Origin of the sequence: Pseudoblastomonas aquimaris (genome assembly GCF_035481675.1) — a bacterium.
Lineage (GTDB): Bacteria > Pseudomonadota > Alphaproteobacteria > Sphingomonadales > Sphingomonadaceae > Alteriqipengyuania_B.
The window spans coordinates 222,942-276,491 of sequence record NZ_JAYJJW010000002.1 but is presented as its reverse complement, the minus strand read 5'-3'; the positions used below and the strand labels follow the sequence as shown (position 1 = coordinate 276,491).

The 53,550-nt window shown below is 66.8% G+C and carries 60 protein-coding genes and 1 tRNA gene (2 of these 61 running past the window's edge); 38 read left to right on the top strand and 23 right to left on the bottom strand.

The window, feature by feature from the left end; translation table 11 throughout:
• Positions 1–814 carry the 5' portion of a dicarboxylate/amino acid:cation symporter gene (locus VCJ71_RS11430; protein ID WP_324641257.1) on the bottom strand. The gene continues 461 nt to the left of window position 1, outside the view, so only the first 814 of its 1,275 coding nucleotides appear in the window; its start codon is at positions 812–814; its stop codon lies off the left edge, out of view.
• Positions 815–911: 97 nt separating this feature from the next.
• Between VCJ71_RS11430 and glmM the strand changes: the two genes are divergently transcribed.
• The 3 genes from glmM to thiD are packed head-to-tail and all read left to right on the top strand — an operon-like array spanning position 912 to position 3,285.
• Positions 912–2,249 carry a phosphoglucosamine mutase gene (glmM, locus tag VCJ71_RS11425; protein ID WP_324641256.1) on the top strand — a complete coding sequence of 446 codons (1,338 nt, stop codon included), beginning with the start codon at positions 912–914 and terminating at the stop codon, positions 2,247–2,249.
• Complete coding sequence (locus tag VCJ71_RS11420) at positions 2,249–2,473, top strand: DUF1272 domain-containing protein (RefSeq protein ID WP_324641255.1); 225 nt, start codon at positions 2,249–2,251, stop codon at positions 2,471–2,473. The genes glmM and VCJ71_RS11420 overlap by 1 nt, the downstream gene beginning before the upstream one ends.
• On the top strand, positions 2,470–3,285 hold the full coding sequence (gene thiD, locus VCJ71_RS11415; RefSeq protein WP_324641254.1) for a bifunctional hydroxymethylpyrimidine kinase/phosphomethylpyrimidine kinase: 816 nt from the start codon (positions 2,470–2,472) through the stop codon (positions 3,283–3,285). The genes VCJ71_RS11420 and thiD overlap by 4 nt, the downstream gene beginning before the upstream one ends.
• 2 nt (positions 3,286–3,287) lie before the next feature.
• Here the strand turns inward: thiD and VCJ71_RS11410 are convergent, their stop codons facing one another.
• The 3 genes from VCJ71_RS11410 to VCJ71_RS11400 form a co-directional block, all read right to left on the bottom strand.
• Complete coding sequence (locus VCJ71_RS11410; protein ID WP_324641253.1) at positions 3,288–4,160, bottom strand: LOG family protein; 873 nt, start codon at positions 4,158–4,160, stop codon at positions 3,288–3,290.
• A 40-nt stretch (positions 4,161–4,200) separates the two neighbouring features.
• Positions 4,201–4,542 (bottom strand): protein tyrosine phosphatase family protein, encoded by a 342-nt coding sequence (locus VCJ71_RS11405; RefSeq protein ID WP_324641252.1) that lies wholly within the window; start codon positions 4,540–4,542, stop codon positions 4,201–4,203.
• Positions 4,543–4,638: 96 nt separating this feature from the next.
• A tRNA-Gln gene (locus VCJ71_RS11400) sits at positions 4,639–4,712 on the bottom strand.
• A gap of 137 nt (positions 4,713–4,849) precedes the next feature.
• Here VCJ71_RS11400 and VCJ71_RS11395 point away from each other — a divergent pair.
• Together VCJ71_RS11395 and VCJ71_RS11390 are read left to right on the top strand one after the other, a co-directional pair.
• A complete protein-coding gene (locus tag VCJ71_RS11395) occupies positions 4,850–6,082 on the top strand; it encodes a Ppx/GppA phosphatase family protein (RefSeq protein WP_324641532.1) in 1,233 nt (410 codons plus the stop codon).
• Complete coding sequence (locus VCJ71_RS11390) at positions 6,082–6,747, top strand: RlmE family RNA methyltransferase (protein ID WP_324641251.1); 666 nt, start codon at positions 6,082–6,084, stop codon at positions 6,745–6,747. Before VCJ71_RS11395 ends, VCJ71_RS11390 begins: the two co-directional genes overlap by 1 nt.
• A gap of 45 nt (positions 6,748–6,792) precedes the next feature.
• Here VCJ71_RS11390 and VCJ71_RS11385 read toward each other — a convergent pair whose 3' ends face one another.
• Positions 6,793–7,467, bottom strand: a complete 675-nt coding sequence (locus tag VCJ71_RS11385) for a c-type cytochrome (RefSeq protein WP_324641250.1) — start codon at positions 7,465–7,467, stop codon at positions 6,793–6,795.
• Positions 7,468–7,609: 142 nt separating this feature from the next.
• Between VCJ71_RS11385 and VCJ71_RS11380 the strand changes: the two genes are divergently transcribed.
• Genes VCJ71_RS11380 through VCJ71_RS11345 form a run of 8 tightly spaced genes read left to right on the top strand, consistent with a single transcriptional unit; the run spans position 7,610 to position 15,170 of the window.
• Positions 7,610–8,503, top strand: coding sequence for a prephenate dehydratase (locus VCJ71_RS11380; protein ID WP_324641248.1), 894 nt, complete (start codon positions 7,610–7,612; stop codon positions 8,501–8,503).
• A 56-nt stretch (positions 8,504–8,559) separates the two neighbouring features.
• A complete protein-coding gene (locus tag VCJ71_RS11375) occupies positions 8,560–9,222 on the top strand; it encodes a hypothetical protein (RefSeq protein ID WP_324641246.1) in 663 nt (220 codons plus the stop codon).
• The gene (locus VCJ71_RS11370) at positions 9,219–10,484 is read left to right on the top strand and encodes a DUF4350 domain-containing protein (protein WP_324641245.1); all 1,266 of its coding nucleotides are present in this window, start codon (positions 9,219–9,221) and stop codon (positions 10,482–10,484) included. Before VCJ71_RS11375 ends, VCJ71_RS11370 begins: the two co-directional genes overlap by 4 nt.
• Before the next feature lie 32 nt (positions 10,485–10,516).
• Positions 10,517–11,473 carry an AAA family ATPase gene (locus VCJ71_RS11365; RefSeq protein ID WP_324641531.1) on the top strand — a complete coding sequence of 319 codons (957 nt, stop codon included), beginning with the start codon at positions 10,517–10,519 and terminating at the stop codon, positions 11,471–11,473.
• Positions 11,474–11,477: 4 nt separating this feature from the next.
• On the top strand, positions 11,478–12,800 hold the full coding sequence (locus VCJ71_RS11360) for a DUF58 domain-containing protein (RefSeq protein WP_416379170.1): 1,323 nt from the start codon (positions 11,478–11,480) through the stop codon (positions 12,798–12,800).
• Complete coding sequence (locus tag VCJ71_RS11355) at positions 12,797–13,837, top strand: stage II sporulation protein M (protein WP_324641244.1); 1,041 nt, start codon at positions 12,797–12,799, stop codon at positions 13,835–13,837. The genes VCJ71_RS11360 and VCJ71_RS11355 overlap by 4 nt, the downstream gene beginning before the upstream one ends.
• Complete coding sequence (locus VCJ71_RS11350; RefSeq protein WP_324641243.1) at positions 13,834–14,706, top strand: RDD family protein; 873 nt, start codon at positions 13,834–13,836, stop codon at positions 14,704–14,706. Before VCJ71_RS11355 ends, VCJ71_RS11350 begins: the two co-directional genes overlap by 4 nt.
• Positions 14,703–15,170, top strand: a complete 468-nt coding sequence (locus VCJ71_RS11345) for a GNAT family N-acetyltransferase (RefSeq protein ID WP_324641242.1) — start codon at positions 14,703–14,705, stop codon at positions 15,168–15,170. Before VCJ71_RS11350 ends, VCJ71_RS11345 begins: the two co-directional genes overlap by 4 nt.
• Before the next feature lie 4 nt (positions 15,171–15,174).
• Here the strand turns inward: VCJ71_RS11345 and VCJ71_RS11340 are convergent, their stop codons facing one another.
• Positions 15,175–16,260: an isoaspartyl peptidase/L-asparaginase family protein gene (locus VCJ71_RS11340; RefSeq protein ID WP_324641241.1), complete on the bottom strand. Its 1,086-nt coding sequence runs from the start codon at positions 16,258–16,260 to the stop codon at positions 15,175–15,177.
• Positions 16,261–16,384: 124 nt separating this feature from the next.
• On the opposite strand from VCJ71_RS11340, the gene VCJ71_RS11335 reads away from it, so the two are divergent.
• Positions 16,385–17,611 carry a mechanosensitive ion channel gene (locus VCJ71_RS11335; protein WP_324641240.1) on the top strand — a complete coding sequence of 409 codons (1,227 nt, stop codon included), beginning with the start codon at positions 16,385–16,387 and terminating at the stop codon, positions 17,609–17,611.
• 103 nt (positions 17,612–17,714) lie between these two features.
• Complete coding sequence (locus tag VCJ71_RS11330; protein ID WP_324641239.1) at positions 17,715–18,674, top strand: SDR family NAD(P)-dependent oxidoreductase; 960 nt, start codon at positions 17,715–17,717, stop codon at positions 18,672–18,674.
• 21 nt (positions 18,675–18,695) lie between these two features.
• Here VCJ71_RS11330 and VCJ71_RS11325 read toward each other — a convergent pair whose 3' ends face one another.
• A complete protein-coding gene (locus VCJ71_RS11325; RefSeq protein WP_324641238.1) occupies positions 18,696–19,697 on the bottom strand; it encodes a zinc transporter ZntB in 1,002 nt (333 codons plus the stop codon).
• Between the two features lie 114 nt (positions 19,698–19,811).
• Here VCJ71_RS11325 and ispG point away from each other — a divergent pair, with 114 nt between their 5' ends.
• The 5 genes from ispG to VCJ71_RS11300 are packed head-to-tail and all read left to right on the top strand — an operon-like array spanning position 19,812 to position 24,495.
• On the top strand, positions 19,812–20,951 hold the full coding sequence (ispG, locus tag VCJ71_RS11320) for a flavodoxin-dependent (E)-4-hydroxy-3-methylbut-2-enyl-diphosphate synthase (RefSeq protein WP_324641529.1): 1,140 nt from the start codon (positions 19,812–19,814) through the stop codon (positions 20,949–20,951).
• Positions 20,952–20,954: 3 nt separating this feature from the next.
• The gene (locus VCJ71_RS11315) at positions 20,955–21,872 is read left to right on the top strand and encodes a histone deacetylase family protein (RefSeq protein ID WP_324641528.1); all 918 of its coding nucleotides are present in this window, start codon (positions 20,955–20,957) and stop codon (positions 21,870–21,872) included.
• A gap of 33 nt (positions 21,873–21,905) precedes the next feature.
• Positions 21,906–23,324: an NAD(P)-binding protein gene (locus VCJ71_RS11310; protein ID WP_324641237.1), complete on the top strand. Its 1,419-nt coding sequence runs from the start codon at positions 21,906–21,908 to the stop codon at positions 23,322–23,324.
• Positions 23,324–23,818 (top strand): thioredoxin family protein, encoded by a 495-nt coding sequence (locus VCJ71_RS11305; protein WP_324641236.1) that lies wholly within the window; start codon positions 23,324–23,326, stop codon positions 23,816–23,818. The genes VCJ71_RS11310 and VCJ71_RS11305 overlap by 1 nt, the downstream gene beginning before the upstream one ends.
• A gap of 44 nt (positions 23,819–23,862) precedes the next feature.
• Entirely contained in the window at positions 23,863–24,495 is a 633-nt protein-coding gene (locus VCJ71_RS11300) for a retropepsin-like aspartic protease family protein (RefSeq protein ID WP_324641235.1), read from the top strand.
• Positions 24,496–24,498: 3 nt separating this feature from the next.
• Here the strand turns inward: VCJ71_RS11300 and VCJ71_RS11295 are convergent, their stop codons facing one another.
• Complete coding sequence (locus tag VCJ71_RS11295) at positions 24,499–24,972, bottom strand: hypothetical protein (protein ID WP_324641234.1); 474 nt, start codon at positions 24,970–24,972, stop codon at positions 24,499–24,501.
• 113 nt (positions 24,973–25,085) lie between these two features.
• On the opposite strand from VCJ71_RS11295, the gene VCJ71_RS11290 reads away from it, so the two are divergent.
• Positions 25,086–25,838, top strand: coding sequence for a murein L,D-transpeptidase catalytic domain-containing protein (locus tag VCJ71_RS11290; RefSeq protein ID WP_324641233.1), 753 nt, complete (start codon positions 25,086–25,088; stop codon positions 25,836–25,838).
• Between the two features lie 51 nt (positions 25,839–25,889).
• Here the strand turns inward: VCJ71_RS11290 and VCJ71_RS11285 are convergent, their stop codons facing one another.
• Positions 25,890–27,233 carry a L,D-transpeptidase family protein gene (locus VCJ71_RS11285; protein ID WP_324641232.1) on the bottom strand — a complete coding sequence of 448 codons (1,344 nt, stop codon included), beginning with the start codon at positions 27,231–27,233 and terminating at the stop codon, positions 25,890–25,892.
• Between the two features lie 120 nt (positions 27,234–27,353).
• Between VCJ71_RS11285 and VCJ71_RS11280 the strand changes: the two genes are divergently transcribed.
• The 3 genes from VCJ71_RS11280 (at position 27,354) to VCJ71_RS11270 (ending at position 31,538) form a co-directional block, all read left to right on the top strand.
• A complete protein-coding gene (locus tag VCJ71_RS11280) occupies positions 27,354–28,262 on the top strand; it encodes a DMT family transporter (RefSeq protein ID WP_324641230.1) in 909 nt (302 codons plus the stop codon).
• Between the two features lie 172 nt (positions 28,263–28,434).
• Positions 28,435–31,107, top strand: a complete 2,673-nt coding sequence (gene acnA / locus VCJ71_RS11275; protein WP_324641229.1) for an aconitate hydratase AcnA — start codon at positions 28,435–28,437, stop codon at positions 31,105–31,107.
• On the top strand, positions 31,107–31,538 hold the full coding sequence (locus tag VCJ71_RS11270; RefSeq protein WP_324641228.1) for a rhodanese-like domain-containing protein: 432 nt from the start codon (positions 31,107–31,109) through the stop codon (positions 31,536–31,538). Before acnA ends, VCJ71_RS11270 begins: the two co-directional genes overlap by 1 nt.
• 124 nt (positions 31,539–31,662) lie before the next feature.
• On the opposite strand, the gene VCJ71_RS11265 is transcribed toward VCJ71_RS11270, so the two are convergent.
• Positions 31,663–31,788 carry a PEP-CTERM sorting domain-containing protein gene (locus VCJ71_RS11265; protein ID WP_324641227.1) on the bottom strand — a complete coding sequence of 42 codons (126 nt, stop codon included), beginning with the start codon at positions 31,786–31,788 and terminating at the stop codon, positions 31,663–31,665.
• Between VCJ71_RS11265 and VCJ71_RS11260 the strand changes: the two genes are divergently transcribed.
• Both VCJ71_RS11260 and VCJ71_RS11255 read left to right on the top strand, forming a co-directional pair.
• Positions 31,772–32,833, top strand: a complete 1,062-nt coding sequence (locus VCJ71_RS11260) for a hypothetical protein (protein WP_324641226.1) — start codon at positions 31,772–31,774, stop codon at positions 32,831–32,833. The genes VCJ71_RS11265 and VCJ71_RS11260 overlap by 17 nt on opposite strands.
• Before the next feature lie 56 nt (positions 32,834–32,889).
• Positions 32,890–33,120 carry a hypothetical protein gene (locus tag VCJ71_RS11255; protein WP_324641225.1) on the top strand — a complete coding sequence of 77 codons (231 nt, stop codon included), beginning with the start codon at positions 32,890–32,892 and terminating at the stop codon, positions 33,118–33,120.
• A gap of 257 nt (positions 33,121–33,377) precedes the next feature.
• On the opposite strand, the gene ruvB is transcribed toward VCJ71_RS11255, so the two are convergent.
• The 3 genes from ruvB to ruvA form a co-directional block, all read right to left on the bottom strand.
• Entirely contained in the window at positions 33,378–34,436 is a 1,059-nt protein-coding gene (ruvB, locus tag VCJ71_RS11250; protein ID WP_324641224.1) for a Holliday junction branch migration DNA helicase RuvB, read from the bottom strand.
• 109 nt (positions 34,437–34,545) lie between these two features.
• The gene (locus tag VCJ71_RS11245) at positions 34,546–34,890 is read right to left on the bottom strand and encodes a hypothetical protein (protein ID WP_324641223.1); all 345 of its coding nucleotides are present in this window, start codon (positions 34,888–34,890) and stop codon (positions 34,546–34,548) included.
• Positions 34,890–35,492 carry a Holliday junction branch migration protein RuvA gene (gene ruvA, locus VCJ71_RS11240; RefSeq protein WP_324641222.1) on the bottom strand — a complete coding sequence of 201 codons (603 nt, stop codon included), beginning with the start codon at positions 35,490–35,492 and terminating at the stop codon, positions 34,890–34,892. The genes VCJ71_RS11245 and ruvA overlap by 1 nt, the downstream gene beginning before the upstream one ends.
• Positions 35,493–35,571: 79 nt before the next feature.
• Here ruvA and aroC point away from each other — a divergent pair, with 79 nt between their 5' ends.
• Positions 35,572–36,645 carry a chorismate synthase gene (gene aroC, locus VCJ71_RS11235; protein WP_324641221.1) on the top strand — a complete coding sequence of 358 codons (1,074 nt, stop codon included), beginning with the start codon at positions 35,572–35,574 and terminating at the stop codon, positions 36,643–36,645.
• Between the two features lie 86 nt (positions 36,646–36,731).
• On the opposite strand, the gene VCJ71_RS11230 is transcribed toward aroC, so the two are convergent.
• Together VCJ71_RS11230 and VCJ71_RS11225 are read right to left on the bottom strand one after the other, a co-directional pair.
• On the bottom strand, positions 36,732–37,280 hold the full coding sequence (locus VCJ71_RS11230; RefSeq protein WP_324641220.1) for a GNAT family N-acetyltransferase: 549 nt from the start codon (positions 37,278–37,280) through the stop codon (positions 36,732–36,734).
• A 131-nt stretch (positions 37,281–37,411) separates the two neighbouring features.
• Entirely contained in the window at positions 37,412–38,062 is a 651-nt protein-coding gene (locus VCJ71_RS11225; RefSeq protein WP_324641219.1) for a M23 family metallopeptidase, read from the bottom strand.
• Between the two features lie 290 nt (positions 38,063–38,352).
• Between VCJ71_RS11225 and VCJ71_RS11220 the strand changes: the two genes are divergently transcribed.
• From VCJ71_RS11220 to VCJ71_RS11210, 3 genes are all read left to right on the top strand, one after another.
• Entirely contained in the window at positions 38,353–38,607 is a 255-nt protein-coding gene (locus VCJ71_RS11220) for a cold-shock protein (protein ID WP_324641218.1), read from the top strand.
• Between the two features lie 70 nt (positions 38,608–38,677).
• Positions 38,678–38,902: a hypothetical protein gene (locus VCJ71_RS11215; RefSeq protein WP_324641217.1), complete on the top strand. Its 225-nt coding sequence runs from the start codon at positions 38,678–38,680 to the stop codon at positions 38,900–38,902.
• Entirely contained in the window at positions 38,899–39,105 is a 207-nt protein-coding gene (locus tag VCJ71_RS11210; protein WP_324641216.1) for a hypothetical protein, read from the top strand. Before VCJ71_RS11215 ends, VCJ71_RS11210 begins: the two co-directional genes overlap by 4 nt.
• A 30-nt stretch (positions 39,106–39,135) precedes the next feature.
• On the opposite strand, the gene VCJ71_RS11205 is transcribed toward VCJ71_RS11210, so the two are convergent.
• Genes VCJ71_RS11205 through VCJ71_RS11195 form a run of 3 tightly spaced genes read right to left on the bottom strand, consistent with a single transcriptional unit; the run spans position 39,136 to position 41,575 of the window.
• Positions 39,136–39,714: a Smr/MutS family protein gene (locus VCJ71_RS11205; protein ID WP_324641215.1), complete on the bottom strand. Its 579-nt coding sequence runs from the start codon at positions 39,712–39,714 to the stop codon at positions 39,136–39,138.
• Positions 39,711–40,913 carry a murein transglycosylase A gene (mltA, locus tag VCJ71_RS11200; RefSeq protein ID WP_324641214.1) on the bottom strand — a complete coding sequence of 401 codons (1,203 nt, stop codon included), beginning with the start codon at positions 40,911–40,913 and terminating at the stop codon, positions 39,711–39,713. Before mltA ends, VCJ71_RS11205 begins: the two co-directional genes overlap by 4 nt.
• 5 nt (positions 40,914–40,918) lie before the next feature.
• Positions 40,919–41,575: a Tim44/TimA family putative adaptor protein gene (locus VCJ71_RS11195; RefSeq protein ID WP_324641213.1), complete on the bottom strand. Its 657-nt coding sequence runs from the start codon at positions 41,573–41,575 to the stop codon at positions 40,919–40,921.
• A 273-nt stretch (positions 41,576–41,848) separates the two neighbouring features.
• Here VCJ71_RS11195 and secB point away from each other — a divergent pair, with 273 nt between their 5' ends.
• From secB to VCJ71_RS11170, 5 genes are all read left to right on the top strand, one after another.
• On the top strand, positions 41,849–42,382 hold the full coding sequence (secB, locus tag VCJ71_RS11190) for a protein-export chaperone SecB (RefSeq protein WP_324641212.1): 534 nt from the start codon (positions 41,849–41,851) through the stop codon (positions 42,380–42,382).
• Between the two features lie 25 nt (positions 42,383–42,407).
• Positions 42,408–43,979, top strand: a complete 1,572-nt coding sequence (murJ, locus tag VCJ71_RS11185) for a murein biosynthesis integral membrane protein MurJ (RefSeq protein WP_324641210.1) — start codon at positions 42,408–42,410, stop codon at positions 43,977–43,979.
• Between the two features lie 4 nt (positions 43,980–43,983).
• The gene (gene trpS, locus VCJ71_RS11180; RefSeq protein WP_324641209.1) at positions 43,984–45,015 is read left to right on the top strand and encodes a tryptophan--tRNA ligase; all 1,032 of its coding nucleotides are present in this window, start codon (positions 43,984–43,986) and stop codon (positions 45,013–45,015) included.
• A 164-nt stretch (positions 45,016–45,179) separates the two neighbouring features.
• Complete coding sequence (locus VCJ71_RS11175) at positions 45,180–45,902, top strand: DUF4136 domain-containing protein (RefSeq protein WP_324641208.1); 723 nt, start codon at positions 45,180–45,182, stop codon at positions 45,900–45,902.
• Between the two features lie 73 nt (positions 45,903–45,975).
• Positions 45,976–47,241, top strand: coding sequence for a hypothetical protein (locus VCJ71_RS11170; RefSeq protein ID WP_324641207.1), 1,266 nt, complete (start codon positions 45,976–45,978; stop codon positions 47,239–47,241).
• Here VCJ71_RS11170 and VCJ71_RS11165 read toward each other — a convergent pair.
• From VCJ71_RS11165 to VCJ71_RS11155, 3 genes are read right to left on the bottom strand one after another with little or no spacing between them, the layout of a single operon-like run.
• Entirely contained in the window at positions 47,222–47,554 is a 333-nt protein-coding gene (locus tag VCJ71_RS11165) for a hypothetical protein (RefSeq protein ID WP_290134312.1), read from the bottom strand. The two genes, VCJ71_RS11170 and VCJ71_RS11165, sit on opposite strands and share 20 nt — an antisense overlap.
• 5 nt (positions 47,555–47,559) lie before the next feature.
• Entirely contained in the window at positions 47,560–48,003 is a 444-nt protein-coding gene (dut, locus tag VCJ71_RS11160; protein WP_324641206.1) for a dUTP diphosphatase, read from the bottom strand.
• Entirely contained in the window at positions 47,996–49,669 is a 1,674-nt protein-coding gene (locus VCJ71_RS11155; protein ID WP_324641205.1) for a bifunctional phosphopantothenoylcysteine decarboxylase/phosphopantothenate synthase, read from the bottom strand. The genes dut and VCJ71_RS11155 overlap by 8 nt, the downstream gene beginning before the upstream one ends.
• Positions 49,670–49,900: 231 nt before the next feature.
• Between VCJ71_RS11155 and VCJ71_RS11150 the strand changes: the two genes are divergently transcribed.
• Positions 49,901–50,299, top strand: coding sequence for a DUF4345 family protein (locus VCJ71_RS11150; RefSeq protein WP_324641204.1), 399 nt, complete (start codon positions 49,901–49,903; stop codon positions 50,297–50,299).
• Here VCJ71_RS11150 and ubiB read toward each other — a convergent pair.
• Positions 50,296–51,852, bottom strand: coding sequence for a 2-polyprenylphenol 6-hydroxylase (gene ubiB, locus VCJ71_RS11145; protein WP_324641202.1), 1,557 nt, complete (start codon positions 51,850–51,852; stop codon positions 50,296–50,298). The two genes, VCJ71_RS11150 and ubiB, sit on opposite strands and share 4 nt — an antisense overlap.
• 4 nt (positions 51,853–51,856) lie before the next feature.
• Positions 51,857–52,588 carry a class I SAM-dependent methyltransferase gene (locus tag VCJ71_RS11140; protein ID WP_324641527.1) on the bottom strand — a complete coding sequence of 244 codons (732 nt, stop codon included), beginning with the start codon at positions 52,586–52,588 and terminating at the stop codon, positions 51,857–51,859.
• A 69-nt stretch (positions 52,589–52,657) separates the two neighbouring features.
• Here VCJ71_RS11140 and mutM point away from each other — a divergent pair, with 69 nt between their 5' ends.
• Positions 52,658–53,482: a bifunctional DNA-formamidopyrimidine glycosylase/DNA-(apurinic or apyrimidinic site) lyase gene (gene mutM / locus VCJ71_RS11135; protein WP_324641201.1), complete on the top strand. Its 825-nt coding sequence runs from the start codon at positions 52,658–52,660 to the stop codon at positions 53,480–53,482.
• A gap of 10 nt (positions 53,483–53,492) precedes the next feature.
• On the top strand, positions 53,493–53,550 hold the beginning of the coding sequence (gene maiA, locus VCJ71_RS11130) for a maleylacetoacetate isomerase (protein WP_324641200.1). The gene runs 596 nt beyond the window's last position; only the first 58 of its 654 coding nucleotides appear in the window; it begins with the start codon at positions 53,493–53,495; its stop codon lies beyond the right edge, outside the window.

Below are 53,550 nucleotides of genomic sequence, written 5' to 3'. Positions count from 1 at the left end.
CGATGGCGCGCCCGAAGCGCAGCGGCGAGAAGCCTGCCCCCGCCCATGCCACCACGTATGCGGCCACAAACACCACGAAGCCCATCGCCGAAACGGTCAGGATATAATGGCCGAGCGCGGCGATGGCCCCCGCGCCTGCGCGCGCCGCCATCCCGGTCGCCAGCGCGAACACGCCCACCGGCGCCAGCCATAACACCCAGCCGACGATGACCAGCATCGCATCAGCCAGCGCGGCGAAAAACCCCGCCATCTGCGCGCGCCGCGCCTCCGGCAAGCGGGCGATCGCGAACCCCAATGCGCCGAAGAAGATGATCAGCGGCAGCATCTGCGTTTCAGCGGCGGCCGCGATGATGTTCGGGCTGACCAGCGAAGTCAGGAAGTCGCCGAGGCCGGGGACTTGTTGCGGCTCCACCGTCTCGGCCGCCAGCACCTGCCCCGCCTCGATGGGCACGGGGAATAGCGCCAGCAGCGCCGGCATGGCGAAGGCGGCGAAAATCGTGCCCGCGGCAAGGATCGAGAAAATGCCGACCAGCGTGGTCTTGGCCATGGCGCCGGCCCGCGCGGTGGCGACCATCTTGCCGATGCCGACGACCAGCAGGGCGGCCACCAGCGGGATGATCGTCATCTGCAGGGCGCGCAGCCACAGCGACCCGACCGGCTCCGCCACCTGCAGAACCAGCTCCTCGGTCGAGGTGCCCGCAAGCAGGAGGCCCAGCACGATCCCGCCGACGAGGCCGGCAAAGGTCAGCCCCGCCGGCAGCTTGAGCACGGGCGGGGCGATGTCGGTGTCGGTTTGCGAAGGGCGCGCGGTCATGGCGGGCGTGACATTAGCGGCAAGGGACGGCATGGCAACGCCGCATCCACCGGTGATTTCACCGCAGCGACAAGACTTTCGAGGGAGACGGCAGGACATGGGCCGCAAGTATTTCGGCACGGACGGGATTCGCGGGCTGGCGGGCGGCAAGGTGCTCGACGCCGCGTTGGCGATGAAGGTGGGCCAGGCCGCCGGCGCACACTTCCTGCGCGGCGACCACCGCCACCGCGTGGTGATCGGCAAGGACACGCGCCTGTCGGGCTACATGATGGAAAACGCGCTGGTCGCGGGCTTCACCAGCGTGGGCATGGACGTGATCCAGACCGGGCCGCTGCCCACTCCCGCCGTCGCCTTGCTCACGCGGGAGATGCGCGCCGACATCGGGGTGATGATCTCGGCCAGCCACAATCCGTTTCACGACAACGGTATCAAGCTGTTCGGGCCGGACGGATACAAACTGTCGGACGAGGACGAGGAAGCGATCGAGGCGCTGATGGACGCCGCCCCCGACCATGCGGACGGCGATTCCATCGGCCGCGCCCGCCGGATCGAGGATGCGCGCGGCCGCTATATCCACGCGGTGAAGCAGTCGGTGGCGGACGACGTGCGGCTCGACGGGCTGAAAGTGGTGGTCGATTGCGCGCATGGTGCTGCCTACCAAGTCGCACCCTCGGCCATCTGGGAACTGGGTGCGGAGACGATCGCCATGGGCACCGCGCCCAACGGCCTCAACATCAACGACGGGGTCGGCTCCACCTCGCTCGATGCGATCAAGGCCCGGGTGCTGGCGGAAGGCGCGGACATCGGCATCGCGCTCGATGGCGACGCAGACCGGCTTATCGTGATCGACGAGAAGGGCGAGACGGTGGACGGCGACCAGATCATGGCGCTGATCGGCAGCCGCTGGGCCACGCGCGGGCGGCTGAAAGGCGGCGGCGTTGTCGCCACGGTGATGAGCAACCTCGGCCTGGAACGCTTCCTCCAGGGCGAAGGACTGGAGCTCGTGCGCACCAAGGTCGGCGACCGCCACGTCCTCTCCGCCATGCGCAAGGGCGGCTACAATGTGGGCGGCGAACAGTCGGGCCACATGATCCTGTCGGACTTCGCCACCACCGGCGACGGCACCGTGGCCGCGTTGCAGGTGCTGAGCGCCATGGTCCGCACCGGCAAGCCGGCAAGCGAGATGCTGCACCTGTTCGATCCGGTGCCGCAGCTCCTCAAGAACGTCCGCTACGATGGCGGCGATCCGCTGGACGCGGCGGCAGTGAAACAGGCCATCGCCGATGGCGAGAGCGATCTTGGCAGCGGCGGCCGGCTGGTCATCCGCAAGTCGGGCACCGAACCGCTTATCCGCGTGATGGCGGAAGGCGACGATGCGGGCCAGGTGGAGCGGGTCGTCGATTCGATCTGCGCCGCGGTGAAGGCCGCCGCCTGATGCTGGAAATGCGGCCCGATTGCGAGCGCTGCGGCGCGGACCTGCCGGCCGAGGTCGGCGGCGCGTTCATCTGCAGCTTCGAATGCACGTTCTGCGCGCCATGCGCCGATGCGCTGGACGAAGCCTGCCCCAATTGCGGCGGCGAATTGCTCGACCGGCCGACCCGCAGCAAAGCACTGCAGGCAAAGTTCCCCGCGTCCACGATGCGGAAGTTCGCATTGTGAGCGAAGCGCCCGCGAAGACGCCGCCGCGCATCCTGGTTATCGCCGGGTCCGACAGTTCGGGCGGCGCCGGCATCCAGGCCGACATCAAGACCGTCACCGTGCTGGGCGGCTATGCGATGACCGCGATTACCGCGCTGACAGCGCAAAACAGCGTCGGCGTGTTGGGCGTGGAGCCGGTTTCCGCCGATTTCGTCGCCGCGCAGATCGACAGCTGCCTGTCGGATATCGGGGCCGATGCGGTAAAGATCGGCATGCTGGGCTCGCCGCAAGTGGTCGAAGCCGTCGCCGGGCGCCTGCGCGGAACCGGGCTGCCCATCGTGCTCGACCCCGTCATGGTCGCCACCAGCGGCGCCCAGCTGGCGGCGGAGGAGACGGTCGCGGCCATGCGCGAACACCTGTTTCCCATCGCAAGCCTGCTGACGCCGAACCTGCCCGAACTCGCCAGGCTGATGAACACCGAACTATCGGATCGCGAATCGATCCACACCGCCAGCGGCCTCTTGGTCGGCACCACCGGATGCTCCGTCCTCACCAAGGGCGGCCACGGCGAGGGCGAGCGGATCGAGGACCTTTTCGTGCCGGTCGAGGGGCGCTGGGCCGAATTCGACGACGCACGGATCGAGACCGAACACACGCACGGCACGGGGTGCACCCTGTCCAGCGCCATCGCCACGCTGCTGGGTCACGGTGTGCCGATGGAACACGCGGTCCGGCTGGCGCGCAAGTTCGTGCGCGCGGCGATCCGGAACGCGCCCGGCTTCGGCGCGGGCCACGGTCCGCTGGGCCACCAGGCGGTGCGCTCGCTGGACTGACCCTAGCGGTCGAGGTCGTAGAATTCGGCGATCGCGGCCCACGCCTCGTCCGCCGTTTCGCACCACTGGAACAGCTCCAGGTCCTTGTGGCTGATCGTCCCTTCGTCGGCGATGGCTTCGAAATCGACCACACGGGTCCAGAAATCCTTGCCGAAAAGCAGGATCGGCATTTTCTTCATCTTGCCGGTCTGGATCAGCGTCAGCAGCTCGAAGAACTCGTCGAACGTGCCGAAACCGCCGGGGAACACCGCCACGGCCTTGGCGCGCAGCAGGAAGTGCATCTTGCGCAGGGCGAAATAGTGGAAATTCAGCGAAAGGTAGGGCGTCACATAGGGATTGGGCGCCTGTTCGTGCGGCAGCACGATGTTGAGGCCGACGCTTTCCGCGCCCGCATCGCTTGCGCCCCGGTTGGCGGCTTCCATGATCGACGGACCGCCGCCGGAGCAGACGACGAACTGGCGCTTGCCGTCCTCGACGATCGACTTTTCGCTGACCATGCGGGCCAGCTTGCGCGCCTCGCCGTAATACTTCGCTTTCTTGGCGAGGTTGCGCAGGACGCGGGCCTCGTCTTCCGGCAGCTTGGCGGCCTGCTCCTCAACCTCTTCCACGCTTTCGGGCGGCGGGATGCGGGCGGAACCGTACATCACCAGCGTGGAGCCGACGCCGGCCTCGTCCAGCAGCATTTCGGGCTTCAGCAGCTCGAGCTGGAACCGCACAGGGCGCAGCTCGTCCCGCAGCAGGAATTCCTTGTCCTGGAATGCCAGCTTGTAGGCCGGATGCCGCGTCTGCGGCGTGTCGGCCTGCTCGGTGGAGAACTTCGCCTCCTGGTCGGCGGGATAGAACTTACGGTCGGAAAGGTCGCGTTCGCTGGTCATCGCGCCGCCCTATCCGCGCGAGGCGGGAATGCCAAGCGGCTCAGCCCTGGCTTGCCTGGTAGACCATTCCCGAACGGTTGCCGGTGCGGCAGAAGGCGAGCACCGGGCCGGGCATTTCCTCCAGAGCGGTGGCGAATTCGTCCTTGCTGGCAGCGATATCGTCGGCCGAGGCGATTGGGATGAACCGCGTTTCCAGCCCGGCGTCTTCGGCGGCTGCGGCGACCTCGCTCCATTCCGGCTGGTCCGCTTCCTCGCCGTCTGGTCGGTTGCAGACGAGCGAACGGAACCCCGCCGCCTTGACCGCCTCGATATCTTCCGGCCGCACCTGTCCGGTGACGGCCAGGTTTTCGTTCAGCTGCTTCACGTCCATATCGCTCTCCATTCTCGTTGCCGCCTCGAGATAGGAAGCCGGCGCAGGCACGTCGAGACGTTCCGCGCGGAATCACGCGCGGGCACAGGGGTAAAGGATCGGGAAGGCTGGATGCCCCGCGAGGATTCGAACCTCGATTGACGGAGTCAGAGTCCGTAGTCTTGCCATTAGACGACGGGGCAATGGAGGCGCGCGTTTAGGGTCGCGAAACCTGTTCGTCAAGCGCTGCACTTGCCGGAAGGGGGCTTGGTCTGTAGCATCGCCCACAGGTCACCGTGCGGCCCCTTCGGACCGGCGGGCAGAAAGAAAGACAATGCGTATGGCGGACAGCGACCCGCCGGAGCAGCGGCCCCGCGCCGCACAGGAACACCCCTCTCCCGGACGCAGGCGGGACCAGGGCAAGCCGGCAGCGAAAAGCCGCGGTTCCAAGGGCTCCGGACCCCCGACAGGATCCCGCGGCAAGCGGCCGCATCCGGGCAATGGCAGCGCCCCTGCCGAGGCGCCACGCGCGGAAAGCTGGCGCCGCCCGCCGCACCGCTCCTATCGCCAGAGCTATGCCGCGATCGACCTCGGCACCAACAACTGCCGCCTGCTCATCGCGCGGCCTTCCGGCCCCAATTTCGTCGTCATCGATGCCTTCAGCCGCGTGGTCCGCCTCGGCGAGGACCTGGCGCATACCGGCCGGCTGTCCGACGCATCGATGGACCGCGCGGTCGAGGCGCTGAAAATCTGTTCCGACAAGCTGCGCAAGCGCGACGTCCACCTTGCCCGCTCGGTCGCGACCGAGGCCTGCCGCAGGGCCGAGAACGGCGAGGAATTCATCCAGCGGGTGAAGGACGAGACCGGCATCGCGCTCGACATCATCTCCGCCGAGGAGGAAGCGCGGCTGGCCGTGCTTGGCTGCCATATCCTGCTGGAAGACGGCGTCGGCCCGGCAATGATCTTCGATATCGGCGGCGGCTCGACCGAGCTGGTGCTGATCGAACCGGGCGGCCCCGTGCCGCGCATCATCGACTGGCAAAGCGTGCCGTGGGGCGTCGTCTCGCTGACCGACACCGCCGGGCGCGGACAGATCGACGACGATGTGAAGCGCGCCGCGCGCTACCGCAAGATGCGCGGCCTGGTGCGCGACAGTTTCGCCGAATTCGAGGAGCGCGTGCGGCCCCACCAATGCGCCGACATGCGCCTGCTCGGCACCAGCGGCACGGTGACGACCCTCGCCTCGGTCCACCTGGAGCTGCCCCAATACGACCGCAAGGCTGTGGACGGGCTGATCATGCCGAGCAGCGCGATGCGCGATGTCGCCAGCGGCCTTGCCGCGATGAAGCGCAGCGAGCGCGAGCTCTTGCCCTGCATCGGCCACGACCGGGCGGAACTGGTGGTGGCCGGCTGCGCGATCCTGGAAACCATCCTCGACCTGTGGCCCGCCAGCCGGCTGGGCGTGGCCGACCGCGGCATCCGCGAAGGCATCCTGCGCAGCCTGATGGCCGCCGACCACGAAGGCGATGTCGCCCGCGCCGAACTGCTCGCCGCCCGGCAGAGGGGCTTCTGATGGCGCGCAGCGGCAAGGATACGGACAAGCGGATCAAGACCGGACGCGGGCGCACCGCCAGCCAGATCCGCTGGCTGGAACGTCAACTCAACGACCCCTACGTGAAGCAGGCCAAGGCCGACCGCTATCGCAGCCGGGCGGCCTACAAGCTGATCGAGCTCGACGAGAAATTCGGGCTGCTGCAGAACGCCAGCCGCGTGGTCGACCTCGGCATCGCGCCGGGCGGCTGGGCGCAGGTGGTGCGCAAGAAGCGTCCCAAGGCGGGCATCGTCGGCATCGACCTCCTCGAAGTCGAGCCCATCGAGGGGGTGACGATCCTGCAGATGGATTTCATGGACGATGCCGCGCCCGATGCGCTGACCGAGGCGCTCGACGGGCCGCCGGACCTTGTCCTGTCCGACATGGCGGCCAACACGGTAGGCCACAAGCAGACCGACCATTTGCGCACCATGGGCCTGGTCGAGACGGCGGTCGATTTCGCGGTTCAGACGCTGGAGCCGGGCGGCGCCTTCGTGGCCAAGGTGCTTGCTGGCGGCACCGATAACGAGCTGCTGAAGCTGCTCAAGGCCAATTTCACCAGCGTGAAACACGCCAAGCCGCCGGCCAGCCGCAAGGGCTCGTCCGAGTGGTACGTGGTGGCGAAAGGGTTCAAGGGCCGCGACTGACGCGGCCCCGCGCGAGCGTCAAGCCCGCGAAATCAAACCGTCAGGTCAGATGGCGTCGTTTTCGACTTCCTGCTCGGCATCGTCGGCGATTTCGTCGCCCGCCACGCCTTCGGCGATCCCGGTATCCTCGGCCGCCTCGGCGCCTTCGGCACCCTCTTCACCTTCTGCCGCATCGTCCGCTTCGGGGACGAATTCAGGCACCGCCAGGCTGGAACCCATGGAATTGAGGTACAGCGAGATCGATGCGCGGTCTTCGATGCTGGAAAGACCGGCGAAGCTCATCTTCGTACCGTTGGCAAAGGCGCGCGGGCTCTTGAGCCAGGCGTCCATGTTTTCCCAGTCCCAGACGCCGCCCTTTTCCGCGAGCGCGCTGGAATAGGCGAAGCCGGCGACATGCTTGCCGATGGGTTGGCCCATCACGCCCCAAAGGTTCGGACCGATACCGTTCGGGCCGCCTTGCGCGATGGAGTGGCAGGCGCTGCACTTCGAAAACAGCGCTTCACCGGCGCTGGCGCTTACGCCTTCCAGGTTGAGTGCTTCCGCGACCGACATTTCGCTGCCGCCTTCGCCGCCTTCCGCACCTTCGACGAAGAAGCCGGGATTTTCCGGCATTTCAGCCTCGTCGCCATGGTAGATCTTCTGGCTGATGTAGGCGGTGCCCATGGCTACGACACCTGCGAACAGGGTCCAGCCGGCGATGGTGTTGAAACGGTCGTCCATGAGAATCCCAATGCTCGGGGAGAATTTCGGTTGCGCGCGACTTAGAGCGATGGGGTGCGCTTCGCAAGGGGGGTATCCGGCCATGGGCAGCGGTTTTCGCTGCGCGCTTGTCCGGCCCCGCGCATGTCCCTAAGCCGCGGGAATGGACGCTTTCCCTGCCCCCGCCGCCGCCATGGTCGAACAGATGCGCGATGCCGCGCGCAGCGATCCCGCCGCCGCGATCGCCTTCCAGGGCGCGCCCGGCGCCAATTCGCATCGCGCGATCATGGAATATGCACCCGACGCGCTCGCCCTGCCCTGCCCGGGCTTTGCCGATGCGCTGGAAGCGGTGAAGGACGGGCGCGCCGGCGCAGCGATGATCCCGATCGAGAACAGCCACAACGGCCGCGTCGCCGACATCCATTTCCTGCTGCCCGAAAGCGGCCTTGCCATCGTGGACGAGCATTTCATGGCGATCAGCCACGCGCTGGTGGCGATGTCGGACGGGCCATTCAAGATCGCCTATAGCCACCCACAGGCTATCGGCCAGTCGCGTGCATACCTCCGCGCGAAGGGCATCACCGGGCTGAGCCATGCCGATACCGCCGGGGCCGCGGCTTATGTGGCCGAGCGCGGCGATCCCGACATCGCCGCCCTGGCCCCTGCGATGACGGCCGAGCTCTATGGACTCAAGGTGATCGAGGAGCATGTCGAGGACGCGCGCGACAACACGACCCGCTTCGTCGTCCTGGCGCGCGAACCGCGCGATCCCGCCGCAATCGAGGAACGCGATGTGATGACCACCTTCATCTTCACGGTGAAGAACGTGCCCGCCGCGCTCTACAAGGCGATGGGCGGGTTTGCGACCAACGGCGTCAACATGACGAAGCTGGAAAGCTACCAGCAGGGGGCGAGCTTTTCTGCCTCCACATTCTATGCCGACATCATCGGCGGACCGGGCGATCCGGCGGTCGACCGCGCGATGGAAGAACTCGCTTTCCATTGCCGCGAATTGCGCATCCTCGGCACCTATCCGATCGCGCGCGAACGCGGCTAGGCCCGGCGACCCATCCGCGCTTGAGAATAGCGGCGATAGCTGTCACCACTTCCCTCGTGACGACGGGTCGGGGGCAGCAGGCGGCAGGCGAGGCCGGTAGCGCATTCATGCGCGACTACGAGGCGGTGCGCGCCGACGAGGCGATCCAGTACGCCCCCGTCGCGGTCGAGCCGCCCAGTCCCCCGCCCGATTGGCTTTTGAAGCTGCAGGAATTCCTCGGCCGGATGGTTGCTTCGGTCGCCGACTTCTTCGGGGCGAGCTGGCCGGTGATGAAGTGGGTGCTCATTGCGGCGGGGGCCGCAGCGCTCGTCTTCGTCATCGTGCGCATGTTCGAGCTTCGCGCGCCGCGCGCCCCGCGCGAGGACGAGGAAGCGGCCGAATGGACGCCCGACCGCGCGCAGGCGGTCGCCCTGCTGGAAGATGCCGACCGGCTCGCCGGCGAAGGCCGGTATGACGAGGCGGTGCACCTGCTCTTGCAACGCAGCGTGGGCCATATCGCAGCCGCGCGGCCCGAATGGCTCGATCCGTCCAGCACGGCGCGGGAGATCACCCGCCTGCCCGGCCTGCCGGACGCCGCCCGCCGCGCCTTTTCCGCGATAGCCGAGCGGGTGGAACGCAGCCTGTTCGCGCTGCGCTCGCTCGACGCGCAGGACTGGACGGTCGCCCGCGCCGCCTATTCCGATTTCGCCCTGCAGCGCTTCGAACGGGGGATCGCATGAGCGCGCCGGGCAACACCAGGGCGATGCTGGGGGTCATCCTGATCGGCTTCGCCAGCTTCCTCGGCCTGCTGTACCTGCTCGGTTCGGGGGAAGGCGGCAATGTTTCCGGCCGCGGCGGCAACCACGCGGCGAGCGCGGGGCTGGACGGCTATCGCGCGATGCGCAAGCTGGCCGAACGGCAGGGCTACGGCGTCACGCTCGCCCGCGACCGCGAAGCGCTCGGGCAGGCGGCGCTTACCGTGCTGACCCCGCCGCTCAACGCGGATGGCGAGGAGCTGGACGACCTCATCGACCGGCGCCGCCGCGACGGGCCGACCATCGTGATCCTGCCGAAATGGGTCGGCATGCCGGCGGGCGAGAAACCCGGCTGGATCCGCCCCTACGTGCCCGCCGCGCCGACCTGGGTCGCCGATGTCGATGCTTTCGACGGGCTGGAACTGGTCGAAAGCGAGGAGCCGCGCCGCGGATGGCGGGGCTTCGGCCTGCAGGGCGATTTCCCGCGCGACGGCGAGGTCATCTCGATGCGCGGCGGCCATTGGCGCTCGCTCGTGCGCGATGGCGAGGGGCGGCGGCTGGTCGCCATCCTCGACGACGGGAGCGCGCCCTTCGACCTGTTCGAAAGCGGCGCGTTGGACGGCGCGGGTTATGACGACGACCCGGACGAATGGCCGCTAATGGTGATCAGCGAGCCCGACCTCGTCAACAACTGGGGCTTTGCCGATCCCGCCGAAGCGCTGCTGGCGATGAAGCTGCTGGACGTAATGGCCAGCGAAACGGAGGAGCGGCGCATCGTTTTCGACATCACGCTCAACGGGCTGGCTGCGGAAAGCAACGTGCTCTCGCTCGCCTTCAGGCCACCGTTCCTCGCCGCGACGCTGTGCCTGCTGCTCGCCGCGATCGCGCTCGGCTGGCGCGGCACGGCTCGGTTCGGCCCTGCCTTGGCGGAGGATCGCGAGATCGCTTTCGGCAAGAGCCAGCTGGTCGCCAACAGCGCCGCGCTGGTGGAGCGGACCCGCCGCTTCCACCTGCTGGGCGCGCCCTATGCCGCGTTGATGCGGCGCAAGCTCGCCCGCCGGCTCGGCATCGCCCGGCGCGGTGCGGACCGGGAACTGGAACACGAAATCGACCTGCGGCTGCTGCGCCGCGGCAGGGGCGACGCCGCCTTCACCGGCCCCGCCGCCGCCCTGCGCGGATCGGACAAGCCCGCCGACATATTGCGCGCCGCACGCGCGCTCAAAGACCTCGAAAGGACGCTCCTATGACCACCGGCACCACCCCTGCCCCGCATTCGGCGATGACGCTCGATGACCTGAAGGCGCTGGCCGATGCCATCCGCGCGGAGACGGCGAAGGCCATCGTCGGGCAGGACGCGATGGTCGACCAGCTGCTCGTCGCCCTTTTCGCGCGCGGCCACGTGCTGGTGGAAGGCCCGCCGGGAACCGCGAAGACCTTCCTCGCCCAGACCTTCGCCACCGCGCTCGGCCTCGATTACGGGCGCATCCAGTTCACGCCCGACCTGCTCCCGGGCGACATCCTCGGCTCCAACCTGTTCAATTTCCAGACCAGCCAGTTCACGCTGACGCGCGGGCCGGTCTTTACCGAGCTGCTGCTGGCGGACGAGATCAACCGCACGCCGCCCAAGACGCAGGCCGCCCTGCTGGAAGCGATGCAGGAGCGCCGCGTCACTCTGGACGGGGAAGTCCACCCGCTTGCCGACCAGTTCATGGTGATCGCGACGCAGAACCCGATCGAGAACCAGGGCGTCTACCCGCTGCCCGAAGCCCAGCTCGACCGTTTCCTGTTCAAGCTGCTGGTGCCCTATCCCAGCGCGGAGGAAGAGGCTGCCATCGTCAAGCGCTTCGGCGCGCATTCGGGCACGCTGTCGCCGGCTGACTACGGCGTCGGGCGCGTTGCGGACAAGGGCGCGCTCGATGCGGCGAACGCAGCGGTCGCGGGCGTGACGCTGGCCGACGAGATCGGCGATTACGTGGTCCGGCTGGTGCGCGGCACGCGCGACAGCAGCGATTTGTCCAGCGGCGCCAGCCCGCGCTCCGCCGTGCTGCTCGCCAACGCCGCCCGCGCCCGCGCGGCGCTCGACGGGCGCGACTACGTGGTGCCGGACGATGTGAAGGCGCTCGCCATGTCGGTGCTGCGCCACCGCCTCGTCCTGTCTCCCGCCGCCGAGATCGAAGGCCGCGACATAGAAACGCTGGTCGCCGACATGGTCGAGAACACGGAGGCGCCGCGCTAGGCCTGTGAAAACGCCGTCAATCGTCCCCACCGCCCGCACCGTGATGCTGGCCGCGCTTGCCGCGCCGGTCGCCGCGCTGCTCGCCGCCTTTGCGCCCGGCGCATGGATCGCGGCCCCGGCGGCGGCGGGCACACTGCTGGTGCTGGTACTGCTCGACGGAACCATGGCCGCGCGGCTGGCGGAATGGCACCTCGCAATCCCGCCGACGGCCGAAATCGGCCAGCCGACCGCCGTGGGCCTCTCGCTCGACTTCGCCGGCACGCCGCACGGGGGCGATTTCGCCTTCGCGTGCGATCCGCGCCTTGCCGGGGGCGGCCGGATCGACGGTGCCATTACGCGCGGTGCGGAGGGCGATTGGGAAGCGGCGACCGTCACCCGCCCGACCCGCCGGGGCATGGGCAGCATCGACCATGTGTGGATCGGCTGGCGCGGTCCGCTGGGCCTTGCGCGGCGGCAAGTCTCCGCCGCGGTAGAGGCGGCGGTACGCATCCGGCCCGATCTCTCGCCCGTGCGCAGCCCGGCCCTGCAGACCCTGCTGCGCGACGCGCAATTCGGCCTGATGGCGCGGCGCCTGCGCGGCGAAGGCACGCAGTTCGAAGCACTGGTGGAATACCAGCCGGGCATGGACCGCCGCCGGATCGACTGGAAATCCTCCGCCAAGCACGTCCGCCTCAACGCTCGCGAGAACGAGGTCGAGCGTAACAACCAGATCGTCTTCGCGTTCGACTGCGGCCAGACCATGTGCGAACCGGTGGACGGCCTGCCGCGCATAGACCGGGCGATTTCCGCCGCCCTCACCAGCGCCTATGTCGCGCTGAAGGGCGGCGACAAGGTGTCGCTGTTCGGCTTCGCCCAGCGGCCCGAGGTCGCGACGCCCTTCTATGCCGAGACCGGTGCCTTCGGCCGCCTGCAGAACGCCGCGGCGGAGCTCGACTACCACACCGCCGAACCCAACTTCACCCTCGGCCTCGCCACGCTTGCCTCGCGGTTGCAGCGGCGATCGCTGGTGATCCTGTTCTCCGACTTCACCGACCCCACTTCCGCCCAACTGATGCTGGAAGGGGTCGGGCGGCTGCTCGATACGCATATCGTCCTGTTCGTCACCTTCGAGGATACCGAGCTGGAAGAGCTGGCGGAGGCCGAACCCGCAGCCATGCCCGACATTGCCGGGTCGGTCGCGGCGGACACGCTGCTGACCCGGCGCGCCTTCGTGCTTTCGCGCCTGCGCCAGATGGGCGCCGACGTGATCGAGGCGCCGTGGCAATCGCTCGGCTTCGCGGTGATCGACCGCTACCTTGCCATCAAGCGCCGGGGGCGGATCGGATGAATGCCCCCGCGACCGACCTTGCGCTGCTGCGCTCCGACACGTTCCGCAAGGAACGGCAGGACGAATGGGAACGGCTGGAAGAACTGCTGACCCGGATGGAGAAAGGCCGCCTTCGCCGCCTGTCCGACGAGGATGTGCTGGCGATGCCTGCGCTCTACCGGACGGCAGCGTCCAGCCTTGCCGTGGCGCGCGAGACATCGCTCGATGCGGCGACCATCGCTTACCTGGAGGCGCTGGTCCAGCGCGCGTGGTTCCAGGTCTATGGCCCGCGCATCGGCCTGTGGCGCTGGCTGCGCGATTTCCTGGGCGGCGGCTGGCCCGCGCGCCTGCGGCAGATGTGGCTCGACATTTACATCGCCTTTGCCGTGATGTTCGCCGGCACGCTGATCGGCTGGCTGCTGTGCGCAGGCGACGACAACTGGTTCTACCGCCTCGTCCCGGCAGGCATGGCGGGCGGGCGCGGCCCCGATGCCTCCCCCCAGCTGCTTTCCGAAAGCCTGTTCGGCGGCGGGGAGGAGACCGAAGGCCTGTCGCTTTTCGCGACCAGCCTGTTCAGCAACAATGCGGGCGTCTCCATCCTCGCCTTTGCACTGGGCTTCGCCTTCGGCATCCCCACGCTCTTGCTGCTGCTCTATAATACCGCGCTGCTCGGCGCGATGCTGTGGCTGTTCTTCCGCGCCGACCTCGGCTGGGATTTCGTCGCCTGGCTCAGCGTCCACGGCACGACGGAGCTGACCGCGATCATGCTGGCGGGCGCGGCGGGGCTCCACATCGGGCGGACCATGGCCTTCCCCGGCAACCGCGCGATCATGGCCGCGGCGAAATCCGCCGGCGTCCGCGCGGCGGTGGTGATGGTCGGGGTCGTCATCATGATGAGCCTTGCCGCCGTGCTCGAAGGTTACGTGCGGCAGCTGGTCACGGACACCGCGACGCGCTTCGTCATCGGCGGGTCCATCGGCGCCCTGTGGCTCGCCTATTTCGTCGGCGCGGGGCGCGGCCTGGCTGCGAAGCCCGGCCGGGCGGAGGATACGCCATGACGCCGCTGGTGCCCGATGCCGGGGCGGTCCGCGCGGTGGTGACGCCGGAAGGGCTGCCGATGAAGCTGGCGCTGGCCAGCCGCGGCGCGCGGTTCGGGGCGCTGGTGCTCGACCTCACCATCATGGCCGTCACCGTCCTCGCCGTGTTCCTGCTGGCCTTGTGGGCCGCGAACGGCGCCGCCAATCTCGAACGCTCGCTCGAAGGACTGGCGATCGTCGTCATCCTGTTCCTGTTCTTCTTCAAGAACGGCTATTTCGCCTTCTTCGAGCTGGGCCCACGCGGGGCGACGCCGGGCAAGCGCGCAGTCGGCATCCGCGTGGCGGACCGCAGCGGCGGGCGGCTGTCGGCCGAGGCGGTAATCGCCCGCAACCTGCTGCGCGAAGTGGAGATATTCATCCCCATCATCTGGTTGCTGACGTCGGACTGGGGCAGCCTCGTCAGCTGGCTCGGCCTGCTGTGGTTCGGCATTTTCAGCTTCTTCCTGTTCTTCAACAAGGACCGCATGCGTGCAGGCGACATCATCGCGGGCACATGGGTGGTCGAACGGCCGCGCAGCGAGCTGGGCGACCTCCTTTCCGCCAGCGAAGGCGCGCGCGGGCGGTCGGCCTCGACCGGCGCAACCTATCGTTTCGGCGAAGAGGAACTGTCGGTCTATGGCGAGCACGAATTGCAGGTGCTGGAGCGCGTCCTGCGCGAAGACCGGCCCGACGCCATCGAGCAGGTGGCGCAGACCATCGCTGCAAAAATCGGCTGGGATGCAGGGTCGGGCGACGAGCGCGTCTTCCTGGAGGCTTTTTATGCCCAGCTGCGCGCCCGGCTGGAGCGGGGGATGCAGTTCGGCAATCGCAAGAAGGACAAGTTCTCGTGAGCCGCGCCTACGCCATCCGGCAAGACGCGCTGTGCGATCCCGCGGTGCTCGCCCTGCTGCAGGCGCATCTCGACGAGATGCACCGCTGGTCGCCGGCCTGCAAGGTGCACGCGATGCCGGCAGAGCGGCTGCGCGCGCCCGATGTTACGTTCTTTGCCGCATGGGATTGCGAGGCGCTGGCGGCGGTCGGGGCGCTGAAGGAGCTGTCGCCAACGCGCGGCGAACTCAAGTCGATGCGCGCCGCCCTGGCCTATCGCGGCAAGGGTGCCGGGCGCGCGATGCTTGACCACCTCCTCGCCGAAGCGCGGGCGCGGGGCTACGAGTGGGTGGGGCTCGAAACCGGCCGGGCCGAAGCGTTCGCTCCGGCCGTGCGCTTCTATGCGGCCAACGGTTTCGCCGAATGCGAGAATTTCGGCGACTACGTGTCCGACGATTTCAGCCTGTGCATGGCCCGGACACTGTGAGGCCTCAATTGCCCTCGTCGGCGTAAAGCGCGACTTCGTTCAGGCCGAAGCTGTTGGCGCGCCCTCGGTACATGCCGGGCGTATCAAAGCTGAAAAACGTCGCGCCGTCCGGCAAGGCGACGATCACGCCGCCGGTACCGCCCAGCGCCGCCATTTCGGCCATTACCTCATCAACGATAGCGCGCTGCACGCGGAAGATGTTCGAAACGTAGGCGTCTGCGCCGGTCGCCCCCACCGCTTCGCGCTCCCGCTCCCTGTAGGCGGCGCCCTCGATCCGGAGACGCGTGCAGATTTCGTGCGCCACGGCCACGCGGATGAAATACTCGCCGGTACCGGTGGCGCTGACCGCGCAGCTGCGGTTGTCGGCATAGGTGCCCGCGCCCACCACCGGCGCATCGCCGATGCGGCCCCAGCGCTTGCCGGTCAGCCCGCCGGTGGACGTGCCCGCGGCCATGTTGCCCGCGCTGTCGAGCGCCACCGCGCCGACCGTGCCGAACTTGTTGTCGCCCGCTTGCAGTACGCTCAACTCTCGCGCCTTCACGCCCTCCAGCGCCCGCACGCGCGGTTCGGTGATGAAATAGGACGGGTCGGCGAATTCCAAGGCCCGGTCGGCGGCGAAGCTTTCCGCCCCGCTGCCGGACAGGAATACGTGGGGCGAATTGTCCTTGACCTCGCGCGCCAGCAGGATCGGGTTCCGGACCGTGCGCACCCCGGTGACCGCACCCGCTTCGCGCTGCTCGCCGGTCATGATCGCGGCATCAAGCTCGGCCACGCCGTCCCACGTCAGCACCGCGCCGCGGCCTGCGTTGAAGCGCGCGTCGTCTTCCATGATGACGATGGCCGCGATCACCGCGTCTTGAGCGCTGCCGCCTTCGGCCAGCACCTTGCTGCCCGCATCGAGCGCGGCCTGCAGCGCGGCGCGATATTCCGCCTCTCGCTCCTCGCTCATGTCTTCCCGTCGGATCGTGCCCGCACCGCCGTGGATGGCGATCGACCAGCGCGGCGGCTCTTCCGGTGCGACTTCCTGAGCGGAGGCAGGCAGCGCCAGTGCGGCAGAAGCCACGACAATCGACATGATCCAGTTTTTCATCGGCTTTCCCCAGTAAGCGACCATCCGCTGCGGCCTTCTGTCCCCATCCCGATTTCGGGCTCGGCGCTTGTTGTGCTAGCAAGATCCCCGCGGAGAACAAAACTCGCAAAAGGGGACAGCAAGAATGAATGGATTCAACAGGCAATTCGACAGCGATCTGGCGCTGGCGATATTGGAAAAGGCAGCGATGGCGATCGGCATCCTCATCGTCACCTGGGCGTTGGCGAAGGCGGCGAAATGGGCGTTCGCCAAATTGGTCGACAATGTTTCATTCTTTTCACGGGAAACCTCGAGCGGCACCAGCCTCGGTGAAAGCCTGGGCAAGATCGTCAGCCTGTTGATCTGGCTGTTCGGCCTGCTAGCCATCCTTTCCGTGCTGGAACTCGGCGCCGTTGCGGGGCCGATCAACACCCTGCTCGAAAACGTGATGGACTTCATTCCCAACCTGGTCGGGGCGGGCCTCATCTTCTTCATCGGGGTCATGGTCGCGCGCATCGTGCGCGATCTCGTCGTCACCTTCCTGCAGACGCTGGACCTCGACAAATGGGCCAATCGCGGCGGGGTGGACAGTGTCACCGGCAACAGCGCGATCAGCAAGACCATAGGCACGATCGTCTACGTCCTGATCATCATCCCGGTCGCCATCGCGGCGCTGGATGCGCTCGACATCGCGGCTATCAGCGATCCGGCCAGCAACATGCTGACGATCATCCTGAACGCGATCCCGAACATCATCGGGGCGGCCATCCTGCTGGGCATCGGCTACCTGATCAGCCGCTTCGTGGTGCAGATCATCGGCGAGGTCCTGCCGGGCCTCGGCGTCGACCGCTCCATCGCGGCGACCGGGCTCGTCAGCGAAGGCACGAGCGTGTCGAACATCATCGCGCGCATCGTGCAGGTGGCGATCATCCTGTTCTTCGCCATCGCGGCGACGCGGATGCTGGGCTTCCCGGAACTGACCGCCATCCTCGACGAGGTGCTGGAACTCGGCGCCCGCGTCGTCTTCGGTGCGGTGGTCATCGGCTTCGGCTTCCTGATCGCCAACCTGCTCGCCAAGCTGGTGAGCGGGGCGGACGGGTCCTCCACCGCAGGCACGGTGGTCCGCTGGGCCACGATCGTGCTCTTCACCTTCATGGGCCTGTCCTACACCGGCGTCGGCGACATCATCACGGAAACCGCCTTCAGCGCGATCGTGATCGGCATCGCCGTGGCAGGGGCGCTCGCCTTCGGCCTCGGCGGGCGCGAGTGGGCCGGACGCCAGCTGGAAAAGTGGGAAGGTTCCGAAGGTGGCGCCGGCACGACCCGCACCACCGGCCCGACCGACAACGACCCGCTGCCGCCTGGCGCGTAAGCGCTTCGCAAGCCAAAACGACAAGGGGGCGCCGGGCAGCAAGTCCGGCGCCCCTTTCGTTTGCCGCGCCGCGGTGCCAAGAGAAGCGCGAAGGAGACAGGCGATGGGCGATTTCGGCAAGACCAGCACGGCGGACGAGGTACTCGCCGAGATCGACATGGTCGGGCGCACGGTGCTGATCACCGGTGCCTATTCCGGACTTGGCAAGGAAACGGCGCGGGCGATGGCGGCCCGCGGGGCGCATGTCATCCTGTCCGGCCGCGACGCGGGGAAGCTGGACGATGCGAAGGCCGAAATCGCCGATGCCACCGGCGCGCAGATCGATACGCTGGTGTGCGACCTCGCCTCGATCGAAAGCTGCCGCACTGCCGGGAAGCAGGCGCAGGAGCGTTTCGACAAGATCGACCTGCTGATCAACAACGCCGGCATCATGGCCTGTCCCGAAATGCAGACCGCCGACGGGTTCGAAATGCAGTTCGGCACCAACCATCTCGGCCATTTCGTACTGACGAAATACCTGCTGCCGCTGCTGGAGAAGGGCAGCGGACAGCGCATCGTCAACCTGTCGAGCCGCGGGCACCACATCGACCGCGTCCACCTGGACGACCTGTTTTTCGAGGATCGCGACTACGATCCATGGCTGAGCTACGGCCAGTCGAAAACCGCCAACGTTCTGTTCGCCGTGGGGCTGGAACAGAGGTTCGCGGACAAGGGCATCCACGCCTTTGCGCTGCATCCCGGCGGGATCATGACCAACCTGTCGCGCCACATGACCGAAGCGGACATGGCCGCGCTGATGGATCGGATCCGCAAGAACGCGGAAGAAAGCGGGCAGGAGCCCGATCCGTTCAAGACCATCCCGCAAGGCGCGGCGACCACCTGCTGGGTCGCGACTGCACCTGAACTGGGCGGGCGCGGCGGGCTCTATGCGGAAGACTGCCACATCGCCGAAGTGGACGACGAGGACCCGATGGGAGGCGTGCGGTCCTACGCCATCGATCCCGCCATCGCCGACGCGCTATGGGCGAAATCGGAGGAACTGACCGGCAAAAGCTGGGGCTGAGGCCCCCAGTTCAGTCCCGGCTTAGAGCCAGTCGAGCTTCTTGAACAGGCTCACCAGCCCGACGAAGATCGCAAGGCAGACCGCGGTGACCAGCCAGAAACCGTCCACCGTGTCTGTCCACGGCATCCCGCCCACGTTGATGCCGAACAGGCCGGTCAGGAAACCGAGAGGCAGGAAGATGCCGGCCACGATGGTCAGCACGTAGGTCGCCTTCTCGTTGCTGGCGAGGGCGCGGGCGCGCAGTTCGTCCATCAGGACCACGGCGCTTTCCTTGCTGATGTCGATATCGTCGAGATAGCGGCGCAGGCGGTCGATCGATTCGGCGATTTCGCGCCGGTCGTGATCCTCGAACCAGGCGGGTGCTTCGCGGCTGATCCGCTCCAGCGCCTCGTGCTGCGGCGACATGTGGCGCTTCAATCCGAGGCAGTTGCGGCGGATGGCGGCAATGCGGCCCAGCATGCCTTCCGGGTCCTTTTCCGGATCCTCCTCCTCCAGCGCGTCGATCACGTCGTTCATGTCGACGATCGACTGGTTCATCCGCGCGATCATGAATTCGGCGAGCAGGGTTATCGTTGCGCCTGCGTCGGGCGGGCCGATCCCGCGGTCGATCAGGGCGAGTACGTCGCGCGGTGTCTGCAGCGGATGGCGCCGCAGCGTGACCAGCCGTCGCCCGTCGCACCACAGTTGCATGGAGATCATGTCCTCCGGCTCCGCCCCCGGATTGAAATTGATCCCGCGCAGCGTGCTGACCAGCGTGCCGCCTTCGCTGAAAGCGCGCGGGCGGGTGGAATCCGACACCAGCAATTCCGCCGTGGGTTCGGGGACGAAAAGCGAACCCTCCAGCCATTCCTGCACACCGGGCCGGTTGCGGCAGAGGTGCACCCACAGCACCTCGTCCGGGCCGGCCGGCTGCCATTCGCGCGCCTCGTCCCAGCCGATGGGGCGGCCGCCGCCCTTCCCGTTTAGCACGCGGCCGAAGAGCAGGGGGCCGTCGAGATCGTTCGTGTCGCGCGGGTCGTTCATGGCGCGCGTTCATGGCGCATTGCACTGCGAATTCCCATACGCATTCGCAAAGGTCGCAAAACTGCAGCAGATGCGCCATATGGAGCGCGCGAGAACTTACCGAGACACATGACAATGAATGCCATCCGCCCCTGGCGCACGATCGAGCGCCGTCAGTCCCGCCAGATCATGGTCGGCAACGTGCCGGTCGGCGGCGATGCGCCGATTACCGTGCAAACGATGACCAACACGCCCACGGAAGACGCGGTTGCCACGATCGACCAGATCCGCCGGTGCGAGGAAGTGGGCGCGGACATCATTCGCGTCTCGGTGCCCACGAAAGAGGCGAGCGAGGCTTTCGGCAAGATCACGAAGGCGGCGCGCGTGCCGATCGTCGCGGACATCCATTTCCATTACAAGCGCGCGCTGGAAGCGGCCGACGCAGGCGCGGCCTGCTTGCGCATCAACCCCGGCAACATCGGTTCGTCGGAGCGCGTGGCCGAAGTCGTTCGCGCCGCCAAGGCCAACGGCTGCGCCATCCGCATCGGCGTGAACGCCGGCAGCCTCGAAAAGGACCTGCTGGAAAAATACGGCGAGCCCTGCCCTGAAGCGCTCGTGGAAAGCGCGCTCGACCATATCAAGCTGCTGCAGGACCACGATTTCCACGAATACAAGGTCGCGGTGAAGGCATCCGACGTGTTCCTCGCCGTCGCGGCCTACCACGCGCTTGCCGAAACGGTCGATTGCCCGCTGCATCTCGGCATTACCGAGGCGGGCGGACTGATTGGCGGGACGGTGAAGTCTTCCATCGGCATCGGCAGCCTGCTGTGGGCCGGCATCGGCGACACGATCCGCGTGTCGCTTTCCGCCGAGCCGGAGCAGGAAGTGAAGGTCGGGTTCGAGATGCTGAAAGCGCTCGGGCTGCGCACCCGCGGCGTGCGCGTCGTCTCCTGCCCCAGCTGCAGCCGCCAGGGTTTCGACGTGATCCGCACGGTCGAGGCGCTGGAAAAGCGGCTCGAGCATATCAAGACGCCGATGAGCCTGTCGGTGCTCGGCTGCGTGGTCAACGGCCCCGGCGAAGCGCGCGAGACCGATATCGGCATCACCGGCGGCGGCGCGGGCAAGCACATGGTCTACCTGTCCGGCGTGACCGACCACCACGTCCAGAGCGAGGCGATGCTCGACCACGTGGTCAGGCTTGTCGAGGAAAAGGCTGCCGCCATCGAGGCGGGCGAAGCCACCGCCTTCGATCCGCACGCCGTGGCGGCGGAATAGGCGCTGCTCCACGTCGTCCACCACGCCGATTACACGGCTCCGCGGCCTGAACGCGGGACGTTCAGGTTCGACAAGTACATGCTGGTGATGGAGGCGCTGCGGGAGAGCGGCTATCCGATCACCGAACACGCGCCCGATCCCATGCCGCGCGCCTGGCTGGAAGCGGTGCACAGCCCCGAATATGTCGCCGAAGTCTTCGCCGCCGCCGTGCCGCGCGAAAAGGAAAGGCGGATCGGCTTTCCCGTCACCCCACGCATCGCCAGCCGCGTGCGCCACACCAACGGCGGCACCTGGTTGGCGGCGAAGCTGGCGATGGAGCACGGCTATGCCGCCAACAGCGCGGCCGGCAGCCACCATGCGCTGCACGATACGGGCGCGGGCTATTGCGTGTTCAACGACCTCGCCGTCGCATCAAACCGCCTGATCGCGGAAGGGGACGCGGCGCGGATCCTGATCGTCGATCTCGACGTCCACCAGGGCGACGGCACGGCCAGCCTGACCGCCGGGCGCGAAGACATCTTCACCCTGTCGCTCCACGCGGAAAAGAACTTCCCGGTCCGCAAGGCGCAGTCCAGCCGCGACGTCGCCTTGCCTGACGGGATGGACGACGATGCCTATCTCGCCGTGCTTTCGCGCGAGCTGGACGACGCCTTTGCCCGTTTTGCGCCCGACCTCGTCCTCTACCAGGCCGGCGTCGACCCGCACCGCGACGACAAGCTTGGTCGGCTGTCGCTCTCGGGCGAGGGGCTGGCAGCCCGCGACCGCATGGTCGTGCGCGAAAGCCGGCGCCGCGGCCTGCCTGTCGCCAGCGCGCTCGGCGGCGGATACGGGGCGGACCAGCGCGCGGTGGCGCAGCGGCACGCCGCATCCATGCTGGCGATGGCGCAGGAGAATGCCGCCTCGCCCCCCGCCGCGCAGTAGTATAGGTTCTCGCAAACAAAGGGAGGCACTCGCATGGCCGATTACGAAACCGATTACCTGGTCGTGGGCGCCGGCGCGGTGGGCATGGCCTTTGCCGACACGCTGCTGAGCCAGGACGACAATGCCACCGTCACTTTCGTCGACCGCCATGCCCGGCCCGGCGGCCACTGGAACGACGCCTATCCCTTCGTCACGCTGCACCAGCCGAGCGCCTTTTACGGCATCGAAGGCGTTGAGCTCGGCACCGGGCGGATCGACGACAGCGGCCCGAACAAGGGGTATTACGAGCTTGCCGGCCTCAGCGAATTGCAGGCCTATTTCGAAACAGCCATGCGCGACCGCTTCCTGCCGACGGGCCGGGTCACGTACCTGCCGCTGACGGATTACAGCGGCGAGGGGCGAGTGCGGGGCATCTTCTCCGGCGAGGAAAACACGATCGCTGTGCGCCGCAAGACGGTCGATTCCACCTTTTACGATACGTCCGTGCCCGCCACCCACACGCCGGGATACGACGTGGCGGAAGGCGTGCGGACGGTAATCCCCGGCAAGCTGCCCGACCTGTGGATGGAGCGCGGCGCGATCCCGCAGCACTTCACCGTGCTGGGCGGCGGCAAGACAGCGATGGACACGGTCATCTGGCTGCTGGAAGCGGGTGTGAAGCCCGAAGCGATCGCATGGGTCCGCCCGCGCGAAAGCTGGATGACCAATCGCCAGTACACGCAGCCGGGGCTGGAATTCCTGCCCGGTGCCGCGCGGTTCCAGCGCGACCTGTTCGAGATCGGCGCCACCGCCGAAACCGCCGACGACCTGTTCCTGTGGCTGGAAGAACGCGAATACGTGCTGCGGATCGACCGCGACGTCCTGCCGACCAAGTTCTTCTTCGCCACCGTCTCGCCGGGCGAGGTCGAGCGGATGCGCGCGGTGGAAGCCGTCATCGCCATCGGCCGGATCGAGCGTATCGAGCCGGGCAAGCTTGTCGGGAGGGACGGGACCGCGACCGTGCCGGACGACAGCCTGTTCATCGATTGCACGGCGAGCGCCGTCCGCCCGCGCCCGGTGACACCGCAGTTCGAAGGCGACCGGATCACTCTCCAGCCCCTGATGGCGCCGCTCGTGACCTTGAGCGCCTCCGTCACCGGCTGGATCGAAGCGAATATCGAGGGCGAGGCTGAAAAGAACGCGCTCGGCACGCCGATGCAGCTGGACGGCCGGCCTGAATTCTACCCGCTCGTCATCCTCGGCAACGCGATGAACCGCGCGGCTTGGGGGCGCCATCCGGAACTGTCGGCATGGCTCGCGACCACGCGCCTCGATCCGATGGCCCGCACCATCGCACAGGCGCGCAATGAAAACCCCGCCATGCTCGCCCCCTTCGCGGATATCCGCGAGAAAGCCATGGCCGCGATGCCGAACCTTGCCCGGCTCGCAAAGATCGCGCACGAGGGCGGGTAATGAAACGCCTCGCCGCAACCCTTTTGCTCGCCATTGCCGCGCCGCTGCTGTCGGTCTGCGGACCGGTCAACAGCGCCTCGTCAGCCGCCCTCGCACATCCCGATGCGACGCCTTTCGATCCAAAGGCCAACGCCGGTCTGGACCTGGCGGTGGCCGAAGCCGAGGCAAGGCCGCTGCTGGCCGTATTCGGGGCGAACTGGTGCCATGACAGTCGCGCGCTCGCCGGCTGGCTGGAAAGCGATCGCTTCGCCCCGCTGCGCGAGCAGTTTGCCATCGTCTATATCGACGTGGGCCACCCGCAGGAGGGCGAAGGCCGCAACCTGGACCTGGCCGCGATGTTCGGCATCACGGACATCGTCGGCACGCCCACGCTCGTCGCCGTCGGCAGCGACGGAAAGGTCCTCAATGCCGCCACGGCCAAGGGCTGGCGCAACGCCGCCAGCCGTAGCGGGGACGAAATCTACGCAGAACTGGCCGGTTACGCCGCCCGCTAGGCGCTTTACCGTGCCTTAAGGGGCGGCGGATTACGCTGCCGGCCATGGTCAAGAATTACCTGATCCTGGCCGCGATACCGGTGGCCGGTATTGCCGCCGCCTTCGCGTTTCGCACCGGCGGGGACGACGGCGCGCTCGGCACGTTCTCCTCTGCCGACAACGCGCCGCAGCCGCAGCAGACCTACTCCAGCCCCAATCCGTGGTCGAAGGATGACGTACTTGCGCGGCACGACGCCGGGCGGCGGATCGCCGCGCGCGGCTCCGGACCCACGGAAATGGACCGGGCGCTCGCCGAAACCGGCGGCATGGGCGGACAGATCGCGCTAATGCGCGAGGGCGACGGTCATTTCTACGCCAGCCCCGAAATCGATGGGCGGCGCATTCGCACCATGGTCGATACGGGCGCCAGCATGATCGCCCTGACCGGCAGCGACGCGATGGCCATCGGCGTCGACTGGGACCCGTCCGAAGTCCGCCCCATCGCCCGCGGCGCGAGCGGGGATGTCTATGGCGTGCCGGTGGTGCTGGGCAATGTGACGCTCGGCGGGCTGAGCGCAAGCAACGTGCGCGCGGTCGTGATCCCCGAAGGGCTCGACGTGACGCTGTTGGGGCAAAGTTTCCTGTCGCAGGTCGGCAAGGTCGAGATTGCCGGCGACGAGATGGTGCTTAGCCAGTAGGCGTCAGGATGAGGGGCTGCGCGGGTGATAGAGGTCGATGTAATCCGTCAGCCCGTCGCACCATTCGAATTCGCGCAATCGGTAGTAGGGGCGGTTCTGCGTCACGGCGAAACGCCAATCGCGCCTGGTCAATTCGCAGGAGCGCCCGGTATCCGGCGTGTTCTCGATGGTGATCGTGCCGTCGAGGATGCAGTAGTCCGTCCCCACTTCGGCGACCCGACCATCGACGACCAGAGTGCCTTGGCCATCCACCGTCGAATGCACCCCGCGCAGATGGACAGACTCTCCATCGCGCGTGAAAACGACGCTGCCCCGCCTGTCCCAGCCGATCCATTGCAGCGTTATCTCGGTCACCGCGAAGAGCCGGTCGGCCTCTTCCCGATCACGGATCAGCGTGACTTCGGCGGGCTGCGCAACCGTTTCGGTCGTCTCGCCCTGCGGCGCAACGGTTGTACATGCGGCGGCGGAAAGGGCCATCAGCCCCGATATCGCAATGCGGATCATCGGCGAAACGTAGCATCTTTGCGCCGGAACGCGAGTGGGCATGGTGCGCTTCGTTCAGGCTTGCGCTAGGGATTGCGTGCTAGACGATGACAATGCTTCCAACCAACCGCCGCACCTTCCTGACCGGAGCGCTCGCCGCGGGCGCCTCGCTCGCCGCCGCGCCGCGCGCCTTTGCGCAAGTGCGGTTCGGCAATCCGCGCGACGAAAAGCTGGCAGCCATCGCCCGGCAGGAACTCGAACGCGCAGGCCAGGCGATCTGGCGGCGCGACATCGTCGGCATCGCCGATTTCGGCCTGCGGTCCTCCTCGCCGCGCTTCCACCTCGTCAATATGGAAGCGGGCACGGTGGAAAGCTTCCTCGTCACCCATGGCACGGGCTCCGACCCCGAACACGATGGCTGGCTGAAGACCTATTCCAACGTATCGGGTTCCGAAATGACCAGCCGCGGAGCCTATGTCACGTGGGAGTGGTATCACGGCAAATTCGGTCTCTCGATGCGCCTCGGCGGGCTCGATCCGACGAACGACCTCGCCTATCCCCGCGCCATCGTGATGCACCCGGCGGAGTATGCGACCGAAGACCACGTCGCGCGTTGGGGCAAGCTCGGCCGGTCCAACGGCTGCCTTGCGCTGGGCCCCGAACAGTTCCGCCACTGCGTGCGCAACCTTGCCGGCGGCCGCCTGATCTTTGCCGACAGTTTCGGGCTGGAAAGCGACGGGTCGAGCGTGATGCCCCCGGTCGCGCAGACCGACTACGTCCTGCCGCCGCAGCCGATGCGTCCTGCCTATGACGGCGGACGCACCGCGGGCGAGCGCGGCGTTACCTTCCAGTTGGACTAAGCTCGCCTGTGAAGCGGTCGGCGACGGGTCGCCCCGCCGCCGTGCCCCGCCTTACAGTTCGCCGTTCTCGATCGCGATCACTTCCTCGTCGGTCACGCGGGCGCGTTCGCGCACGCGATCTTCGCGGAAGCTGGCGAGCACCGGCGCGTCGCGTTCGTAGATGTCGCGATAGGTCGACATCTGACCGTCGATATTCGTGCCCATCGTGAAATAGGTGATGTAGACGGGCATCTCGCGCTCGAAACGGACCCGCGTGTACTCACCCGATTTCTGGATTTCGACCGCGCGTTCCGGCTCCATGTCGGCCTGCAGGATCGCCAGCGTGATCGCCAGCTCGGTCGCGCGTTCGGTGCGGATGCAGCCGTGGCTGAGCGCGCGGTTCGCGTTGGAGAACAGGTTGCGGCTGGGCGTGTCGTGCAGGAAGATGGCATGCGCATTCGGCATGTCGAGCTTCATCAGGCCGAGCGCATTGGACGGACCCGGCTGCTGGACCACGGAGACATAGCCGTTCGCACCGCGCGTCGCGGTATAGCCCGCACGCCGCGCCCAGGCGGGGTTGTTGAGCACTTTCGCGCCAAGCCCCTCGCCCTTCACGATCGACTGCGGCACCGTCCATGTCGGGTTGAAGATCACGCCTTCGACGCTTTCGGCCAGCTGCGGCGTCGCCGTGCGGCCGGGCTTGCCGACCACGGTGCGATAGGTTTCGATGATCGTATCGTTGACCGTCAGGCGCAGCTGGTATTCGGGCACGTTCGTGATCAGGTACTGCGCGCCGAGATCGCGCTGCAGCCAGCGCCAGCGATCCATGTTGGCCTGGATGAGCGCGCGGCGGCCCGCTTCCGGCTTGCGCGCCAGTTCGCGCTTCAGCGCAGCGTAGTCGGGATGGGTCGGGGCGATTTCCTCCAGCGCGCCGGCGATATCGTGGCTGGCCAGCGCACGGGCCATGACCTGAGCGGTCGGGAAGCGGTCGGCATCGGGATCGACCACGAACCACTGGCGGCGGTTGGCCATCGGGGTGCGCCCGTCGCGCATGTCCTCAATCAGCCAGGCGAACGCGTTGCTAGCCTCTTCGTCCAACATCATGCCCTCGCCCGCGGCGATCGCCGCGCGCAGTTCGCCCGGATTGTAATCCGCCGGAATCAGGCCGTGCGCATCGATGCCCTCGATGACTTCGAGCAGCTGGCGTGCATCGGACAGCGTCCAGCTCTGCACCAGCGGTTCGGCCTCGGGCAGCGGCTGCACGACTTCGGCGGAGCGCATTTCCATCGCATCGATGGCATCGCCCACATCGGCGGGAACGGGCTCGGCCGTCACGGCCTGTGCGGCGGCGAGGGCCGGCGTGGCGACGGCGAAAGCGGCGATGGCGGACATACCGGTACGAAGGATCGATTTCATTCTTGGGCCCCTGGAGGTCGCGGAAAAAGGGCGGATTCGCCCCGAAGCTCGCGCAATTGTGCTTGTTCTGGCAGAATCCATCAAGCATCGCGGCTGAAGCAACGCTGAATTGGACGGGAAGTGCAGCAATTGCGCCACGCGCCGCAAACCGAGACCGCCGTCATTGGCCCGGTGCTGATGGCGCTGCTGGGCGTCGGCCTGCTGGCGCTGATGGACGCGCTGATGAAAGGCGCCTCGCTGGCCGCGGGGGTCTATACCGCCGCGTTCCTCCGCGTGGCCTTCGCCAGCCTGATTGCGGTACCGCTGTGGCTGGCCGCCGGCGGGCGCTGGCCGCATACTCCGGTGCTGAAGCTGCATGCCCTGCGCGGCGTGGTCTCGGCGTTTATGGCGCTGACGTTTTTCTTCGCCCTCACCCGACTGCCGATTGCCGAAACCATCGCGATCAGCTTCGTCGCGCCGATCGTGGCGCTGTATCTCGCCCGCGTATTCCTCGGCGAAGCGATCACCCGCCATGCCGTTGCCGCCGCGCTGCTGGGGCTGGCCGGGACCTTCGTCATCCTGAGCGGCCGGCTGGGAAGCGCACAGATCGATGCGCGGGCGTGGGCCGGTATTGCCTCCATCCTCGTCTCGGCCATGCTCTATGCGGTCAATTTCATCCTCATCCGCCGCCAGTCGCTCGCCGCGAAACCGCTGGAAATCGCAGCCTTCCACGGGGTCGTGCAGGTGCTGGTCCTCGCCCTTGCCGCGCCGTTGCTGCTGCGATGGCCGCATAGCGAGACGCTGGCCGCGCTTGGCGGGTCGGCCGCGCTGACCGTCGGCGGCGCGCTGGCCATAGCTTGGGCCTATGCCCGCGCGGAGACGCAAGTGCTTGTCCCGATGGAATATTCCGGCTTCCTGTGGGCCGCCCTGTTCGGCTGGCTGTTCTTTGCCGAGCGGGTGGAATGGCAAGTGGTGGCAGGCGCGGTGCTGATCGTGGCCGGGTGCCTGATCGCCGCGCGCCGCAAGCCGCCGGAAATCACCGCCGTTTGAAGCGGGAACCGGGCGGCCTTCCCGTAGCTTGATTACCCGAGGATGGGCTTGACGGCGCGCGCCCGATTGCGCAGGTGCCACGCCGACCCTCCCCCCGGAGAAGCAGGGCCCGCAACCGGCCCGATCCGGACCCGCACCACGCGGCACGACATAACAGAAGGACGATCCATCCATGACCAAGGTCGGCACCGACAGCCTCGGCACCCGCAGCACCCTTTCCGTCGGCGGCAAGGATTACGCCTATTACAGCCTCGCCAAGGCTGCCGAGAGCCTCGGCGACGTCTCCCGCCTGCCGTTCAGCCTGAAAGTTCTGCTCGAAAACATGCTCCGGTTCGAGGATGGCGGCCATACCGTGGGGCGTGAACATGCGCAGGCGATTGCCGACTGGCAGAACAACCCGACCACCGGCAACGAGATCCAGTACCGCCCGGCGCGCGTGCTGCTGCAGGACTTCACCGGCGTGCCCTGCGTCGTCGACCTTGCCGCGATGCGCGATGCCATCGCCAAGCTGGGCGGCGATACCGCGAAGATCAATCCGCAGGTGCCGGTGAATCTCGTGATCGACCACTCGGTGATGGTCGACGAATTCGGCCATCCCAAGGCGATGGAAGCCAACATGGAGCTGGAATACGCCCGCAATGCGGAGCGTTACGACTTCCTCAAGTGGGGCTCCAAGAGCTTCGAGAACTTCTCCGCCGTGCCCCCGGGCACCGGCATCTGCCACCAGGTCAACCTGGAGCACATCGGCCGCGGCGTGTGGTCGAGCGAGGACCAGGACGGCAACCTCACCGCTTACCCTGACACCTGCGTCGGCACCGACAGCCACACCACGATGATCAACGGCCTCGGCGTGCTCGGCTGGGGCGTCGGCGGGATCGAGGCGGAAGCCGCGATGCTCGGCCAGCCCATTTCCATGCTGATCCCGCGCGTGGTCGGCTTCAAGCTGACGAACCAGCTTGCCGAGGGGGTCACTGCGACCGACCTCGTGCTCACCTGCGTGCAGATGCTGCGCGAAGTCGGCGTGGTCGGCAGCTTCGTCGAATTCTACGGCCCCGGCGTGTCCAACCTCAGCCTCGCCGACCGTGCGACGATCGCCAACATGGCGCCGGAATACGGCGCGACCTGCGGTTTCTTCGGCATCGACGACAAGACGCTGGACTACCTGCGCCTGACCGGCCGCAGCGAAGACCAGATCGCGCTGGTCGAAGCCTATTCGAAGGAACAGGGCATGTGGTTCACGCCGGAAAACGAGCCGGTGTTCTCCGAAACGCTGGAGCTCGACATGGCCAGCGTCGTCCCCAGCCTGGCCGGCCCCAAGCGGCCGCAGGACAAGGTCGCCCTGCCGATGGTGGACGAACTGTTCAACGGCGAACTGAAGTCGGTCTACAAGAAGGAAGGCCCCGTACGCGTCGATGTGGAGGATACCCACCACGACATCGGCGATGGCGACGTGGTCATCGCGGCCATCACCAGCTGCACCAACACCTCCAACCCCGACGTGCTGATCGCCGCCGGCCTCGTCGCCAAGAAGGCGCATGAAAAGGGCCTGAAGCCCAAGCCATGGGTGAAGACCAGCCTGGCGCCCGGCTCGCAGGTGGTGACCGACTACCTGGTCAAGAGCGGCCTGCAGGACGATCTCGACGCAATGGGCTTCGACCTCGTCGGCTATGGCTGCACGACCTGCATCGGCAACTCGGGCCCGCTCGCCCCGCCGATCAGCAAGGCGATCAACGGCAACGATATCGTCGCCGCCAGTGTCCTTTCCGGCAACCGCAACTTCGAAGGCCGTGTCTCGCCCGACGTGCGCGCGAACTTCCTCGCCAGCCCGCCGCTGGTGGTTGCCTATTCCATCCTCGGCACGGTCACGCAGGACATCACCGAAGTGCCGCTGGGCCAGGACCAGCAGGGCAACGACGTGATGCTGGCCGACGTCTGGCCGACCAACCAGGAAGTGGCAGACCATCGCGCCGCCAACATCGACCGCTCGATGTTCGAAAAGCGCTATGCCGACGTCTACAAGGGCGACGAACACTGGCAGGTGATCAACGTGACCGCGTCCGACACCTACCAGTGGCGCCCGGGCAGCACCTATGTCGCCAACCCGCCCTTCTTCGAAGGCATGGGGCTGGAGCCGGAACCGGTGAAGGACATTGCCAATGCAAAGCCGCTCGCCATCCTCGGCGACAGCGTCACCACCGACCACATCAGCCCGGCCGGCTCGATCAAGGAAGACAGCCCGGCTGGCGAATATCTGCGTTCGAACCAGGTCGCGAAGGCGGACTTCAACTCCTACGGCAGCCGCCGCGGCAACCACGAGGTCATGATGCGCGGCACCTTTGCGAACATCCGCATCAAGAACGAAATGGTACCCGGCGTCGAAGGCGGCTTCACCGTCTATGACGGCGAGACCATGCCGATCTACGACGCGGCGATGAAGCACCAGGCCGACGGCACCCAGCTGGTCGTCATCGGCGGCAAGGAATACGGCACCGGTTCCAGCCGCGACTGGGCCGCCAAGGGCACCATCCTGCTCGGCGTGCAGGCGGTAATCGTCGAAAGCTTCGAACGTATCCACCGCTCCAACCTGATCGGCATGGGCGTGCTGCCGTTGCAGTTCAAGGATGGCGACACGCGCCTGACGCTGGGCCTGAAGGGCGATGACAGCTTCTCCATCGCCGGGCTCGACAGCCTGACGCCGGGACAAGACGTGGAAGTGAACGTCACCCGCGCCGATGGCACCGGCTTCGCCTTCACCGCGCAGTGCCGCATCGATACCGCCAACGAGATGGATTACTATCGCAACGGCGGGATCCTGCAGTACGTGCTGCGCCAGCTCGCCGCCTGATGCGATTGCTGGCCGGCGCGGCGGTGGCGGCGCTGGCGCTCGCGGGGTGCGAGCGCACGCCGCCGTCCGAGCAGCTCGACGTGAAGGCGCTGCCCGATGAAGGCAGTGTCGAAACGATCGCGGCAGCAGACCTTGCCGCGCTGATCGAGGCGGGCGAGGCGATCGTGATCGATGTCCGCACGCCGGAGGAATTCGCCGCGGGCCGCCTGCCGGGCGCGCTCAACGCACCGGTGGAGACCTTCGATCCGGCGGCGATTCCGATGGAAGAAGGGCGCGAGACGATCCTCTATTGCCGGTCCGGCAAACGCTCGGCGCGGGCGGCCGAAATGCTGGCGAAGCATACCGGTGCGCGGGTCCGGCACCTGGAAGGCGGGATCGAGGCGTGGTCCGCGCCCGAACCTTCGCAGCGGGTCCTCATCGGCGGCGAATAGCGGCCTCCGGATCGCTCCAGACGATAAAAAGGGCGGCGCTGCGCAATGCAGTGCCGCCCTTTTCCTTGGCGGGCCGGCGTGAGGTCGGTCGCCGGTCGCCAGGGGTATTCGCGTGCGCTTCGGCTCAGTCTTCCTTCGCCTTCCGGCCCCACTTGCGGCGACCGAACACGGCTGCCGCGCCCAGGCCGAAGAGGATAGCCATCGGCGGCGCAGGGACCTGCGTGCCGCTGGTCGTGCCGCTGGTGGTCATGCCGCCGCTCGAGCTGGTGCTCGTCGAGCTGCTGGAGCTGCCCGAGGTGGAGGACGATGTCGAAGTCGAGCTCGAACCGCTCGAAGTCGAGGTGATGTTACCCGACGAGGAGCTGGTGCTCGTCACGCCGCCGGTGGTCGTGGTGACGCCGCCGGTCGTGGTCGAGATGCCGCCCGAGCTTGTCGCCCCGCTGCTGCCGCTGGTGGTGAAGCCGCCGGTCGTGGTGGTCGTGCTGACACCGCCAGTCGACGTCGAGGTCGTGTTGCCGCCCGTCGAGGTCGTGCTGGTCACCGGGCCGCCCGTCGTGGTCGAGGTGATCCCGCCGGTGGTGGTCGAGGTGGTCGAACCGCCGGTGCTGGTGATGTTGCCCGATGTGGTGTTGCCGCCGCTGGTGGTGTTGCCGCCCGTGCTCGTGCCCGGCTTGCCGCCCGACGTCATGCCGCCGGTCGTCCCGCCGCTGGTCGAGGTCGAGGTGCTGCCGCCGCCCGACGAGCTGGTGCTCGACGAGGTGGAGGAACTGCTCGATCCGCTGGAGGAAGAGGTGATGTTACCCGAGGACGAGGACGTGCTGGTCACGCCGCCGGTCGTGCTCGTCACCCCGCCCGTGGTGGTCGTGACACCGCCCGTGGAGCTCGACGTGGTGCTGGTGAAGCCGCCGGTGGAGCTGGAAGTCGTGCTGGTGACGCCGCCGGTGGAGGTCGAGGAACCGCCGGTGGAGGTCGTGCTCGTCACGCCGCCCGTCGACGTCGACGTGCTGCCGCCAGAGGTCGAGGTGGAGGTCGAGCCGCCATTGTTCGAATTGTCGATGTCGATCACGATGCCGCCGGAGGTTTCGCCGCCGCCCGTCGTGGTGGAGGAAATCTCCACGCTGGCGCCGCCGCCGAAGAAGCCGCCGAAGAAGCCGCCTCCGAAACCGCCACCGAAGCCGCCCGAGCCGCCGATGATGACCGGCCCGCCGCCACCGCCGCCGCCGACGGGCGGAAGCGGGGGAAGCGGAAGCGGCATCGGGATGGCGGCCATGGCGAACTGGCGTTCGATGCAATAGCCGCGGCCTTCCACGTAGGACGTGCCCGCGTCGCCCGCGTGCATGCCGCCCGGCAGGTGCTGGACGAACTGGCCGGAAACGCACTCGGGCTCGCGCTCGACCACGCGGCGGATGCGGCGCACCCGGCGTTCGGGCCGTTCGACGACCCGGCGGATCTGGCGTTCGCGCACCCGCGGCGTATCCTTGACACTCTTGACCGACTTGTACTCGACCTGCGCTGCCTGGGGCTCGGCGACATGAACCGCCCCGCCGCCGACAAGCGCACCGCCTGCCGCCGCCGCGGATAGTTTTGCAAGGGCCGTACGTACCGACATGGTCTAATCTCTCTTCATCAATTCGACCCTGCTCCGGACGGATTCCGGCGGGTTGGGTTGATTCCGTTCTGCCAAGAGACGGGTGAAGAGCGCCTATCGCAATCGCGTTAACCAGCATTTGCCGCAGCGGTGACGATTTTTTAGGGGTGTTTCGGGGCCGCGGTGGCGGGTTGTCCCGTTATGGCACCCAATTGGCCGGAAGACCTTACGATTTCCGTCCGGCGGCGTGGTTAATCGGCTTCGAAAAGCCCGCCTTGCCCACCGTTCTCGCCGCCGCGCGAATCGCCTGCCGGCCCCTGCGGCGGGGCCAGCCCCAAGTGCTTCCAGCCGAGCAAATTGAGGCAGCGCCCCCGCGCCGTGCGGGCGATCAGGCCGAGCTGGATGAGGTAGGGTTCGATTACCTCTTCCACCGTGTCGCGCGGCTCGGCGAGGCCTGCGGCGAGCGTTTCCACCCCCACCGGTCCGCCGCGATAAATGTCGGCGATCATGGTGAGATAGCGCCGGTCCATCGCATCGAGGCCGAGGCTGTCGACTTCCAGCCGGGTCAGCGCCTTGTCCGCGACGTCGGCCGTCACGGTGTCGCCGCCGGCGATTTCGGCAAAGTCCCGTACCCGGCGCATCAGCCGCCCGGCCACGCGCGGCGTTCCGCGTGCGCGCCGCGCGATCTCGCGCGCGCCTGCGTCGTCGATGGCAAGGCCGAGCAGGCGGGCGCCGCGGGTGACCACGCGGGACAATTCGTCCTCGGTATAGAAGTTGAGCCGCACCGGGATGCCGAAGCGGTCGCGCAGGGGCGTCGTCAGCAGGCCCTGCCGGGTCGTCGCGCCGACCAGGGTGAAAGGCGGCAGGTCGATCCGCACGCTGCGTGCCGAGGGACCTTCGCCGATGATGAGGTCGAGCGCGCGGTCCTCCATCGCCGGGTACAGCACTTCCTCCACCACCGGGTTCAGGCGGTGGATCTCGTCGATGAAAAGGACGTCGTTGGGCTCGAGGTTGGTGAGCAGCGCTGCAAGGTCGCCGGATTTCGCGATCACCGGCCCGCTGGTCGCGCGGAAGCCCACGCCCAGTTCCGCCGCGACGATCTGCGCAAGGGTGGTCTTGCCCAGGCCCGGCGGGCCGAAGAACAGCGCGTGGTCCATCGCCTCCCCGCGCCTTTTCGCCGCCTCGATGAAGACCGCCAGATTGTCCTTCGCCGCAGCCTGCCCGATGAATTCGGCCAGGCTCTTGGGCCGCAGCGCCGCATCCGGATCGTCCGGCTGGCGTTCGGGGGTGAGATCGGGGTTTCCGCTCATGCGGTTAGATACGCTCGGTCATGCTGAACCTGTTTCAGCATCCATCTATCGGCACGCTGGAACCGATGCAGCTCGCGCGCGATCAACAGGAACGATGAAAGATATGAGATCACTGTTCCCCGAAATTTTTAGTTATCATGGTCCCAATTCCGAAGATGAACGGCGCAGCGGCAAATTGCGCGATAGGCAGAAAAATGAACGCCAAAAGCGCAAGACCGTCCGATTGGCCGATGTATACTGCGTCTAGACAAGCCCAGACTCCAAACAGTGCAATTAGAATTGCGGTGATTCCAAGTTCTGTCGGCCGTTTTGGTATCAGGCAAAATATCGCCATCGGGAGCAGGCACCAGAGAAACACAGCATATTCAAAAATCCTCGATTGTGCATCGATCAGCATTGACCCGATAATCAACGCATAGATTGCTAGTACACCGAGCCGCCAGTCTTTCGCCATCACCCCGCCGCCTTCTTCAGCGCCACGCGGATCAGGTCGCTTTCGCTTGCACCTTCGCCCAGCTCCCCTTGCGCGGCGGCGACAGCCCTTGCGGCCACTGCGGGTTTGAAGCCGAGGTTTTCGAGCGCGCTTACCGCATCGGCGCTGGCAGGGCCGGCGGGCGTCACCGCGACATCGCCGCTCGCTCCGCCGCCGGGCATAGAACCCGCCTTGTCCTTGAGCTCGTTGACGATTCGGCCGGCCAGTTTCGGACCGACGCCTTGCGCGCGGGCCACGCTGGCCGCATCGCCGCCGGCGCAGGCATCGCGCAATTCGCCTGGGCTGAGCGCGCTGAGGATGGCCAGCGCGACCTTGCTGCCGACGCCCTGCACATTCGTGAGTGCACGGAACCAGTCCCGCTCCTCCGCGCTCGCGAAACCGAGCAGGCGCATGTCGTTTTCGCTCACCTGCAGGTCGGTGAACAGCGTCGCGGCCTCCCCCTTCTCGCCCAGCGCGGCAAGCGTCTTGGCCGAGCAGTGGACGAGATAGCCGACGCCGCGCACATCCAGTACGGCCCAGTCCGCGCCGCTTTCGTCCAGCACCCCGTTAAGCTTCGCAATCATGGTTTGTTCTTGCGGCACAAGTAACCCTTGGTCCAGCGCTAATGGACAGGCGTTCACAGTTGCGGCAGGAAACCGGGCCATGAGTTACAACAGCTTCGGCCATATGCTGCGCGTTACCACCTGGGGCGAAAGCCATGGCCCGGCCATCGGCGCAGTGGTGGACGGGTGCCCTCCGGGCCTCGCCCTGTCGGAAGGCGACATCCAGCCCTTCCTCGACCAGCGTCGCCCGGGGCAAAGCAAGTTCACCACCCAGCGACAGGAGCCGGACCGGGTCCGCATCCTGTCCGGCGTGTTCGAAGGACAGACAACCGGCACGCCGATCAGCCTGATGATCGAGAACGTGGACCAGCGCAGCAAGGATTATTCCGAAGTCGCCAAGGCCTATCGCCCCGGCCACGCGGATTACGCCTACGACGCGAAATACGGCCTGCGCGACTATCGCGGCGGCGGGCGGTCGAGCGCGCGGGAAACCGCCATGCGCGTAGCGGCGGGCGCGATCGCCCGGCTGGTGATCCCGCAGGTGACGCTGACGGCCTATGTGGCGGAAATCGGCGGCGACCGCATCGACCCGGCCCGCTTCGACGCGGGCGAGATTGCCCGCAACCCCTTCTTTTGCCCGGATCCGGAAGCAGCGAAGCGGTGGGAGACGCTGGTGGACGAGGCGCGGCTGGCCGGATCATCGCTGGGCGCGGTGGTGGAATGCCGGGCCGAAGGCGTGCCCGCGGGCTGGGGCGCGCCGCTCTATGCCAAGCTGGACGCCGAACTTGCGGGCGCGATGATGAGCATCAACGCGGTAAAGGGCGTGGAGATCGGCGACGGTTTCGATGCCGCGCGCGGCACGGGGGAAAGCAACGCCGACCCGATGCGGCCCGGACCCGATGGTGATACGCCCGAATTCCTCGCCAATCACGCCGGCGGCATCGCGGGCGGGATCAGCACCGGCCAGCCGGTGACCTGCCGCGTGGCTTTCAAGCCGACCAGTTCCATACTGACGCCGGTCGAAACCATCGACCGCGAGGGCACCGCAACCCAAATCCGCACCAAGGGCCGCCACGACCCCTGCGTCGGCATTCGCGGCACGCCGGTGGTGGAAGCGATGATGGCGCTGGTTCTGGCCGACCAGATGATGATGCACCGCGGGCAGTGCGGGTAAGGGCACATTGGAGAGGACAACCCGCCTTGCCTTGCCCCTCGCCATCGCGGCCATTGCGCTAGTCGGCTCTAAAGCAACTGCAGCCTTTAAGGCCCGCCAGTGCCAAGCAACTCCATCGACACCGACGGCACTTCGCCTCCGGCAGCGAGGCATGGCCGCATGACATGCCCTGTTTCCAGAAAGCCGAGTTTGCGCAGGACTTTGCCGGATGCGGGATTGCTCTCGAAATATCCGGACACGATCCGCGGAAGTTTCAGGATTTCGAACCCGTAGGCGAGCACCTCCCGCGATGCCTCCGTTGCGATTCCCGTTCCCCAATGGGCCGGGTCGATCCAGTATCCCAGTTCGGCGGTGTCGGCGTCTGCTTCCGGCGTCAGTCCGACGGCACCGATCAGTTTGTCTTCGCCGCTAAGTGTAATTGCCCACACCCATTCCGCCGGTACGACCTGCTCAAGGAAAAATTGCGCGTCCTTCGCGCCGTAGGGATGCGGCACGCGGGCAAGGTTTTCGGCAACGCTCTTCTGTCCGACGATTGCGACGATGGCAGGGATATCGCCCTGCGCCGGGCGGCGCAGGGTCAGGCGCTCCGTTCGAAGGTCGGGACGGTTTTCAAGCGTGTTTCGCAGTCTCATCATCGCGGTATCGCCGTAGGGCCTTCTGCCTGCAATCGGGAAATTAGCGCCCGCGCCGCAGCGCCAGGTAAGGCGCGCCGTCGCCGCCGTGGCGGCGCAGGCCTTGCGGACGGCCGCGATGTCCGCGCCTTTGGCTAGTCGCCACTCTCCGCATCCGCCCGTTTGCGCAATTCCATCACGTAATCGCGCGCGCGCAGGGCTGCGGTGACGAGGTTCCAGCGGATCTGGGCGGGCTCCCCTTCTGCGTCGATGGCGCCGACATGAATGTGCGGGCTGCGTGAATTGCCATTGTTGCCGACCGTGCCGACCACGTCCCCAACGGCGACCGACTGGCCTTCTTCCACCGCGATCTCGCCAAGGTGCACGATCATGACGCTTTCGCCACCTGCAGCGGTTATCGTGACATAGGTTGCCATCCCGGGCGTCATCGTGCCGGGTTCGTTTACCGTGTCGACGCGATATGTCTCAGTGACGGTCCCCGCCAGTGGCGCGAGCACGGGCTTGCCCCAGCCGTACCAGTCTTCGTTACGCGATCCGTCACCGCTGTAGAATTGCATGAACCCGGTATTCGTCACCCAGTCAATGCCGTCCATGATCATGCAGTCCTGGGCCAGCGTATTGCCGGGCTGCATCGACGTGCTGAAAGGGTGTTCGCTGCACATGTACGGCTCGTCGTAGAGTGGATGGAGCATCATCTGCGGCAATTCCTCCGCGATCCGATCGATCTCTTCCCCTGTTGGCGCGAAGCCCTTTTGATCCTGCGCGCTGGCGGAGACTGCCAACACGTAGGCTGCAGCTACTACAAAACCGGCTTGTGTCAGCATCGAAATTCTCCGGAAACGATAGCGCACGGTATCGGCTCACTATTGCGAGTCAATCACTCGAAAGGCTATTCCGCCCGATTTATCTTCTTGTGCCCATTGTGTTTTCCACCCCAGACACCATCTAATACTCAGCTACCAGTCGTTATCGACGGTCTTCGCTTCCCAGTTGGGAGCCCTTTCCTTCCGTTTCGCCTCTTAGTCGCAGTCGGGTCAATCCTGGCGCGCTGCAAACACGCATGAAGGAAGTACACATGGCCCATACCGGCAAGATCAAGAGCTACGACAGCAACAAGGGCGTCGGCACGATCGCTCCCGAAAAGGGTGGCGATGCGCTTCCGTTCAAGAAGTCCGACCTGCAGCAGGAAGCGCAGGAACCCAAGGTCGACCAGAGCTACGAGTTCGAAACCAGCGAAGTCGACGGCGGCAGCAAGCGTGCCGTGAACCTGCAACAGCAGCAGGGCGATGGCTCGAGCCACAAGGACCAGGCCCGCAAGCAGCAGGGCTAAAGCCGAATGCGAGGCTGGGGCATTATGCTCCGGCCTCGCTTTTTCTCCTTCAAGGAATCAGCCGATGCCGATGAACCAGTTCCTTTTCGATCACCAGATTTCCGCCATGAAGGCCGACCGTTCGGGCACTGCCGACGAGCGCAGGGCGCTGTTTCAGGAGACAGGCGACCAGGCAGGCCGGATCGCCGCCTGGCGAAAGGCAAATGGCTTGTCCAATGTCGGCTGGCCGCAGGACGAACGATCCAGCCTGACTGACGTACGGAAACCTGCAGATAGCGAAGGGGATGCAGCGTGACGATCGAGCGACATCCTGCACCGAACGAACAATCTGACGCGCGCGAGTGGGAAAACGAAGGTGGTGCGGTTGCGGCGCATTCGTCACCCGAGCTTCCGGAAGGGGTGATTGCGATCACGTCGGTCAGTTACCGTGTGGGCCCTTACACTTACGCCCGGCTAAAAGACGCGCTGGCAGAACATCGCCGCCAATCGACGACCTGATTTTCGCGCGGAATCAAGCGGGATTTTGAATCACCGCCCCCGTCGCAACACTAGATAGATAGCGCCGTCGCCGCCATGGCGGCGGTGCGCCTTGCGGACGGCGGCGATGTCCGCGCCGTGGGGGCCGGCGGCGAGCCAGTCGAGGATCTTGGCGCGGATCGCCCCGCGGCTGGTCCCGCGATCCGCTGCGTCGACCGGGCGCGACTTGCCGGTGACCACGAGGATCAGGCGCGCGCCCATCGCCTTCGCCTGCGCGATGCCGCTGTCGAGCCGGTTCCACGCGCCATCCAGCGTATGGCCATGCAGGTCGAGCGTGAAATCGGGCTCCACCCCCGCGCGGGCGAGCTTGCGCTCCCACGAATTGTCGAGCCCGTGCTGCGCATCGAGCGGGCGCGTGGCCGGTGGTGATGGTGGCGCGGGTACACGCATCGGCGGGACGCGGCCCTTCGGTTTCCTGGGCGGTGTAGCGGCCTTGGCTCGCGGGGCCTCCCGATCAAGCTGCGGGCGACTGGCTGCTTCGGCTCGCGGAGGATGGAGCGGCGTAGCGGTGGCGGCAAGCTGCTCCCAGACCGCCTGTTCCTCGGGCGTCAGGCCGCGCGGATAGCTCATCGCGCCAGCAGGCGGCGCGCGGCGGCTTTCGGCAGGAGGATGTAGGCGCGGCCCCGCCCGCTCATGCCGCCGGCAATCTCGCGCGCTTCGGCACCGGCGCCCCAGAATGTATCGAAGCGGTTGGGACCCTTGATCGCTCCGCCGGTGTCCTGCGCCACCCACAGCCCGTCCGCCACGTCGCGGTCGAGATCGAGCCAGACGGGCGCGCCATAGGGCACGTATTTGGGATCGACCGCTACCGAGGCGCGGCCCCGCACCGGCACGCCGATGCTGCCGATAGGCCCGATCGCGGCATTCGGGCCGGTCAGTTCGCGGAAGAAGATCCAGCTTTCGTTCTCGCGCATGATCGCGCGGCCTTCTGCCGGGTGGTCGCGCAAATACTGGACGATGCCCTGCATGCTGGTTGGGTAATCCGTTCCGTCGCCGATCAGGCCGCGCTGGCGCATCAGCGCGCCGATGCCGGTGTAGCCGTGACCGTTCTGCCCGGCATAGCCGATGCGTGTCACGCTGCCGTCGGCAAAGGCGAGCCGCCCGCTGCCCTGGATCTGCAGGAAGAACAGCTCGATCGGATCGACCGCCCAGCCCAGCTCCAGCCCGCGCCCGGCAAGCGCCCCGTCCTCGATCTCGGCGCGGGTGTAATAGGGCACGACCTTGCCGCTTTGGTCATAGCGGCCCAGGGGCGCGCGGCCCGTGCGTTCGCTTTCGGATATGTCGTCGGGCCATGCGCGCACGAGGTCGTCCGGCATCGCGTACACCGGGGCATAGTCCGGCTGGAACACGCGGGAGCCGGCGATCTCGGGCTCGAAATAGCCTGTGGCGAAGGCGTCGTTCGTGCCCACTTCGACCGTGTCGAAAAAGCGCGCGAAGAAGCCTTGCGGATCGGCGGCGGGCCATGCGGTAAATGCGGCGCAGGCCTCGCTCCAGTCGCTGTTGATAGTCAGTCCGCTCGCGTCCTCGCGCGACAGGACGACGGGGCAGCTTGTGTTGAAGGCGAGCAGCGCGCTGGCCGCGTCTTCGTAAGTCAAATTGAGGCGCGCAACGGGCGGTCCGGCGCGCACGCCCATTTCGAACGCCGTAGTGCCCGCGGGCGGCGGCGGCGCGCGATCGATCGGTTTGGGGACGATCTGGCAGCCGGCGAGTGCCAATGGCGCGGCCAGCAGGGCGGCGGCGCGCAGCACGGCTTTTACCCCGTTGTTCACGGGCCTCAGCCCTCGTCGGTTTCGGTCACCAGCCACTTGGGGCCAGGCAGGCGCGTATCACGCTCGAACGTCCAGACGTCGACGCTTTCGATCGCGTCGTCGAGCGATCCGGCGACTACGTTGCCATCCTTGTCGTAAGTGACGGCGGCGATGTCGGCGATGAAGCGCACGGTGATCCGCGCGATCGAGCCGTCGAGTTCGGCTGAATGGATGACAGCATCCTCGATCCGCACCAAGCTGTTCTTGAGCGTTTCGCCCGCTTCCTCGCGCGCAGCGATGGCCGCTTCGAAACCGGCGTAGACATCGGCATCGGTCAGTTCGCGCAGGTCTTCGCGGTCGCCTTCCCAGAAGGCTTCCAGCACGACGGAATAGGCGCCCTTCGCCCCTTCGAGAAACGAGAGCAGGTCGAACTGGCGGTCGGCGGCGGAAATTTCACGCAGGCCCCGCTCGATCGCCGGGGTCACGCCGGAGAATTGCGGCATCGCCTGCTGGCCCTGCGGCGCTGCAGCCTCTGCAGGGCGCTCTCGCTGCTGTTCGCGCGGCTGCTCAAGCCGGGTCACCGACGGCTCTTCCTCATGCTCGGCGCGCTGGCCCAGCACGGAATAAAGGCGCAGGCCCAGGAAGGCTGCGATCATGGCAAGGATGATGATTTCCCAAAACACGTTAGTCTTTTCCTGCCGCTTAGGCTCTGCGAGGCGCCGCCGGGCCCGCCCACCGGATTTGCCGGGCGATCCTTACAACGAAACCGTTTACCATTGGTGCCTGAAATAGTGACCAAACACAAATGAACAAGCGATGAGACCGCGCCGCCGCGGCGCTGCGCCTGCCTGCAGAGCGGCGTTGCGGGGGCGGTGAGCGGGTGCTAGGCGCGCTGTCGCGAAATCGCCGCTCCGGAATCGGCGCGGCCCGACAACCCGGTAACCAGGACACTATTCATGGCCGACGAAGGCAACATGCCCGCCAATCCCGTACCCAACCCGGCAGAAGGCGCGAACGGCGCCGACAACCAGCCGAGCGCGGGCTTCATCACGCAATATGTGAAGGACCTCTCGGTCGAGAACCCGAAGGCGCCGGAAAGCTTCCAGTGGACCGATCAGCCGCAGCTGGACGTGCAGTTCAACATCGCTGCCAAGGACGTAGGCGACGGGGTTCACGAGGTCGAGCTGAAGATCGTCTGCACTGCCAACGCACAGGCGGGTGCGGCCTATATCATCGAGCTCGCCTATTGCGGCCTCGTCGGCATGCGCAACATGGCCGAGGACCAGGCGCACATGTTCCTTTATTCCGAAGCGCCGCGGATGCTGTTCCCCTTCGCCCGCCGCGTGGTCGCCGACGCCGTGCACGATGCGGGCTTCCCGCCACTGATGCTCGACCCGATCGACTTCCAGGGCCTCTACTTCCAGCAGCTCGCCGCGAAGCGTGCGCGCGAGGCGGAAGAAGGCGCGGGCGCACCGGCAGCGGACGCCTGAGCCAAACCCTGACGGGCCTCATCGGATGAGCCTGCTCAAGAATGTCGGGACGATCGGCGGGCTGACGATGGTCAGCCGCGTCGCCGGCCTCGCGCGCGAGATGATCTTCTCGCGCGTGCTCGGCGCCAATGCGGTGACCGACGCGTGGTTCCAGGCCTTCATCATTCCCAACGTCTTCCGCCGCCTGTTCGCGGAAGGCGCGTTTTCCGCCGCCTTCGTGCCGATGTTTTCCAAGCGGCTGCACGGGGACGGCGGGATCGAGGAAGCACGCAGCTTCTCCGACGACGTGCTCAGCGTCTTCCTGCCCGTGCTGATCGCGGTCTGCGCCATCATGATGCTGGCGATGCCGCTGGTGATCATGGCGCTGGGCGACGGGGATTCCCCGCCCGCGGACTTCGCGATGGAAGTCGATTTCGCGCGGATCATGTTCCCCTATATCCTGCTGGTCAGCCTGGTGACGTTGTTCACCGGCATGCTGAATTCGGTTAGCCGCTTTGCGCCCGGCGCAAGCTTCCCCATCCTGCTCAACCTCACCCTGATCGCGGCGTTGCTGTTCGGCGATTACGCGATGGCCGAATGGGGCTGGACCACGCGGCAGGTCGGCTACAGCCAGGCCTGGGCGGTTACGATCGGAGGGGTCATCCAGCTGGCGTGGCTGTATTACTGGACCCGCGTCGAAGGCTTCCGGCCCAAGTTGCTGTGGCCGCGGATCACGCCGGAAGTGAAGCGCCTGTCGATCATCGCGCTGCCGGCGGCCATCGGCGGCGGCGCGTACCAGATCAACACGCTGGTCCAGCTCTACTTCCTCAACCGGCTCGACGATGGTTCGATCAGTTACATGAATTATGCCGACCGGCTGAACCAGCTGCCGCTCGGCATCATCGGGATCGCGCTGTCGACCGCCATCCTGCCGACGCTCAGCAAGTTCGTGGGGACGAAGAACCGCGAAGGCACCGACCGCGTGCAATCCGACGCGATCGAGGTCGCCATGCTGCTGACGATACCCGCCGCCGTGGCCTTGGCGATCTGCGCGGTCCCGTTCGTCACGATGATCTTCCAGGGCGGTCGTTTCAGCCTGGAACAGGCTGACCTGACCGGCCGGGTCGTCGCCGCGCTGGTGCTCGGTTTGCCGGCCTATGTGCTGGTGAAGGTGCTGGTGCCCAATTTCTACGCCCGGTCCGACACCCGAACGCCGGTCTATGCCGCCTTCATTTCGCTGGCGGTCTTCATCGCGATGAATTTCGTGCTGCTGGAAGATTTCGGCGTGGTCGGCGTCGCCTTTGCCAGCGTCATCGGCGCGTGGATCAACGTCTTCTATCTCTACGTCGTGCTGGTGAAGCGTGACTATTACACCATCCCGCTGAAGCTGGTCGCACGGATCGGGCGGCAACTGGTTGCGGCGGCGGCGATGGGCGGGGCGCTGTGGTTCGCGCGCGACCTGCTGGCCGGGTGGTACGATGCCGGGTTGTTCGCGCGCGCCGGGGCGCTTATCGCCCTCGTGGCATGCTCGGCGGTCGTCTATTTCGGCATCGCCTTTGCCATCGGCGCGATCGACCGGCAGCGCATCCGCACCCTGACTTCGAAGAAAGAGCCCTGATTCCATGCGTGTCGTTTCCGGTATCCAGCCCACGGGCAACCTGCACCTCGGCAATTACCTGGGCGCGATCCGCAACTGGGTGGCCATGCAGGACGATCTCGGTGACGATGGTGAGTGCCTATATTTCCTTGCGGACCTGCACGCCATTTCCATGCCGCACGATCCGGCGGAGCTGCGCGCCGGCACGCTGGAGATGGCCGCGGCGCTGGTCGCCTGCGGGATCGATCCCGACCGCTCCATCCTGTTCAACCAGGCGCAGGTGCCGCAGCATGCGGAGCTGCAGTGGCTGCTGTCCGGCACGGCGCGCATGGGCTGGCTGAACCGCATGACGCAGTGGAAGGACAAGGCTGGCAAGAACCGCGAGGGCCAGTCGGTCGCGCTGTTCTCCTACCCCGTGCTGCAGGCTGCCGACGTGCTCCTCTACCAGGCGACGCACGTTCCGGTGGGCGACGACCAGAAGCAGCACCTGGAGCTGGCGCGCGACATCGCGCAGAAGTTCAACAACGATTTTGCCCCGAGCAATGAAGTGGGCGACGAAGCGCCGGTCTTCACCCTGCCCGATGCAATCGTTCCGCCCGAGGCCGCGCGGATCATGAGCCTGCGCGACGGATCGCGGAAGATGTCCAAGTCCGACGACAGCGACATGAGCCGCATCAACCTGTCCGACGATGCCGATACGATCATGAAAAAGGTGAAGAAGGCCAAGACCGATCCCGAGCCGCTGCCGTCGGAGACAGATGGCCTGGCGGAGCGGCCGGAGGCGCTGAACCTCGTCACCATCTACGCCGCGCTGGCGCAGACGAGTGCCGAGGCGGTGCTGGCCGATTTCGGCGGCGAAGGGTTCGGCAAGTTCAAGCCGTCGCTTGGCGAAATGATGGTCGAGACGCTCGGCCCGATCGCCGCGCGCTTCAATGAGCTGAAGGCGGACACCGATACGCTCGATGCGATCCTTGCCAAGGGCGCGGCAAGGGCGCGCGAACGGGCCGTGCCCACGCTGGCCCGGGCTTACGAGGCTCTCGGCCTCGTCCGCGGCTAGGCACGCAGACCCGCCGCAAACGGCTCGAAAACTTGACCTTTTGTTAAATCGGGCGTTCAATCCCGGTTCACTGGCGGCTGCGTAGAACAATGCCAACGCTGATGGTCGTGTGCGCGAATATGGGGGGCACGCGGGACGCAGCCCACCCTGAATGGAGACACACCATGTTCCGACGTATCCAGGGGGCATCCAAGGTCGCGAAACTGGCCGCTGCCCCAATCCTTCTCGCCGGCCTCGGCGCCTGCACCACCGGCTTCAACGCCGACGTTTCCCGTTTCGAAAGCCAGCTCCCGGCGCCGACCGGGCAGACTTTCGCCGTCATCGCCGACGATCCCGAACTCGCCGGCGGCCTCGAGTTTTCGCAGTATGCGGACTTCGTCGAGGAAGAGATGGCGCTGCTCGGCTACACTCCGACCGACAATCCGGAAGCCGCCGACCTGCTCGTGCGCTTCGACTACGGTGTCGATAACGGGCGCACCCGCGTCCGGTCCAGCGGTTTCGGCTATCGCGGCGATCCGTTCTACGATCGCTGGTACGGCTATCGCGGCCCGCGCACCGTCTATCGCCGTGTGCGCACGCGTGACGGCCGCGTCGCCGTCGTCCCGACCCGTGCCTGGGGCTATGGCTACCACGATCCGTTCTTCCGCCGCGGCAACGACGTGTGGGCCGACACGGTCTACACCAGCGGCATCGACATGAAGATCGACCGCGCCGCGACCGGCGAGCGACTGTTCGAAGGCAAGGCGCAGGCCCTGTCGACCAGCAACCGCCTGCAGTATCTCGTCCCCAACCTGGTCGAGGCGATGTTCACCGACTTCCCCGGCAATTCGGGTGAAACGGTCCGCATCAGCGTGAAGCCGGAAGACCAGCCGGTCCGCCGCCGCTGAGGTAGCATAACCAAATGAAAGGAAACGGGCGCTAGCGGATGACCGCAGCGCCCGTTTCTGTTTTAGGGGACCCATGATTTTTGCCGCCTTGCTGACGCTTGCCGTACCCGTTCAGGATGCGCCGATGGATCCGGCTCTCGCCGACCGCTTCCTTGCCGCTGCGGCTATGTGCGAGGGCAAGTGGCAAACCTCAACCGAAGACGGGTTCGTCATGCGCACGGCAGCCGAACATCTGCCCCGACGTTCCTGGCTTCTGGGTGCGCGAACCGCGCTGGAATACGACCAATCTCGCGCGATCTACGACTTCGCCAAGGCATTGCTGGCACCGGCCTTCGACGCGACGCCCGAAGGCATCATGGACGGCAATCCCTTCATCGATTGCTCGTCCGGCGCCGAGGTGGGCGTTGCGGTCCTGCGTTGGCTGGCCGGATCGAGAAGGGAGGACCTGCGCGGCCCCTCCAACGGCTACAGCTGGCTGGCAGCGGCTGAGGGACAGGGCGTCGGCACGGCGCGCGCACCGGAAAGCGCGCGCCGGAACTGGCTGCGCTGGAAAATATCTATCGGCCTGACAGGCCCGGAAGTGTGGGCCGACGAAATCGATGACGATGTCTACGGCAATATCGAGCGCGCCGGCTTGCTGCCCTTCCTTCACGACGACGCCCTGACCGAGCACGGCGATGCCGCACGCCGGATCCTGGCGCAGCACCATGTCGCGTCCAATCCCGAGCTGGCGCGCAGCTACCTTTCCGATCTCCACCAGCTTTCGGCCGGTATGCGGCTCGATTTCGAGGAGGCGGGCCTGCTTGCGCATCGCATTGATGCGGAAGAGTTTACCTACTGGACAGAGCTATCGGCAAAGCAGCCCTCCAACGATCGCTGGAGAGCCAAGGCGCAAGCAATTGCCGCCGGGCAAGCTGGCGGGACCATCCCGGTTTCCCCTGTGACGCTGACCTATGACGACCTTTTCGCCGGGACCGCGCCGAGGTTTGCCTCGCGCGGCGGCGTCGACCAGACCCCCACGGCGCTGCGCGTGCTGGTCGACCGCGCCGGCAAAGCCGTGATGTTCGATGTCTGCGACTGGGCGACCTCGCCGGGCTACGCGACATGGAAGGCACCGGGATTCCGCGAGGCCTGGCAAATCTACACGACTGCAGAGCTGGCGCCCCTGCCGCGCCCCGCAGACGGTTCGCCCTATCACTGGGTTGCCTTGCCGGTCATCGAATTGAGCCCGGCACGTCCGGCTGAAATTCGCGTTGTGGAAGAAACAGTGGCGGACTGCGCTGCCAACCCGGTCCGCCCAATGCCAAGCGACGCCTCGGCTACTTCCGCCGGCGCCTGAGTGCGGCGATGGGAACGCCGATGGCGACCGATCCGATCAGGAAGGCGCCGGGCCAGCCGGGGTTCGGCTCTATCGCGTTGCCGCGCAGCAGCGCCTCCGCCACGTCGATGGCCCAGTTCGCCACATGGATCAGCGCGATCAGCAGGACCGTGCTGGCCAGCCAGTTCCTCCAGTCGCGCATCGCCCATCCCGTGCGCCGCGAGACATAGCCGAGCATCCGGTCGCCGAGCCACACGAGCACGACCATCCAGATGAGGACGAGCAACAGGACGAGGAGGAGGATGCCCGGGCTGAGGCCGCCGATCCCCGGCATCGCGATCAGACGCCGGTCGAGCCGAAGCCGCCGGTACCGCGGGCGGTGTCGCCCAGCTCCTCGACCTCGACAAAGCTGGCGCGGGTGACGGGCGCGATGACCAGCTGCGCCACGCGGTCGCCGCGCTCAATCGCAAACGGCGCGTCGCCGTGGTTAATCAGCAGCACTTTCACTTCGCCGCGATAGTCGGAATCAATCGTACCCGGCGTGTTGGGCACGCTGATGCCATGTTTCAGCGCCAGCCCGCTGCGGGGGCGCACCTGTATTTCATATCCTGCGGGGATGGCCATGGCGAAGCCCGTCGCCACCGCATGGCGCGATCCCGGCGCGATCGTGACCGTCTCCGCGCTCACCACGTCCATGCCCGCCGCACCGTCGGTTTCGTAAGTCGGCAGGTCGAGGCCGCCGCCGTGCGGCAGGCGCTTCACCCGGACAGGCACTTCAGTCATCGCGCGCGTCCCGTTCGTCGAGCGCGTCGGCAATCCGTTCGGCCAGTGCCAGCGCGACGTCTTCCTTGGGCATCGTGTCCCATTCCTCCACGCCGTCTTCGCTGACGAGGCGCACGGTGTTGTTGTCGCCGCCCATGACGTCGCCCGAAACATCGTTGGCGACGATCCAGTCGGCCGTCTTGCTCTTGCGCTTCTTCTGCGCGTTCTGGATCAAATCGTCGGTCTCGGCAGCGAAGCCCACGACCAGCTTCGGCCGTTGCGGGCTGGCCGCGACGGACGTCAGGATGTCGGGATTTTCGGTGAGCATCAGCGCGGGCGGCGCGGCGCCGCGCTTCTTTATCTTGTGGCCGGTGTAATCCTTCGGCCGCCAGTCGGCGACGGCAGCCACCATAACCGCGGCATCGGCCGGCAGTGCCGCCTTTACCTCGCGCGACATTTCCTCCGCGGATTCGACATCGATGCGGTCGACGCCCGGCGGGGTTGGCAGGTGCACCGGGCCGGAGACCAGCGTAACCCGCGCGCCGAGCGCGGCTGCCGCGGCGGCGATGGCATACCCTTGCCGTCCCGAAGACCGGTTGGCGATATAGCGCACCGGGTCGATCGGCTCCCACGTCGGGCCGGCGGTGATCAGCACGTGCCGGTCGAACAGCGGGCGATGCTCGGGATCGATCTCGAAGGCGGGCTGCCCGGCCAGGGGATCGGCAGGCGGCGCCTGGTCGACCGACGCAAAGGCTCCTTCCGCTTCGCCTTCCATCGGCTCCGGCGCGGCGCGGTCCAGGCCCAGCTGCTTCGCGATTTCCTGCGGATCGGTCGGCGGGGCGGCCTTGGCCACGCCCTTGCTGGCCAAGAGGCCGCCGCCCGCGTCGGGGTTGAAGGGTATGTCCTCTTCCTCGACGGGAGGGAGCTCCTCCTCCTCGTCAGGGCCGTTGTAGTCCTGGTAGGCGACTTCCTCCGGCTCGATCTTGCGGGGGACCGAGCGCGGGATGATCGAGGCAAGCAGGCCGCCCAATCCGCCGCGGGGCCGCTCTTCGGGCTCCTCGTCGTAATGCTCGTCCGCTTCCTCGAAGCTTTCCGGCTCCAGCGCCTCGCTCTGCAAGGCGGCGATATCCGCCGGGCCAGCATCGCCCGGGTCGAGGCCCAGCTTTTCCGCGATGGAGAGCCAGATCATCTCCGGCTCCGGCAGGCGGCCGGGGCCGTATTCGCCGCAAGCCATCGCGCCTTCGTCGGGGTCGATCACGTCGACGCCGGCCTGCCGCAACCAGCCGACATTGCGCTGCGTCGCCTCGTGCTGCCACATGCGCACGTTCATTGCGGGCACGGCCATAACCGGCTTGTCGGTCGCAAGGATCAGCGTGGTCGCTAGATCGTCGGCAATGCCGGCCGCCATCTTGGCGAGCATGTCGGCAGTGGCCGGGCAGACGACAACCAGATCGGCCTCGCGGCTCAGCTGGATGTGGCCCATCTCGGCCTCGTTCTTGAGGTCCCACAGCGAGGTATAGACCTGGTTCTCGCTGAGCGCGGCGAGCGCCATGGGGGTGACGAACTGCTGCCCGCCTTCCGTCACCACGCAGGTCACTTCGCCGCCGCCCTTGCGGATCAGGCGCACCAGCTCGCACGACTTGTAGGCCGCGATGCCGCCGCCGACGACCAGCAGGACGCGCGCCATCAGCCGCGCACCTTGTTGCAGGCGCGAACATCGCCGTTGCGGCGGGGCGCACTGTCAGCGGTCATCGATGGATCCCCCATATCCGCGGCGTTAACCATGTTTCATGTCTAGCCGCACGCAAGCTTCCAGACCAGCCCTGCCTTGCGGTGGTTAAATATTGCTTTCATCAGGGGCTTAACGCGCGCAGGTGTTGGCGCGTCGATACGTGCAAACCGGGGGAGATGGCGCGCGATGAATTTGGTCTTGAGGTTCGTTCTGGTCGCAGGCGGCCTGTTTTTCGCGCTGATGGGCATCGGCTTCCTGCTCAACCCGGCAGTGAGCGCCGTCAGCTTCGGGCTGGAAGCGGCCGACGCCGCCGGGCTTGCCGCGCTGCGCGCGGACATGACCGCGTTTTTCGTGGTGGCAGGCGGCTCCATGATCTGGGGCGGCTGGCGCCGCAACGGCAACGTGCTGTTGGTGCCGGCCGCGCTATTCGCCATCGCCTTGCTGGGGCGCATCGTCAGCATGATGGCAGACGGCACCGTGGAAGGCTTCTGGCTGCCGATGCTGGTAGAGGCGGTGACGACGACCCTGTGCCTGGTCGGCAGCCGCGTACTGCCGCACCGCGACCTCGCCGAAATCAGGGGCTAGAATATCCAGCCGAGCGCGGTGGCGGCGGCGGTGACGCCGGCACCCACCAGCCCGGCGAGGAGATAGCCCCAGGCCGACTTGCTTTCGCGCCGGCGGCGGTCCCACATCAGCTCGATTTCGGGCAGCGGCGCAGGCTCCGGCGCGCCGCCGCGCGGGGGAAAGCGTTCTTCCACCCGGCGCACCAGGTCCGGCAGGCGCAGCAGGGTGGAGACATTTTCCTTCAGCGCATCGGCAACGGCGGCTTCCGGCCCCAGTTCGTCGCGGATCCAGCTGCGCACATAGGGCGCGGACACGTCCCACATGTTGATGCGCGGATTGAGCTGGGTGGCGATGCCTTCGACCATCACCATGGTCTTCTGCAGCAGGAGCAAATGCGGCTGGGTCTGCATGTCGAAATCGCGGGTGATGGCGAACAGTCCGTCGAGCATCTGGCCGACCGACAGCTCGCTCACCGGCTTGCCGCGCATCGGTTCGCCAACGGCGCGCAGGGCGGTCGCGAATTCGTCGACCGAATGGTGCGAGGGGACGTACTGCGCCTCGAAATGGATTTCGGCGACGCGGCGGTAATTGCCGGTGGTGAGGCCGTAGAGGATTTCGGCGAGCCACTGCCGCGCCTGCCGGTCGATCCGGCCCATGATGCCGAAATCGATCGCCGCGATGGTCCCGTCCGCTTCCACGAACAGGTTCCCCTGGTGCATGTCCGCATGGAAGAAGCCGCTGTCGATCGCCTGGGTCAGGAAGGCGAGCACCAGCCGCTCGGCCAGCTCCTCGAGGTCGTGCCCGGCCGCGCGCAGTTCGTCGAGCCGGCTGATCTTGATCCCGTCGATCCATTCGACCGTCATCACCCGGCCGTTGGTGCGGTCCCAATCGATATCTGGCACGCGGTACCCTTCGTAACCGCGCATAGCCTGCGCCAATTCGCTGGCGGCGGCGGCTTCGCGGCGCAGGTCCAGCTCTGTGTTCGACCAGCGCTTGAAATTGGCGATGGTGAGGCGCGGGCGCAGGCGCGCCGCTTCCCCGCCCAGCGCTTCCAGGTGGGCCGCAGCCCATTCATAGGTCGCGATATCGCGGGCGAACCGCTCCCGCACGCCGGGGCGCAGCACCTTGACGGCGACGGTGCGCCCGTCGGTCGTCACCGCCTTGTGCACCTGCGCGATGGAGGCGGCGCCGACCGGATCTTCCTCGATGCTGGCGAAATAATCGCTCCACGGCGCGGCGAAGCTGCGTTCGATTTCGGCGCAAATTGCGCTGAAGGGCACCGGCGGCAGGTCATCCTGCAGGCTGAGCAGATTCTGCGCCGCTTCCTCGCCCACAAGGTCGGGCCGCGTCGCGAGCGATTGGCCGAGCTTGATTGCGGCCGGACCGATATCCTGGAATGCGCCGGCATAGTCCGGCACGGCGGGCTGGATCGTTCCGAAGCGCGCGATGCGCACCATCCGGCGCACCGGCGGCGGCGTGTTGGGATCGCGCTCGATACCCCGCAAGGCACCATGCTTCGCCGCGGTCCGGCCCCACTTCAGGAGCCGCCAGATATGCGTGCGCGGCGCGGTCATGCGATCAGATTTTCCACCCGGAGTGGATCGCAACCGCCCCGCCCAGGATCGCCTCGACCTTCGTCTGCCCGAAACCCGCACGGCGGATCATCGCTTCGAATTCGCCCATCGGCGGGAAGCGCCGGATGGATTCGGCGAGATAGCGATAGCTGTCCTCGTCCTTGGCGATCACGCGGCCCATCTGCGGCATTACCTTGTGCGAATAGACGTCGTAGATTTCGCGGAAGCCCGGCCATTGCGTGGTCGAGAACTCCATACAGAAGAAGCGTCCGCCCCGCTTGAGGACGCGGTAGGCCTCGGCCAGCGCGCGGTCGATATGCGTCACGTTCCTGATGCCGAACACGATGGTGTAGGCATCGAAACACGCATCGGGATAGGCGAGTTCCTCCGCGTTCTGGCGGCTCCAGACGAGGCCGTCTATCCCGCGCTCCATCGCGCGTTCGACGCCGACGTCGAGCATGTCCTGGTTGATGTCCGCCACCGTCACGTCCGCGCCGCGCGCCGCCATGCGGAAGGCGATGTCGCCGGTGCCGCCCGCCATGTCGAGGATCGCCTCGCCCGGCTGCGGCTTGACCCGCTTGACGAAGCGGTCCTTCCACAAGCGGTGCATCCCGCCCGACATCACGTCGTTCATCACGTCGTAGCTGGTCGCCACGCTGGAAAAGACACCGCCGACGCGCGCGGTCTTTTCTTCCGCGCTGACCTCTTCATAGCCGAAGGAAACCCGGTCGTTCATCGTTTCGTTCATGGGAAGGGGCCTTAGGGGAGTTTCTGACTTGCGCAAAGGCTGTTACGGGCTTGGGCCATGCCTGAACTTCCCGAGGTAGAAACGACCGTGCGCGGGCTTGCGCTCTATCTCGATGGCGCGCGGATAGAGCGTGTCACGGTCAACCGGCCCGACATGCGCCGCCCCTTCCCGCCCGACCTGATGCAGGCCCTGACCGGGGCGACGGTGACGGGCCTCGGCCGGCGGGCGAAATACGGGCTGATCCATACCGACCGCGCGCGCAGCGTCGTGTTCCACCTGGGCATGAGCGGGCGCTGGCGGATCGATCCGGCAGAGCCCGACCGCCACGACCATGTCGTGATCGACACCGCGACGAACCGCTTCGCGCTCAACGATCCGCGCCGCTTCGGCTGGCTCGACCTTGCCGACGAGGCCGCGCTCGAAAGCTGGGGGCCGTTCGCGGCGATGGGGCCCGAGCCGCTGGGAGAGGCGCTTTCGGCGCAGCACCTGCGCGCTGCCTTCCGCGGACGCAAGCAGGCGGTGAAGCTGTGCCTGCTCGACCAGCGGATCGTGGCCGGGCTCGGCAATATATATGTGTGCGAGGCGCTGTGGCGCGCGCAGATCCATCCGCGCAAAGCCGCCGGCAAAGTGACCGGGCCGCAACTTGCCCGCCTGGTCCCGGCCATTCGCGACGTGCTGGGGGAATCGATCGCCGACGGGGGCAGCACCTTGCGCGACTATGCCCAGCCCGACGGCAACCTAGGCTATTTCGCCACCCGCTTCGATGTCTACGGTCGCACCGATGCGCCCTGCCATCGCTGCCACGAGACCCTGGGCGGGATTGTCCGCCGCATCGTGCAGGGCGGCCGCAGCACGTGGTTCTGCCCCAAATGCCAGAAATGAGGATACGCCCATGAGCACGCCCAAACTCTACAGCTACTGGCGCTCGACCGCGTCCTATCGCGTCCGCC

Bases quoted from the DNA above. Each gene is read 5' to 3' on its own strand.
- VCJ71_RS11385 (WP_324641250.1), bottom strand. From the start codon at position 7,467: ATGGACGACCGTTTCAACACCATCGCCGGCTGGACCCTGTTCGCAGGT.
- VCJ71_RS11350 (WP_324641243.1), top strand. From the start codon at position 13,834: ATGACGCCGCTGGTGCCCGATGCCGGGGCGGTCCGCGCGGTGGTGACG.
- VCJ71_RS11390 (WP_324641251.1), top strand. From the start codon at position 6,082: ATGGCGCGCAGCGGCAAGGATACGGACAAGCGGATCAAGACCGGACGC.
- VCJ71_RS11165 (WP_290134312.1), bottom strand. From the start codon at position 47,554: ATGCCGGGGATCGGCGGCCTCAGCCCGGGCATCCTCCTCCTCGTCCTG.
- VCJ71_RS11175 (WP_324641208.1), top strand. From the start codon at position 45,180: ATGTTCCGACGTATCCAGGGGGCATCCAAGGTCGCGAAACTGGCCGCT.
- aroC (WP_324641221.1), top strand. From the start codon at position 35,572: ATGAGTTACAACAGCTTCGGCCATATGCTGCGCGTTACCACCTGGGGC.
- VCJ71_RS11295 (WP_324641234.1), bottom strand. From the start codon at position 24,972: ATGGCCCTTTCCGCCGCCGCATGTACAACCGTTGCGCCGCAGGGCGAG.
- VCJ71_RS11140 (WP_324641527.1), bottom strand. From the start codon at position 52,588: ATGAACGACCGGGTTTCCTTCGGCTATGAAGAGGTCAGCGCGGAAGAA.
- VCJ71_RS11155 (WP_324641205.1), bottom strand. From the start codon at position 49,669: ATGGCGCGCGTCCTGCTGGTCGTCGGCGGCGGCATCGCGGCCTACAAG.
- mutM (WP_324641201.1), top strand. From the start codon at position 52,658: ATGCCTGAACTTCCCGAGGTAGAAACGACCGTGCGCGGGCTTGCGCTC.
- VCJ71_RS11285 (WP_324641232.1), bottom strand. From the start codon at position 27,233: ATGAAATCGATCCTTCGTACCGGTATGTCCGCCATCGCCGCTTTCGCC.
- acnA (WP_324641229.1), top strand. From the start codon at position 28,435: ATGACCAAGGTCGGCACCGACAGCCTCGGCACCCGCAGCACCCTTTCC.
- VCJ71_RS11395 (WP_324641532.1), top strand. From the start codon at position 4,850: ATGGCGGACAGCGACCCGCCGGAGCAGCGGCCCCGCGCCGCACAGGAA.
- VCJ71_RS11215 (WP_324641217.1), top strand. From the start codon at position 38,678: ATGAACCAGTTCCTTTTCGATCACCAGATTTCCGCCATGAAGGCCGAC.
- dut (WP_324641206.1), bottom strand. From the start codon at position 48,003: ATGACTGAAGTGCCTGTCCGGGTGAAGCGCCTGCCGCACGGCGGCGGC.
- glmM (WP_324641256.1), top strand. From the start codon at position 912: ATGGGCCGCAAGTATTTCGGCACGGACGGGATTCGCGGGCTGGCGGGC.
- VCJ71_RS11205 (WP_324641215.1), bottom strand. From the start codon at position 39,714: ATGAGCTATCCGCGCGGCCTGACGCCCGAGGAACAGGCGGTCTGGGAG.
- VCJ71_RS11150 (WP_324641204.1), top strand. From the start codon at position 49,901: ATGAATTTGGTCTTGAGGTTCGTTCTGGTCGCAGGCGGCCTGTTTTTC.
- VCJ71_RS11220 (WP_324641218.1), top strand. From the start codon at position 38,353: ATGGCCCATACCGGCAAGATCAAGAGCTACGACAGCAACAAGGGCGTC.
- secB (WP_324641212.1), top strand. From the start codon at position 41,849: ATGGCCGACGAAGGCAACATGCCCGCCAATCCCGTACCCAACCCGGCA.
- VCJ71_RS11300 (WP_324641235.1), top strand. From the start codon at position 23,863: ATGGTCAAGAATTACCTGATCCTGGCCGCGATACCGGTGGCCGGTATT.
- ruvB (WP_324641224.1), bottom strand. From the start codon at position 34,436: ATGAGCGGAAACCCCGATCTCACCCCCGAACGCCAGCCGGACGATCCG.
- VCJ71_RS11170 (WP_324641207.1), top strand. From the start codon at position 45,976: ATGATTTTTGCCGCCTTGCTGACGCTTGCCGTACCCGTTCAGGATGCG.
- VCJ71_RS11290 (WP_324641233.1), top strand. From the start codon at position 25,086: ATGACAATGCTTCCAACCAACCGCCGCACCTTCCTGACCGGAGCGCTC.
- VCJ71_RS11380 (WP_324641248.1), top strand. From the start codon at position 7,610: ATGGACGCTTTCCCTGCCCCCGCCGCCGCCATGGTCGAACAGATGCGC.
- VCJ71_RS11405 (WP_324641252.1), bottom strand. From the start codon at position 4,542: ATGGAGAGCGATATGGACGTGAAGCAGCTGAACGAAAACCTGGCCGTC.
- VCJ71_RS11230 (WP_324641220.1), bottom strand. From the start codon at position 37,280: ATGATGAGACTGCGAAACACGCTTGAAAACCGTCCCGACCTTCGAACG.
- ispG (WP_324641529.1), top strand. From the start codon at position 19,812: ATGAATGCCATCCGCCCCTGGCGCACGATCGAGCGCCGTCAGTCCCGC.
- VCJ71_RS11330 (WP_324641239.1), top strand. From the start codon at position 17,715: ATGGGCGATTTCGGCAAGACCAGCACGGCGGACGAGGTACTCGCCGAG.
- VCJ71_RS11265 (WP_324641227.1), bottom strand. From the start codon at position 31,788: ATGACCACCAGCGGCACGACCAGCGGCACGCAGGTCCCTGCGCCGCCG.
- ruvA (WP_324641222.1), bottom strand. From the start codon at position 35,492: ATGATTGCGAAGCTTAACGGGGTGCTGGACGAAAGCGGCGCGGACTGG.
- VCJ71_RS11370 (WP_324641245.1), top strand. From the start codon at position 9,219: ATGAGCGCGCCGGGCAACACCAGGGCGATGCTGGGGGTCATCCTGATC.
- VCJ71_RS11340 (WP_324641241.1), bottom strand. From the start codon at position 16,260: ATGAAAAACTGGATCATGTCGATTGTCGTGGCTTCTGCCGCACTGGCG.
- trpS (WP_324641209.1), top strand. From the start codon at position 43,984: ATGCGTGTCGTTTCCGGTATCCAGCCCACGGGCAACCTGCACCTCGGC.
- VCJ71_RS11325 (WP_324641238.1), bottom strand. From the start codon at position 19,697: ATGAACGACCCGCGCGACACGAACGATCTCGACGGCCCCCTGCTCTTC.
- VCJ71_RS11365 (WP_324641531.1), top strand. From the start codon at position 10,517: ATGACGCTCGATGACCTGAAGGCGCTGGCCGATGCCATCCGCGCGGAG.
- VCJ71_RS11245 (WP_324641223.1), bottom strand. From the start codon at position 34,890: ATGGCGAAAGACTGGCGGCTCGGTGTACTAGCAATCTATGCGTTGATT.
- VCJ71_RS11305 (WP_324641236.1), top strand. From the start codon at position 23,324: ATGAAACGCCTCGCCGCAACCCTTTTGCTCGCCATTGCCGCGCCGCTG.
- VCJ71_RS11410 (WP_324641253.1), bottom strand. From the start codon at position 4,160: ATGACCAGCGAACGCGACCTTTCCGACCGTAAGTTCTATCCCGCCGAC.
- VCJ71_RS11335 (WP_324641240.1), top strand. From the start codon at position 16,385: ATGAATGGATTCAACAGGCAATTCGACAGCGATCTGGCGCTGGCGATA.
- VCJ71_RS11270 (WP_324641228.1), top strand. From the start codon at position 31,107: ATGCGATTGCTGGCCGGCGCGGCGGTGGCGGCGCTGGCGCTCGCGGGG.
- VCJ71_RS11310 (WP_324641237.1), top strand. From the start codon at position 21,906: ATGGCCGATTACGAAACCGATTACCTGGTCGTGGGCGCCGGCGCGGTG.
- VCJ71_RS11420 (WP_324641255.1), top strand. From the start codon at position 2,249: ATGCTGGAAATGCGGCCCGATTGCGAGCGCTGCGGCGCGGACCTGCCG.
- ubiB (WP_324641202.1), bottom strand. From the start codon at position 51,852: ATGACCGCGCCGCGCACGCATATCTGGCGGCTCCTGAAGTGGGGCCGG.
- murJ (WP_324641210.1), top strand. From the start codon at position 42,408: ATGAGCCTGCTCAAGAATGTCGGGACGATCGGCGGGCTGACGATGGTC.
- VCJ71_RS11355 (WP_324641244.1), top strand. From the start codon at position 12,797: ATGAATGCCCCCGCGACCGACCTTGCGCTGCTGCGCTCCGACACGTTC.